Below are 57,671 nucleotides of genomic sequence, written 5' to 3'. Positions count from 1 at the left end.
GCTGACGAGTATCACTGGCGCGATGGCATAGGCCCAAGAGAACAACGTCCTAAAATGGTCAATACCAACTGGGGCGGCGTAACAGAAGATAACAGCTTCGGTACCCATGAATTCCTGGAACTTTGTGAACTGCTGCAAACCGAACCTTACATCTCTGCCAACGTCGGTAGCGGTACCGTTGAAGAAATGGCCAAATGGGTGGAGTATTTCAACTTCGATGGCATAAGCCCTATGAGTACCCTGCGTAAACAGAACGGACACGAAAGACCATGGAAAGTGACCTTCCTGGGTGTAGGTAACGAGAGCTGGGGATGTGGTGGTAATATGACACCTGCTTTTTATGCGGATCAGTACCGTCGCTATGCTACCTATGCACGTAACTACCCCGGTGCGCCCCTGAAGAAGATTGCCAGCGGTGCGAGTGACTACGATTTTAACTGGACAGAAACCTGCATGAAGCAGATCCCCCTGGGACAGATGTGGGGACTCAGCCTGCACTATTATACCGTACCTAAAACATGGAATGACAAAGGTTCTGCCACCAACTTTACAGAACAGGAATATTTCACTACCATCAAAAAATGCCTGGCCATGGATTCCCTGGTGACGAAGCATTCCGCTATTATGGATAAATACGATCCTCAAAAACGTGTAGCCCTGGTAGTGGATGAATGGGGTATCTGGACAAATGTGGAACCAGGCACTAATCCCGGTTTCCTGTATCAGCAGAACAGCCTGCGCGATGCACTGATAGCCGGCAGCACACTGAATATCTTCAACAATCACAGCGACCGTGTAAGAATGGCTGAACTGGCGCAGACGATAAACGTATTACAGGCCCTTATTCTCACCGACAAGGAGAAGATGCTGCTGACACCTACCTACCACGTGTTTGACCTGTATAAAGTACACCAGGATGCGCAATACCTGCCTATAAAGCTGAACAGCCCTGCTTACAGCTCTGGTAACGAACAGATACCGGCTGTAAATGCTTCTGCTTCGCAGGATTCTACCGGTGCAATACATATCTCCCTGGTGAACGTAAACCCTTCTCAGAAGATTACGCTTACCACCAGCTTCGATCAGGCAAAATGGAAAACCGTGACAGGCCAGGTGTTGACATCAGCAAAAACAACTGACATCAATACATTTGAACAACCTAATAAAGTGCATATTGAGAAATTCTCAGGTGCAAAGAAACAGGGTGATAATCTTGTAGTGGAATTGCCTCCTGCATCAATAGTGGTGCTGGAACTGAAATAGCATAACATATCCTGATAACATACCTAACGGTGGCAATTGCAAAGTACTGCAGTTGCCATTTTTTTATTTTACAACACAAACACCTCATCACAACAGATTGCTGCTCTTTTACCGGCAGGCGCTCCTCTCCATGCTGGCACCTCCTGCTGGCAACGGCCGGTAACGCGTACGAAGCGCGCATGAACGGCCGGTAAGTGAAAACGGTAATTGCGCACAGCCGCTGCATAATCTTCTTCGGCGGCAGGAGTGGTTTGTTGTTGACCTGCAGGTTTGAAGTTGACACCGTCTGCAGAAGTTTCTACAATAATATCAGATGGATTGAAAATATAATGCCGGGCATCCTGCAGGAAGTTCATCTGTACTTCGTTGATCGTCTTTTCTACTCCCAGGTCGATGGTGGCTATCATGTCTTTCCCATAGATGAACAGCCAGTTAATGCTGAAGTCCTTATCGCCCTGCAAACCATCAGTAAGCGTGTGTTCCTTCTTGGCAGGATACTCGTCTGACCATGGATTCACTAAGGAAACCTTCGCCCTGAAAGCAAGACTGTTGATCCATTTACGGGCGAATATAGTATCCCATTCACGCTGATAGCTATCTGCATCACCACCACCTTCTGACAGTTCCTTTACGCCCGCCTGTTTACATTGCACCACAAATTTTTGAACACGCTCCGGCCAGCGGGGATTTACGACAAAGCCAGTTCCTTCCGGAATAAGATACCCGAACTTTTCTGTACCGAAAAAGCGGGATTGCTGCAATACGGTATATTCCAGGGAGAGCCTGGTGTTATATATCCTAGTGAGCAGCTCATTATTACCTTCTGCTGCCTTTTCTGCTTTATCGAGGAAGCTGGAATACTGGTCTATGGCTTCCGGCGACAGATAATTCCTATAATTGTTAACAGGATTACCGTAGATGTCCAGTTGTGTTTTAGTGTTGTGCAGGGTAGTGATCAATGCCTGCAGATATTGTCCAATGAAAGGACCTGCCTTGCCATAATAACCATTCAGGAAGTCGGTGGTCACTGCCTCCGTAGTTAATGATGGATTCCACAGCAGCTTAGCTTGCAGATAGCTGTTGTAGGCGGCCATATCGCCGTAGGTATCGCCACTGCCCTGAGAAAAGATACCTGATACTTTGTGTGCTGACAGGTACTGAAGATTAGGCTGCAGATTATTGTAGTCAGGAAAAGGCGCCAGGTAGTTGGTGAACTGTGTCGTGTAATCCCAGAGGAAAATATGATCTGTCACAGTGCCCCATCCCTCCAGGTCTTTTCTGAATGCCGCTGATGATGGTATCGTACTTAACGGTTCCTGGCGATAAGCATCAATGCTGCTCAGCATGATGTATACATTAGCAGCAGGTTTGGTTTTAAGCGGCGGATGTGCTGTATACTGATAGGCCAGTGTTGTGAACTGCTGATCAGGAAATGCCGCTGCAACCCTGTTCACAAAACGGATCAGTGATCCCTGTGGACCGCCTTCCTCTGCATTGGCTTTACTACACTGATCGCAGGTACAAAAGCCGCCGCCATCCTCAGCGGAAATGGACCAGTAAAGCGCATCAGGATTATCAGCGATGGCTTTACGGAAGTACTCCACCATCGTATTAAACACACCTTCATTACTCAGGCACAACTGGCTGGCCTGCCGCTTCCCGTTTACCAGTGCATAATATTCCGGATGGGCAGCAAAATACGTTTTCGGAGGAAGGATCTTGAAAAAGGAATGTCCCCATACACCCCAGAGATCTTCAAAGCGATGCAGTTTATGCCATTCCAGGTATTCATTATCAAACGCAGCAGGGTAGTAGGTTTCCCGGTATACAAAAACCGGTTCCTGTTTATCCATCAGCTGTTGCGGTACCTGAATATTTTTACTCGAAGGTGTAATGACAGGGATGGCAGCATACTTACGGCAACCGAAATAATTTTCCAGCAGCGTGTACACGCCATAAATAACCCCCTTGCCACTGCCGCCTCTTATGTACAGGTGTTGGTTATCTGTAGCGATAAAAAAACTTTCTCCCTTCAGTTTACCACTCCTGAACTGTTCCACATGTTCAGTGTTACCGATAAAAATACCGGGTTGCTCTTTATATGCTTTTTCCAGTATGATGCTCAGTGATGCGCCGGAGATACGTTTCACATAATCCCGCAGCAGCTTGGCCGCCTTTGTTTCATGCCCTGTAGCTTCATCCGGCAGTACAATCACATACCTGGAACTACCATTGGATACAAGATCAATATTTCCCCGGGTGGACTGGCAACTGTTATAAGTCAGCAGGGTCATTATCAGCAATAAAGTGTGCATCATCCTGAACATGAATAGCGTGATTAAAATTTGCGTTGCAGGGTTACATAAATGTCGTACTGGTTCTGAAAGACAGTGGAGCTGATCTTCTGATTGATCCACGTACCGAAAATGCCTGCAGTAGTACGGTATTTAAATGTCTTCTGGTATCCCGCACCTACGCTGCGGGTCAGTAGCCCCGCCAGTTTAGGGAATTGTATAAGACGGCTTCTGTCATCAGGAGATGTACCCAGTCCTGCGTTGAAAGCAATATAGTCCTGCTGACGGTTCATATAATAACGGGCCGTAAGATTGTAAGAGGTGTAAAACTCCGGCGAATCACTGATGAAATAAGCCCTGAAATTGACCCAGAAGTCTTTCCATGTCTTTGCAATGGAGGCGACCCCGGATACGCTGCTGGTACTGTCTGCATTCAGATAACGGATACCCAGTTCACCCTCTATATCATGTTTGAACGTTTTGAAGAGGGAATAGGCCAGCCTTGTTCTCGGGAAGACAATCTCATTGGAATAAGTGGCCAGCGCATACGAATACAACTTAGGATTGTGCGTGTAATACAATTCCGCTTCACCCTGTAAGCCGGTACCCTGTTCCCTTCCGGCATAGTTCAGACGGCCCGCATAAGAGCCCCGTTTGAAGAAGTGACGGTATTCGAGGGTAGCAATGTTGTACGTGTTATCCTGGTAGTCGTAGCTGGAATGCAGGAAGTACATCCCAAACTGGTTCTTCGTTGTTTTACTATGCAGGTAATCCGCATAGTCTATATTCTCCGGACTGCGGTTCAGCTTTACAACAGAATCAGCCGCAATGGCTGCATCTGCATACATTTTTTTATTCTCCAGCAAAACAGCTCTTTTCTGTATGAACGATGCATTGTCAGGATAGAAGCGAACACCTTGATTGGCATATACCAATGCACTGTCATATTCCTTTTTGTCGCTCAGCAGATTAATGCTGTAGAGCAATGCCAGGGAATCTCTTCTGTTCAGTCCCAGTACCTGCCGGTAGATGGCCAGCGCACTATCGGGCGCATTGTTACGTTGATAGGTAGTACCTGCGGCAATGAGTCCCTCAGTATACGCAGTTCTGTATTTTGTAGTGAAAGGATAACGTTGCATCAGCTGATAAGTGATGGCGTTTGCTTCGTTATACCGTTTTATATCGGTCAGTACCCCGGCTTTCTTTAATAAGATCTCTTTGTTGTCCGGATAATATGCCAATGCCTGGTCAGCATAGAACAGGGAACTATCCGGTTGTCCTACGGCATTCTGCAGATTGATGAGATAGTTCAGCGCATCAAGATTGTCGGGCGATTGTGCCAGTACTGCGCGGAACTCTCTGGCAGCCATATCGTATTCTTCTGCCTGCAGTAGTGTGCGACCTGCTGTGAGACGCAGGTCCGTCAGGTTGGCTGCATATTTCGGATCAGAAGGAGAGCGGTGTAACAGTTGTTCTGCAATTGCGGTTGCTTCGTCATATTGTCCCGTAGCAGCGAGTATACTGGATTTTTTCAGCAAAAAACGGCTGTTGTCCGGGTAGGCCGCCAGCGCTTTATCCAGTACCTGAAGCGCATGTATATTATCTTTCTGATTGATGTAGGTGTTGGCCATCATGTCCAGTGCAGTGGTATCCCGCGGATCTGTCTGAAGGGCCTTATCAAATTCCGCCAGTGCCAGGTCATATTGCTGCTGGGCCAGATAATCACGTCCGCTGGCTATTTTTAAGGCCGTATAACGGCTTTTCAGGTCAGCGCTGGACCTGTTAGCTGCATAGAGCTTTTCTGCCAGTAATGAGGCTTCTGTGAACTTCCTGTCGCTTTCCAGTACATCCAGTTTGAGCGACAATAAATGTTGATCGTTCGGATTATTCTTTAACCCCCTGTTAATCCAGGCAAGCGCTTCACGATAGGCGCCGCGTGACATGCTCAGTCCTATTACTTTATCCAGCGCTTCGCGGTTCCCCGGATTTTTTTCCAGTACGCCCTGGTATAACAGATAAGGATCGGTATTGGCATACCATGCTGCTGCATCCATGCGCAGGGGCGTTTCCATACTACGGGCTTTGGTATCTGATGGCCAGCGTTTCAGGATCTGTTGCAACTGGTCAATGGCTGCGGGATAGTCATGCATATCCTCCAGCAGCCCCAGTTTACGCATCATCAGATCATACGAGTTTGGATTGGCAGACAGTTCTGCATTCACCTGTTCAATCGCTCTTGTATAACTGCCGCTTTTGATATACATGGCGGTGATGGCCGCTTTCGCTTCCTGATTATTATAATCCAGCAGTAATGCCTTTTCATAATTCTGCATGGCAAGTATCTGGTTATTCCTTAGCTGATAATAACGTCCTGCCAGCAGGTAATGACCCATATATGCTCTTTGTACCGCAGTATCAGTACTATACTTTTCCAGCAATGAAGTGGCATAGTTTCCTCCCTGGAAGAACCGTTCGGATGCATCCAGTATACTGAGTTTTTTCAGCATCAGGGCTTTATCCCCCGGGAAGTTATACAATCCTTCATCAACATAACATTCTGCCTCTTCGTACTTCTTCGCACCCAGTTCAATGTTGATGGCATAGAGATAGGCATCGTAATAAGTCGGTGCTTCAGCCAATACTTTTTTTACATAACGTCTTGCCAGGTCTGTACGGCCTGTCAGCATATACAATCTTCCCAGCAATAACTCCTGATCAGTAAAGTCCGGCCTTTTCTGCAGGGCCTCTTTCGACAGTTGTATTGCCTTTTCGTAATGGTTCAGCCGTGTTTCCTTTACTGCTTCATCATACAGCTCATCCGCATCTTTCTCCTTACTGAAGATCTGCGCCTGTGCCTGCAATGAAAAGCAAAGTACGGTAACGGATAGTATGTATTTGGATAACGACATCATCTTATGTATTTGCAGGTTTCCGCTGGCCAAATCCCTGGCGCTGCATATTCCCCCAGCTGTGTTTCCGCCCGGTGATAAAATGGAAATATCCCCTCAGTGCAAAAAACACGATCAGGGGATGATAAACGAAAGGTTCAAGAAAGGCCATTAAAGCCAGGCCTATCACTTCTTTCCAGGTCTTATAGTGTTTGTATGTGATCTGGTCCCATAATATGGCCAGGGTAGTGATCATGACAGAATAAAAATACACGAATGCCAGCAGGATCAGTGCATTCTGCCAGTTGATACTCCCTGTAACGATCTGGTAGATATAATAGAAAACGCCCGTGATCTCAATGATAGGGGCGAGGAATTCAAAAAGCAGGTTGTAAGGAAGTACGATCATCCCCAGCCGCTTATAATGTGGATTGAAGATCACCTTGCGGTGTATGGTGATGATCTCTGCCAGACCGCGTCCCCAGCGGGTGCGCTGACGACTGAATACCTTCATTGTGGGAGGGCCTTCTGTCCAGCATTGTGTAGTGGGAATGTACCTGATCGCATACTTCAGTTTGTTGTCGATCATATAAGTGCACATCCGCGTTACAATATCCATATCCTCTGCAAACGACTTACTATCATAACCACCTGCTTTGATGGCAATCTCTTTGTCAAACAGTCCAAGACCACCGGATACGTTGGGTACACAGTTGATCACACTCCATCCCATTTTACCCAGTACATAAGCCCGGAGGTATTCCATTTCCTGGAAGCGGGGTAACCATTTCTCAGGAGGCCTTACACGGGTGATCACACCTTCATCTACCTCGCAGGAGTTGGCAAGACGTAAGGTGGCACCGGTAGCTATAACGCGTGTACTGTCTTCTACAATGTGTACATAACCGCACTCAGGACAAGGTTCGCCCACCTCTTTGATCCTGTTGTGCTCTTCATCCATAAATGGTTTGATCATGCGCAGCAGTGTATCTTTTTCAATGATACAGTCTACATCCGTACAAAGAAAGTAATCATAGGCGGCAGCATTGATACCTGCGTTGGAAGCATCGGCCTTACTTTTTCCATTCACTTTATCGATCACCACCAGCTTTTCATAAGCAGAGTTGGATGACTTGAAGAGCCTTTTTACCGGCTGTGACTTAATACGTTCGTTATATGCGAAATCGACTACCTGCAGCTGAAATTCGTTGATCAGTTTTTCGAGGGTATCATCTGTACTTCCGTCATTGACAATGATCACTTCAAAACGTGGGTAGTTGAGGGTCAGCAGTGAACGGACATTCTGGATGATGGTCACACCTTCATTGAAGGCAGGTGCAATGATGGATATACCCGGTGCTATAGGAGACTGGAGCATTTTAGTATAATCCACATAACTGTTTTTGCGCTGGAATTTGATAATGCCACGCAGGGAGAGAATAGCCAGCAATGCATACATAAATAGCATGGTACTGCCATATACAAAAACAAAGCCTTCAAAAACATTTCTAAACAATTGCACGGTATCTCCTGGTTTTTATGGATGATGATTTTTATAAGCCCGCTGTTACTTTGCAGCAACAGTAGCTGCTGCCTTCTGCGTAGTCTGGAAACCCCGCCGCTGCATATTTCCCCAGGTGCTTTTCTTACCCGTGAGGAAGTAGTAATAGCCACGAACAGCGAATATTACTATCATCGGGTGGTAGAGAAAGAATTCCATAAAGGGTGTCATGCAGAGGTAGGCCACCTCTTTCCACGTTTTGTAATACCTGAACGTAAGCTGGTCCCACAGGATAGCTATAGTAGTGATCATCACGGAATAAGTATATACGAAAAGCAACAGCACCAGCGCTGTTGGCCAGTTGATGAGGCCAAGACAGGTCATAACGATATAGTAAATAACGCCAGTAATCTCAATGATGGGCGCCAGCAGTTCAAAGAAGAAGTTATACGGGAAAATGATGAGTCCCATTTTTCCATAACGGGGATTCATGAACATGCCGAAGTGCGCATACATCAGCTGTGCCAGTCCCCTTGCCCAACGTGTACGCTGGCGGTTGAAGATCTTGACAGTAGACGGTGCTTCCGTCCAGCAGAGCGTTTTGGGAATATAACGGATAGCGTATTTGATCTTATTGTCATATGCATAACGGCACATGCGCGTCATCAGTTCCATATCCTCACCAAAGGAGCTATGGTCATATCCGCCGGAACGGATGGCTATTTCCTTATCAAACAATCCCAGACCGCCGGATACGTTCGGTACGCAGTTCAGGAGGCTCCAGCCCATTTTACCTAACACAAATGCGCGGATATATTCCACCTCCTGGAAACGGGGCAGAAGCTGGCGGGGCGGACGCATACGTGTCATCACTCCCTCGTCAAATTCGCATGAGTTGGCTATACGTAGTGTGGCGCCGGTGGCAATAACACGTTTCTTCTCTTCCTGCATCACCGGTTTAATCAATTCCAGCAGGGTATTCTTATGCAGTATGCAGTCTACGTCCGTACATACAAAATGATCATATGAAGCTGCATTGATGCCGGCATTTACCGCATCGGCCTTACTTTTACCGTTTACTTTGTCGATGACCAGCAGTTTGGCGTAGGCAGGATTGGTAGATTTGAAGATCTTTCTGACTGGCCTGGTCTGTATTTTGGCATTGTAGGCAAAGTCAACCTGCACGAGTTCGAATTCACTGATCATCTGTTCCAGACTGTTATCCGTGCTACCATCATTGACAATAATGATCTCGTATTTCGGATAGTTCAGCGTAAGCAGGGAGCGCACATTGTAGATGATGGTGAGTCCTTCGTTGTAAGCGGGCGCCAGCACAGTAATACCAGGAGCAAGTGGAGAACTGAGCAGGATGTTTTCCTGGTTGAACTTATCTTTCCTGGCATATGCCCGGACGGAAATCATAGAGAAGACGGCCAACAACGCGTATGTGATCAGCAGTATGGTACCGTAAACAAAAACAGTGGTTTCATAAAATCTTCCTATCGTATCCCAGATATTCCCCATCTCACGGTCAGTATTTAATTAAAGGGTTCATGCTATGCTTAAGGATTAGTTTATTCTCCGCGGTAGCGGTTTCTACCAATTCATCAATAAGGCCTTTGGCAGCCCATTGGTTATTGATAATAGATTTAGCTGCATGTTTACGTACATCAAAATCCGTGGCATGCAGGAACTCCTGACGCAGGAAGTCTACATGCCGGCCGCTGCTGATGCGGCCTATGGCTTTCAATATTTCCAGCTGACAGTTCAGTGGCTGACTGTCGTACATCTGGAGGAGCTTGTCTTCCACACTTTCCGTTTTCAGCTTCCCGAGGCAATTGATTGCATCTGCACGAAGGTAGCGATCTTTGGTATCCAGTAATTTTACTACTGCAGGAATAGCGCTGATCTGGTTGTAGTGAACCACCAGTTTAAGGCAGAAAGAGACAATACTTTTATTGGATGAATAGGTGATCCATTGTGCAAAGTTGGGTATGGCAATATGTTCAGTAGTGGAAATGATCTTAAACAGTTCTACCTGGTCCCACATCAGGAGTGGTTCTGTTACGACATCAAAGAATTTGAACGGCTCATTTTTGCTCAACTTGATATATGCATGTCTGGCCGCAGCGCGTAGTTCACGGTTACTACTGTTAGTAAGGGGCAGAATGGTCACATCAGCGATGGACATATTCATGTTACTGAGTTCTGCCAGGGCCTGCACTTTTTTGTCCCATTTACGGGACTTCATTTTCTTGAGAGAATCCTTGTCCAGTTCCAGCTGTATATACAGGTTACGGAGTTGCTCTCCCATGGCACCCCGTACATTATTCCTATAGTCAATAAGCCTGTCTATCAAAGCCTGCCTGGCCCATCTGTGTTCAAAAACGGGTAAGCGGAAAACTTCAATGGGCAGCGCTACCTGGTCTGCCGGTACGTCACTGGCCAGCTCGTCGTTGAGCAGGATGTGTTCCATGAGCAGGTTGTCAATAACAGGATGAAGGCTGGCCAGTTTCTTCTCCCGCTTATAAGCCCGGTACCTGCCGGTTAATATAGACAGGTAGGCAATAACAGTGAAGGATACCGCAATGATAATGAATATTATTGCGATCTGAATATTCAGGGAAGACCCCCTGAAGTCATATAGGCTATATTCCATACAGGACTGGTCAATTGGTCAAGTTTCATTGGAAGTAACAACAATGGGTTATCTGGCGCCATACTGCATCAGCAAACGCTTTACTCGTATCAGCAGTTCGCCGGGTATAACCGGTTTCTTAAGGAAGTCATCAGCTCCCAGTTTGAAACCTTCAAGGATCATCTCTTCGTTACCTGCATTAGAAACAATAATTACGGGAATTGGTTTACCGTTTGTTCTTGTTTTCACCTTGCTGAGGATCTCAAAGCCGCTTGCATACGGCATCATGATATCCGTAATGATCAGGTCATAATCATAATTGGTGTCTTCAAGACGCTGAAAGGCCTCTTTCCCATTGGTGACGTGCTCTATCTTGTATTCTTCCTTATGAAGTATCCTTTCCATTATTTTAGGCATTACTTCATCGTCTTCGACGAGGAGGATCCTGTTACTCATAAAATTGGCTTTTTTGTGCAATTAGCACGGGTGGAAGATCGGTCTTTCAGCATTGGTGCAAGGTATTAGTGTAAGTTAAGAATGCATTTGAGTTGTATCAGTTTGTGTAAGAACAATCTTTCATAGTATCAATGCTTCAATCCTATACATACTGAAAATCCGCTTGCAGGGATTTATTGCCATAGAGAATTCTCTTCTTTGTTCACATAACAAATAATTATTACTTATTGTAGGTGTATAATATGTACTCCGTACGTTTTTGCGACTCTCTGCCAAAGTTAAGTTGCCGATTCCAAAGATTGCCCATATTAGGCTTAGAAATATATGTGGGCAATGGCGACCCCCGCTGCTAACGAGAGACAATTTGCTATATTTGTTCAGTCTTGTGTCGTTTGAAATCCTATTGGCTGTTTACGCTTGTATAACCATCATCATGAAAAATACCTTAAAATTCCGCCTGTATCTAGGTTTTGCACTCGCTCTTATCCTTGTAGCCGCAGGAGGTATTTTTTCGCATCTGACCTTTATCCATCAGCGGTCTGAAGGGCAATGGGTGGAGCATTCCTACGAAGTGATCACCACTGCCCAACGGCTGAACCGGTATGTGTATGAGATTGAGGCCTCAGTAATAGCTTATAGAAATACGCGGGAAAGGAAGTTTCTGAATCCTTATTATGAGAGTAAACCCAGGATATTGCCAGTGGCGGAGGACCTGCGCAAGCTGGTTATTGATAATACAGCTCAGTTCAGAAGGGCCTCAAAACTGGAGACCGGTGTGATTGCATTGATGAATTACTGGCAGGAGCTGTATGAAGTACGCGATAGCAGTTATTTGTTCGGTAACCAGCTGATGATCACAGAGGAGGAACAGAAATATGTGGATACGGTACATAATATCATCGGAGAGCTTGTTTCGGAGGAAAGGGCATTGCTGGTGAACCGGGCCGCTTCCAACAAGAGTTCCATGGGAAGGGCGATGAATACACTGGTGTTGAACAATGTGTTTATTCTGTTGGTAGCCATCGTTCTGATGGTGGTGTCTTTCCGTGAACTGAGCAGCAGGATGAAGATTCAGCAGGAATTGCGTGTAAAGCTGAAAGATGTGGAAGACCTCCATCGGATAACAACAGATAAGAACTGGCTATTGACCGGTATGTCGAAGATCGCCGACAGTCTGAGTGGGGAGCTGCAAATGGGGGTGCTGGCAAAAAGATGCCTCGATGTAATGGTAAATTACCTGAAAATACCTGCGGGCGCGCTCTATTACTTTGATGAGAAGGCCGGTCTGCTGAAGTTATGCGCGGGTATTGCGCTGCCAGCGAATGTAAAGCAGGAATATGCGCTGGAGGAGGGTATTACGGGTTATGCGGCTACAAAAAGAGAATTGACCGTCATAGAAAATGTGCCAGCTGGTTACTGGAATATTGAAGCCGGTAGCGGAAGGGCTTTGCCAGGCGCCATCGTTTGTCTTCCTTTATGGCACCACGATGACCTGATGGGAGTGATGGAGCTGGTCGTGTTTGGCGAGGTGAACCCGGCCATGCTGGAGTTATTGGGCGCCAGCAGTAATGCGATAGCCGTTGCAGTCAATGCAGCTGATGCCAGAACGAGGATCATGCAGCTGCTGGAACGCGTGCAGGAGCAGAAAGAGACCCTGGAAACACAGCAGGAAGAATTGCGGCAGTCCAATGAAGAACTGACCCGTCAGTCAGAGATCCTGCAGGCCTCCGAGGAGGAATTGCGTGTGCAGGAAGAAGAACTCCGGCAGGTCAATGAAGAAATGAGCATACAGAACAAGGCTTTGCAGATGGCCAGGGAAGAACTTTCTGAGAAAGCAAAAGAACTGGAACAGAGCAGCAGGTACAAGTCGGAGTTCCTGGCAAATATGTCTCATGAGCTACGTACACCACTCAACAGTGTGTTGATACTGGCACGTCTGCTGGAAGAAAATAAGGAACACAACCTCAGTAACAAACAGGTGGAATATGCCGGTATCATTCACAAATCCGGGTCCGACCTGCTGAAACTGATCAATGATATCCTGGATCTTTCCAAGATAGAAGCCGGTAAGGTGGAAATGAACATAGAGCCGGTATCTGTAAGGACGATGGTAAGTGACCTGGAGCAACTGTTCCTGGTAATGGTAGAAGAGAAGAACATTCATTTTACAACGGAAATATTACCTGGTGTACCTGAAGAGATCAGGACAGACAGGCAGCGACTGGAGCAGGTGATCAAAAACCTGTTGTCGAACGCATTCAAGTTTACGCCTGCCGCAGGTACTATAAAGCTTAGCCTGATGTCTAAACCGGATGGATTGCATATTGCAGTCAGCGATTCCGGAACAGGTATCCCGGTAGAAAAGCAGCAACTCATCTTTGAAGCTTTCCGCCAGGCAGATGGTTCTACCAGCCGGAAATACGGAGGTACAGGGCTGGGCCTTTCCATTAGTAAGGAGCTGATGAAGAGACTGGATGGAGAGATCAGGCTGAAAAGTGAGGAAGGAAAAGGAAGTACATTTACGGTAGTGATGAAGACGAATGGCGTACCGGTACCGGTTGAAGCAGCCGGAAAAGAAGAAACGTTACCTGTAATGGAAGATATGCCATCAGTTCCTATCCCCATTCCTGAGCAGCCGGCTACTGAAACAGACCAGGTAGAAGATGACCGGGAGAGACTCAGTAAGCAGGACAAACTGGTATTGATCATAGAAGATGACATCAATTTTGCAGTCATCCTGCGTGATTTTGCCCGGCAGAAGGGGTATAAGACGATCGTGGCACTGAATGGTAACGATGGTCTGTTCTTTGCCCGTAAATACCTGCCGGCAGCTATTCTTCTGGATATGAATCTGCCATTGATAGATGGTAACAGCATTCTGAAGATCCTGAAGAGCAATGAAGATCTTAAACATATATTGGTACACGTGATCTCTGCAGGAGAAATATCGATCCAGGTCAGGGATAAGGTGGAAGGCTATACGCAAAAGCCATTGCAGGTCACTGATATGGAGTCGGTATTTTCAGGTATCAGTGAGCAGCTGCAGTCGCGTTTTAAGAAGGTGTTGGTGGTGTCTGACGGGGTATTGCTGAACCATCCGTCATTGCAGTCGCTTAGTGATAAAAGGCAGTTGCAGACGCAGTACAATCATGTGGAAGACCAGGAAGCAGCCGCCAGCGAGCTATTGCAGAAAAGTTATGATGCCGTGATCCTGGATGCAGGAACGGATATTCAGGCAGGTATTGGAAAGCTGAATACGCTCAGACAGCTGGCAGGCAACAAAGGAATGCCTATAATTGTATATCTTGATCATGATATTTCAGAAGCAGATGAGCTGAAACTGAAAAAGGAAGCGGCAGCTATTGTGAGGAACTCTACGTTTTCTACTGACAGATTGATGGACGAGCTGGAACTCTTTTTGTATAAACTGAAGGAGGTGGCTCCCAGGCAAACAGGAGTTGTAGATTCATCTGAAAAAAATTTGTCAGGGCAAAAGGTACTGTTAGCAGATGATGACATGCGGAATCTCTTCTCTATCACTGCGCTGTTGGAAGAGCAGGGCATGGATGTCATCACAGCCGCCGATGGAAAGGAAGCCCTGGAAAAACTGGAGCAGCATAGAGACATACGTCTGGTGCTCATGGATATCATGATGCCGGAGATGGATGGTTATGAGGCCATGCGGCGCATCAGGGCGGATGTGCGTTATAAACAACTGCCGGTGATAGCCCTGACCGCCAAAGCGATGGCCGGCGACAGGGAGAAATGTATTGCGGCGGGAGCTTCCGATTATATTGCGAAACCGATAGACAGTAGCAAGCTTTTGTCTTTAATACGCGTATGGATGGTGTAAAACCTTATTGTTGCTTATGAAGGAGGTCATATCAAATGCAGATTTCCTGGATATCATCAACATAGTTAAGTTACAATACGGATATGACTTCACCGGTTATGCACAGGCGTCCATTAAACGGCGTTTACTCCGCTTTATGGGACATATGGGACTGGAATCCGTTTTTGAACTGAAGTACAGGTTGGTCAATGATCAGGATTTCTTTTCCCGGTTGATACAGTACATTACGGTGAATGTGACGGAAATGTTCAGGGACCCCGGATTTTACAGGTCTTTACGTGAACAGGTATTACCTAAACTTGCGGCTTACCCTAATATCAAAATATGGCATGCTGGTTGTTCTACGGGAGAAGAAGTGTTTTCCATGGCTATCCTGCTGGAAGAGGCCGGATTGTTAAGCCGGACAAAGATATACGCAACAGATCTGAACCCCGCTAACCTGGAGCGGGCGGAAATGGGAATTCTGCCATTGGATAACATGAAGGATTTTACGCAGAATTATATCCTGTCAGGCGGCCTGGCAGATTTTTCCAATTACTATACGGCGCGGTATGATAATGTGCTGATCAAAAAAGAACTGCGGAGGCATATTGCCTTCTTTCAGCATAATCTGGTAACAGACAAAGTGTTTAACGAGTTCCAGCTGATCTGCTGCAGGAATGTTTTTATTTATTTCAACAGGGAACTTCAGAACTCGGTATTACAGCTTTTCTTTGACAGTTTGTCCTCAAGAGGGTACCTGGCCATGGGACTCAAAGAGACCATGCGTTTTGCTGATATTCATGGCAAATTTGAAACGGTGCACGCATATCATAAAATCTACCGGCGCATAGAGTAGCAAGCTTTTTATTTATTGACAGTCACATTATGAAGAACAGATTTGATGTTATTACCATCGGAGGCTCTGCCGGCAGTCTGCTTGTGTTGACTGACATCCTGGATGTTGTGCCTCATCATCTTGCTGCGCCTGTGATCATTGTGCTGCATCGGCTTCGTAACGTACAGAGTGAAATGGGGCGTTTATTATCGTCCAAAAGAAGGATCATTGAACCGGAAGATAAAGAGCCTGTGAAGGAGCACTGTATTTATCTCGCTCCGCAGAACTATCATCTGCTGATAGAGGCAGAGAAAACCTTTATGCTGGATTACTCCGAACTGGTCAACTATAGCCGCCCGTCTATTGATATGACCTTTAGCAGTGCTGCTGATGTATATGGTCCGAAGACGTTAGGTATCCTGCTGAGTGGCGCTAATAAGGATGGCGCCGCGGGCTTGTGTCAGATTATTGCTGCAGGAGGCCGGGGTATTGTTCAGGATCCGGAAACAGCGGCATTTGAGGCGATGCCGCAATCAGCCATTGAGATGTGTGATGGTGTACAAATATTGTCTATTGAAGATATTAAGAAAATTATTATCGGTGAAACGTAAAGGAGAATTGTTTCGTATATACCTTCAGCATAGCCGTTAAAAGAATAAGAGATGACTAAGAAATTTACGATTCTGTTGGTAGATGACCGAATGGAGAACCTGCTGTCATTAGAACAGATGCTGCTTGCTGAAAACAGGATCTTCCTGCAGGCAACATCCGGAAATGAGGCGTTAAAACAGGTATTAAGGCATGAAGATATCGGGCTGATCATGCTGGATGTACAGATGCCTGATATGGATGGTTTTGAAGTAGCACGGCTGTTAAAGGCAAATCCTAAAACCCGGGATATTTCCATCATTTTTGTAACTGCCATCAACAAAGACGAGTATCATGTGCTGAAAGGTTTTGAAAAAGGAGCGGTGGATTATCTGTACAAACCTTTAGACATCAACATGACCCGCGCCAAAGTAGATGTCTTTGAGCGACTCTACCTGTATCAACACGAGCTAAGAGGGGCATTAAAGGACAAAGAGCTGATCAATGGTCAGCTGGAGCGGTTTATGCATGTAGTAGCGCATGACCTGAAGTCGCCGCTTTCCGGTATCACGGGATTGCTCATGCTAATGAAGGAGGAGGAGGAGATCAGTCAATCGGCTTTCCTGACCGAATATACGAACATGGCCATCAATGCCACGTCCCAGCTGGCAGACATGATCACGGCTATCCTGGATTATAGCCGGGAGCATCAGTTCAGGCATATAGAGGAAGACGTGGATGTGGGAGAGATGTTGCAACAGCTGATTAAATTCCTGTTTCCTCCCGCCCATGTCAGGATCGAGATAGAGGAGGGGTTGCCGGTGCTCCATACCAGCAGGCAGAAATTGCAGCAGGTATTCCAGAATCTGCTGACAAACGCTATTAAATATGGCGATAAACCAGCCGTGGAAATTTCGATCGGGGGAAAACCTGAGGGGGATTTCTATGAATTTTTTGTTAAGGATAATGGCCCGGGGATTGAGGAGAAGGACAATGAACGCATTTTCCGTCTCTTTGAAAAGGTGGACAATGATGACGACAAAGGCACTGGTATAGGGCTGAATATCCTGAAATTGCTGGTAGAAACGCAGGGCGGAAAGGTATGGGTAGAGTCAAAACAGGGACAGGGAAGTACCTTTTATTTCCAGTGGAGGCGATAAAAAGCTGTCAGGTAAGAGAAAAAATTCATAAATTAAATGTTGAATGATAGGAATAGCCCATTCAACATGTGTATGATAGATTTTTATTTATTTAAAGACAGGGACAATGAACAGTCATCCGATACCGGTAAAGAAGAAGAAATAGTACATACCGGGTCCGGAGGAGCATTTGATGAAACAGAATCGGCCACCGATGAAGCAGAGTGGGAATTAAGTGATGAGCAGTTGGATGAGCGCCTGGAAAATCCTGAGGAAACCTCAAAAAAGCCTCCCGCTTACTAGAATCAGTAAAGATATATCCGTTTACGAAAGGACAAAAAAAAACCGGCACTAAACGACTAAAGTACCGGTATTTCATTTTGCATTGTTCGTAAACGAAGGTGATAGTATTCGCAGGCATTACAGCCTTGCGGTACTACTTAATATGTATAGTATCATTTTTGTAGTAATAGTCTGCACCACGGATTACTTTCAGCATCTCCAGGAAGGCCTCTATACCTTCTGGCTTCTTGATCAGCATAGTAAATGTCTTATCAGCTACAGCAGGATGGTCTGTCATGATCTTTACGTCATACCATCTTTCCAGTATAGGTATTATCTCTCTAAGCGGTGTTTCCCTGAACTCATACTTGCCTTCCAGCCATGAAAGTACGTCGTTTTTATCAAATGGATACGTATTGATGCCTTTTTGAGTAGTATATTCTGCCTGGAATCCTGGTTTAAGTACTACATCCTGTTTACCGGCCCGTACTTTCACGGCTCCCTGAACCAGTGAAATAGCGGTTTTGTCCGGATTATATGTGTTAACATTGAATTCGGTACCCAATACCTGTATGGTAGTTGCTGGTGTATGCACGGTAAAGGGCTGGTCTGCCGCTGTGGCTACTTTTACATAAGCTTCTCCGGTAACGGATATCTCCCTGGTGCTGCCTGCAAACCCGAAGGGAAACTGCAGGGTACTGCCGGCATTCATCCGGATTTCCGTACCATCGGAGAGTCTTATGGAATAATCTTTGCCCTGGGGCACTATCAGTTTATTCAGTCCGCTGTTTTCCCTGTCTGCAATGAACGTGAGCCTGTTCCGGCTGTTATTGAGTATAACCTGTCCATCCTCCGTTTTGAGAGATTGTTCGCCGCCGGAGAGGTCGATAATCTGGCCATTCTGCAATTCAAGATAAACACTTTTGGCTGGAATGTTCTTATGAACGGCAGACAGGACTTTAGAGGAATGGTTGGTTTTTGTGATACCGTATACAAATATTCCGATACCGATGACGGTAGCCGCTGCTGCGGCGATCCACTTACTGGTATGGAAGGTAGGCCGGGGTGAAAATACCCTGTCTTTTACGCCGGCCATGATATCGGCAGCTGAGATACTGTCAAAATCAGCCCTGCGCTTTTCATGCAGGAGGTAGTACTCCTGGAGATGCTTCCAGGCCATATTTACCTCAGGGTCTCCCTCAATTAATGCATCGACCTCTGCCTGCTGATCTTCATTCAGACCACCTGTCAGCTTTAGCATTAATAACTCGTGTATGTCGGATCTGCTCTTCATGTACTTCTCATAGTGACATTACCGGTATAAAAGCTTTAGTGCTTACAGGATCTTTTTCAGTTTCTCCTGCAATTTCTTGCAGGCCGTATAAATGTGGACATTGACGGTATTGATGGAAAGGCCCATGTCGAGGGCTACTTCCTTTCTTTTTTTACCTTCAATAAAAACCTGTTTAAAGATGTTGGACGACTGCAGAGGAAGTGTTTTAATTGCGGCAGAGATAGAGCGTTTCAGCTCTTCATTTTCGATGCCGGTTTCTGCTTTGGTAGCAAGATCCTGGCTGAACGACCAGGCATCCTTTTTACATTCCTCCGTATCCTTTGTCTTTATATAGCGGTAACATTTATAACGGAGCGACTGAAAAAGGTAAGACCGTACATTGGTTTGTACATTGGACAAAGAGCGTTTTTCCCATATCTCTATGATCAGCTCCTGAACAATGTCTTTGGCATCCTGGCTATCTTTCAATAACCTGTAGGCTTCTGCCCAAAGCGCCTTTGCATGGTTCTGAAATATATTCTCGTATGTAACATTATCGTCTGCCAGAGGCAGATCGTTAGTATTCGCATGACGCATTATATAACCCTTTACTATTTACGAATGTTATGCTAATCCCCCGGTAACAGATACAGTTTATGTTGTTAAAAAAGTGGGGCGAAAGTACTAAAGACATAAATCTTATTTTGAAATTAACTTATGGGTACTCATGTTAATGATTTGTGAATGCGTCCTGAAGTTAAGTATTAAAACAATGCTACTGCGGTGTAAATGCTTGTCTTTTAGGTCCTTAAGTGCGCCTGCTAGTCGTGGATGTACTTTGTTAAGATTATTATGGCACTGAGTACATATACGCTAAAAATAAATCACTGGTTTTCTCATTTTCAAAAAAAGGTTTCCCGCTTACTAAAGCTTTTTTGGATAAGATGTCACAGTACGATTATAACAGCTACACGTTAGTCAGGTTCAGGCATTGTGCAATTGTAGTAAACGTTTTATTGGCCACTATAATTACTGATAATTATGTTTCACCATCGTTGGGACTATAAAAGATATGGTCTCTGGGTCGTTGTGTTGCTTATTTCCCCATATACTATTTTGTCCGTCCATGCCCAGGACAAAAGCATTCAGCGAAAGATATCCCTGCAATATGAGAACATCAGCCTTACTGATCTTTTCAATATTATAACGCAAGAGACAGGATATACTTTCTTCTACAATAATCAAACTGTTAATGACCGCATCAAAGTAAGTGTACATGAAAGTAATGTGCCGCTGACACAAGTGTTGGAGAGATTGCTGGGATCCAGGGGATATGGATGGGAAGTACGTATGAACAGGATTGGTGTTTTCAGCAAGGAGAAGGCAGCGGAAGTGCCGGCAAAGAAGGAAGAGCTGTTCATCAGGGGAGTTGTAACCATGCCGGATGGTACACCATTGGAAGGCGCAACCATTAATATACCAGGTGCAGTTAACGGAGGCACAAGAACGAATGAGAAAGGAGCTTTTTTTTTGAATAATACAGCGGCCGACAGTCTTATCAGGATCAGTTTTACAGGTTTTAAAACACAGGAGATCAGGGTAAAACCTGCTGCTGTTCTTCGTATAGTATTAGAGCCTGCCATCACTGACCTGGCTGTAGTGGCGGTAAGAAGTAATGGTTATCAGAAGATACCTGCTGAAAGAGCAACAGGTTCTTTTGTACAGATAAATAACCAGTTGCTGAACCGACGGGTAGGACCTTACATACTTGAGCGACTGGAAAGTGTTGCCAGTGGAGTGCTATTTCCAAATAAAAATATTCCGCCATATTCGAATGAAGCGTATATCTCTATACGTGGAAGAAGTACTATTCTCGCTAATGCTCAGCCACTGATAGTTGTTGACAACTTTCCCTTTACTGGTGATATCAATCTGCTAAACCCCAATGATGTTGAAAATGTCACCATCCTCAAAGATGCGGCTGCAGCTTCTATCTGGGGCGCTTTTTCAGGTAACGGCGTGATTGTTATTACTACAAAGAAAAGTAAGCTACATCAGCCGCTTAAAGTAGAAGTGAATACAAATCTTACCATCGGTGCAAAGCCAGATCTCTTTTATAATCCTGCCTTTCTTGGTTCCAATGAATTTATTGATGTAGAAAAGTATTTGTTTGACAAAGGGTTTTATGACGCGGATCTTTCCAATAATTACAGTTATCCCGTTATATCTCCTGTTGTTGAACTGCTGGATAAAAAGAGAAGTGGGCTGGTTTCTGCGGCTGAAGCAGATGCGGCAATTGATCAGCTAAGAAAGAATGATATCAGGAACGATTATAAAAAATACTTTTACAGGAATAGCGTTAGTCAGCAGTATGCGGTGAATATCAGCAGTGGAGGAGATAACTCCGCTTATTTGCTGTCCGTGGGTTATGACAGGATATTGAATAATAAGGTGACGGATGCTTCCAGCCGGTTCACGATTAATAATTATAGTACGTTTCGTTTATGGGATAGGGTGGAGTTGTATTCAGGGGTTTCGTTTGTATTGAATAAATCAAATGCGGATGTCGGTAGCATCTCTATTGCTCCCGGAGGAGGGAAAAGCGTTTATTACCCATATGCACAACTGGCAGACGCCAATGGTAACGCATTACCATTGCCTAAAGATTACCGGTATAGTTTTATCAGTCAGTTGAAAGGCGACGGATTATTGGATTGGACGTATAAGCCATTGGATGAACTGAAGACGATTGATAATGTGGAAAGAAGATACCATATCAGGATTAATCCCGGTGTGAAAATAGATATTATCAAAGGCCTGAATGCGGAGATAAGATATCAGTTTGAGAAACAGATCGGGAAGGCGGAAAACTATAATAGTATTGAGACATATTATACACGAAACCTGATCAATCTGTTCACACAGGTTGACGCAAACGGAGTAGCGCATCCCGTACCCGTCGGTGGCATCTTTGACGAAAGTAACAGGGAACTTAACAGCAATAATTACAGGGCGCAGTTGAATTTCAACAGAACGTTCAACAGAAGGCATCATATTGCCGCTATAGCAGGAGTTGAACAAAGAGAAACGGTTACAAAGGAGACCAATAATCGTTATTACGGATACAATAAAGAGAATGTTTCCTATAATAATCAGATTGATTTCAGCAAATATTATGATGCTTATCAATACCTCGGTAGTGCGGGATATGTTCCTAATGACGGCCTGGTGACCCGTTATAATAATGAGTTCATTTCTTATTTTGGTAATGCTGCTTATACACTAAATGAAAGATATATTGTATCAGCCAGTATACGTCTTGACCAGAGCAATTTATGGGGAATAAATACTAACCAGAAAGGAGTGCCTTTGTGGTCAGCAGGGTTGGGGTGGGACGTCAGTAAAGAACCATTCTATAAGTCTGACTGGCTGCCCTACTTGAAACTAAGAGCAACATACGGGTACAACGGAAATCTTGATCCGGGCCTTTACGGGAAATTAGCGATCATTTATGGGTCCTTGAATATAGCGGGATTGCCAAATGCAAGTATCGCTAATCGCCCGAACCCAAGGCTACGATGGGAGAAGGTCGGAACACTCAACATTGGGACAGATTTTGAAACGAGGAACAAAATAGTTGCTGGAAGTATCGAATATTATCAGAAAAAAGGCGTTGACCTGATAGGAGAACAAACTATTGCAATGCAAACCGGGGCGACAGTATTCAAAGGAAACTTTGCTGACATGAGCGGAGGCGGGGTGGATGTGAACCTTACCTCCTATAATATAAACAGGAAGATTAGTTGGACGACAGATTTCTTGTTTAGTTATAACTGGGACAAAATAACAAGGTATAATTATTTTAAAGGAATAAGCGGTGTTGTTTCCGGTGGAGATGGTACAACCCCTGTCTTGTTTCCGTTTGTTGGCAAGCCCGTCTACGGCGTCTATAGTTATAAGTGGGCCGGACTAGATGGCGAAAATGGCGATCCGCAGGGGTATCTGGCTGGGAAGGTTAGCAAAGATTACGATGCAATAATAAGTAGTGAGGATGAAAATAGTATTATTTACAATGGCCCGGCACGTCCAACCATATTTGGTGCATTACGTAATAGTTTTTCCTATAAGCAAATCACTTTGTCGGTTAACCTGGCTTTTAAGCTGAGATACTATTTCAAACGGTCATCAGTCATGTATAACGATTTGTTTAACGTGTGGCAGGGAGGCCATAAAGATTACGTTTCACGTTGGCAGCGACCTGGAGATGAATTATATACAAATGTGCCGTCTCTGAGCTATCCCGGGAATCCCAATAGGGATTACTTCTATCAGTATTCTAGTGCACTTGTTGAAAAAGGCGATCATATACGGTTGCAGGATCTGAGAATAGCTTATTCGCTAAGCCCGCCACTATTGAATAGAATCGGTGTAAAAGATGTACAGCTATACTTCTATGCAAATAATGTCGGCATTATCTGGAAAGCTAATAAGGCGGGGCTGGATCCTGATTATGTAATGGGATATCCTGCTCCCAGAACTTTTTCCTTCGGATGTAGTGCAAAATTTTAATCATCAATGACTTTAATATGATAAAGCGCATGTTTTTTCCAGCTGTTATAATTTCATTATCAGCATGTACGGGAAAACTGGATATTAAGCCGGATCAGTCATTGAATGTTCCGGAAACAGTAGCTGACTTTCAGGCACTGCTTGACAATGCAGAAATAGTTAACGCTTTTATTCCTTCATATGGAGAGGCGGGGGCCGATAATTATTATATAACAGATACACGTTACAATGGACTTTCAGCAAATAATGAAAGAAATACCTATATATGGGCCAAAGATCTTTTTCCGGTGAATGATATTGCAGCAGACTGGTACTATGGTTATGTAAGAGTGAATTATTGTAATCTTGTACTGGAGGGCCTTGAGCATATTACTACCGGTATAGGTACCACTGCATACAATAATGTAAAAGGTGCTGCACTTTTTTCACGGGCATTGTCTTTTTACACGTTGGCGGGAGAATTCTGCAAGCCATATGACAGCGCCACTGCAGCTACAGATCCTGGCATTCCCTTAAGAATGAAGTCAGACGTACAGATCATTTATCAGCGTGCAAGTGTAAAGGCGACCTACGAACAAGTGTTGGCAGATCTTGCTGCAGCATCTGAACTTTTGCCGGATATAACTACATTTAAAACCCGCCCATCCAAAGCTGCAGCATATGGTTTATTGGCAAGGATCCATCTTGATTTGAGAAATTACCGGGAAGCAAAGAATTATGCCAACCTGTCATTGGCAATTTATCATAGTTTACTGGACTATAATACGCTGGATACTGCTAGTAGCTTACCTTTTGATATGTTCAATGATGACGTATTATTCTTTGCAGGTCTTACTCCTACCAGTTTGTTAAGAATGAGCAGTTCAATTGTTGATTCAGTGTTGTACGGACAATATCAGAATAATGATCTTAGAAAGTCCCTTTTTTTCAGAGATGGGATGGGAAACACCAAATTGTTTAAAGGCACCTATACTGGAAATCCTCTGTATCATTTTGGAGGGATAGCTGTTGACGAAATGTATATTACCCGGGCGGAATGTTATGCCAGACTGGAAGAACCTGTACATGCCATGGAAGATTTGAATACCCTGTTGCGAACAAGGTGGAAATCCGGCAGCTATAAAGATATGATAGCGAAGGATGCGGACGACGCATTGAAAAAGGTATTAACGGAAAGAAGAAAGGAACTGTTGTTCAGAGGACTTCGCTGGATTGACCTGAGGCGATTGAATAAGGATGCCCGGTTTGCCAAAACGTTGACAAGAATAATTAAAGGCTCCATATATCAATTGCCTCCCAATGACGCACGTTATGTATATCCGATTCCTGCTGATGAAATAATACATAGTGGTATAGAACAGAATGCCAGATAAGAGAGATGCTTAAATATTTTCTATTAACAGGGCTGCTTCTTTCATGCGCTTTGCTGTTGCTGGCGCAGGAAAAAGAGCCTTTCTACAGTTATGAAAAGACCTATACTCCTCTGAGTATTGGTGCAGTTGTTCCCGATTACAAACTGCTGGGTGTGTTGAATTATAGGAAAACGGACCTTATTTTATCGGAATTCCATGGCAAAGCCTTATTGATTGATTTCTGGGCCATATTTTGTCAGCCTTGCCTGGCACAATTCCAGAAATTGCAACGTATCCAGGAGAAATATAAGAAGGATCTTCAGGTAATTGCTATCACAAATGATAGCCTGGAGAAGGTGATCGATTTATTTGAGAATATCCGTTATCAGGGTTTTAATTTATTGACCGTTGCCAGGACGAGGGATAGTAAGGTAAATGATAGTTTGTTTTTTGCATTTCCTCATAAATACATTCCGCATTATATCTGGATAGATAAGAACAGAGTAGTAAAAGCTATTACCGGGTATGAGGCATTGAACGATGACAACATTGCATTGTTAACCGGTGGCGGATCGCTGGATGCAATAAGCAATAAGGATGTGCACATTGCTTCCAGTGAGCATCCCGCCATGTACGCCTATCAGGACATTGATATTACGGAGAAAATGATGCTGAACGATTCTATAAAAGGATTGATAGGATATTCCATGTTAAGTGGATACAACAAAAAGTATCCTCCCAGTTCAGCAATAGATTATGCTGGTATTTATGCAGAGAGAAGGATCCGTACATGGAACCTGCCATTGGCCACGATGATACGGATCGCCTATGGAAAACTGGGCAGGGAAGTATGGGAGCAGGAATTAGTCGCTGTACCGAGAGTTTTTTTAAGTATCAGAGATACACTCCTGTTACATAAATTAACGGTTGACTTCAAACAGGCGCCTGACACAACTGCGGATATGTATTGTTACGACCTGATTATTGCCGGAAAGGGCAGGAAGTTGTTAATGGAGAAAATGAAAGAAGATCTCTACAGGTATTTTGGCGTTAATGCCAGAATCGTTCAACGAAAAGTGCAGTGTTACATTCTCTCATTGGTGGATAGCAGCCGGCTCAGGACAAAAGGAGGAGACACATATGTAAGTGGTAACATGTATTATTTGAAATTACAGAATGCTGAGTTTTCTTCATTGTCTGAACATATCCGGACATATAATGAGGGGAGTAAAACGACGCCCTATAAGGGGCTGGAATCTGGCATAATAGTCGACGAAACCAATTTTACATCCAGGATAGATGTGAATATAGCTGCAAGAATGAATGATATTCCTTCACTAAATGGGGAATTAAGCAAATACGGGCTTGCGCTCCTGGCTGGAGAGCGATTAATTGATGTTCTGTTGATAGAAGATTGATAAATGACAGTACTTTGATTGCTATTGCCTTATGCCAAAGATCGTTACCATAGATGAGATATTTCTCCTAATGATAACATTGCTTCCACCCTGGGTTTGCGTCACATACTCACTGGAGCTACCTGAAGCAATATAACAGCACTGTACAGATGCAGAATAAATACATTCTCCATTTATGCTTGGCCCGGAAGTAGTGGGAAGCGTGCTGCATAAACTAATTACATTCGCTTGCTTGTCAGTAGCAAATGCAGCGGCAGCACTCAGCAATAAAGCCACTAAAATGTGGTTTACTTTCAGATGTTTCATCTTCAGTATAATTTTGTCAGATAGACATTCTAACGTGTAAATTTCAAAATGAATTCGAAGTGAGTTTTGTCCATTCGGATAAACATTCTATGCCATTCGGGCATTCTCATTTGCTCAGGCCGGGAAACTCGTAAAGGGCCAGGTGGTTAGTATAAGTAGCTAGTATTTTCCGATTGAATATACAAAACGATTTCAGATGCTGCTTGCTAGGGACAGGAATATAAAAACTTTCCAGATACTTGTCCATATTAGTACTATAGACATCAATCACCGTTTCTGATTGATCTGTTAACAACGTTTCATTATCCGCTTTGATCAGGCTGTTGATGTACAACCGGCCCTCATGCAGGTCGCTTAAATAGTTGATGAGCATACGGCTGCCACTGGGTTTGTACAGAATATCACTACTGCCTGTCTTGTTTTTGCTGAGATACCGGATCTGACTTTGTGTAAAGGTGTCGATACTGTGGGAAGATCTGATAGACCGGAATGCAGTGTCAAAGATAGCGATGTGGTTATTGTAGTGATGAACATAGTAACAGGAGGCATTCTGTTCATTGTAGAGCAGCGTGCCACTTGATGAAAGGTCCTCAGTAAGCAGGTCTGTTCTGATCAGTTGTTTAGTATAAATATTGAGTTTGCAGAATGATTGATCTGTTGAATTACCTGTAAAGTATTTCAGAATGAAAGTGGAGTCCGAGATCTGTACTGCATTACTGTAATTGGATGGCGTAGGAATAACGATATGCTCGCCGGTCTGTAAATTATATGCAAGGATAGCCGCGATATTGTAAGCAAAGATAAATGCATCGGGGTACCTGATACTGGTACTGAACGCATTTGTCAGGTTCCTGTTGACAGTGCTGTCTATGGCAAGTGAGATTGTTCGTATAGTGCTGAATGCGGTGTCAGTGTAAACGACTATGTGAGGATCGTCAGTATGAAAATAGATATTACTACTATCGGAACCCGCAAAATAAAGAGGATGCTGCGTGGGTATCTTTTTAATCAGCCGCAATTTATCTTCCTGATGAAATAGCCTGTTAAAGCCGTGCTTCTTTTCATATGCCTGACGGGAAGTACGCACAATTACAAACATGAAGGCCAATACCACTATTGTGGTAAGTATTACTATAGAAATTCTTGTTGTCATAGGAGTTGTGTCTTAATGGATACTTATTATACTTTGGTCTTGAAACGAAATGTGAATATGCCGGTCAAAGCGATTAAAGTGAAGATGATATTGAACACCAGGTGTTGTTCCCAGTTCATTTTGGATAATATGCCACCGCAGGAACAGGGAATGAAATAGCTGTAATGCAGGATAGCATAGATGTACACGGTAAACAAGAACATCAGCCCATAAGAGAGATAAAACCCTTTCAGTCTTGTGGCCGGGAACATAAGCAGGGCAGTATTGATTAGTTCAATAGCCGGAATGGACCAGGCAATAATACCGGAATAACCGGTGGTAAATGGGGATTGATCAAGCTGAAACCGGAAGGTCTTATACTGTAACAGTTTGCTGATGCTGGCATAAGTGAAAAGAATAGTCAACAGTACCGCTGGCAATTCAAGCAGTAATTTTTTAAACATAGCTAGTCAATATTGTGATAATTGGTATTAGGTGTTCCTCAGACTCCTTCCTGATGTACAGATCAATAAATCATTTTTCCGGTAGTTTTTCATAACGGTCCCGCTTTCCGCCATATTCATTGTGTGGCCACCTGGAGTGACGGCAGTTTGCTCCGGCCTTGTAAAAGCGTACCTGGACCTTAAAATGAGTTTTAAGAATGGGTGTGCCTGCTGTTGGGACTTCTACTGACTTACCTTTGCGGTTTTTACCTTTCCGGGCAACAGGGTTGTCGATAAGAGACGGCATGGGTTGTGGATTAATGGTGAAAGATTTAAGGGAATATGTTGTCTATGGGTTATTACAAGTTGTTACGGTTAACTATGTTATGCTACAATTCGATACCTGTACGAATATAAATAAAATTTCACGGTAAATGCCAGATGACAAACCCGGTCATCACAGAAATTCACACTTGCAAAATCATTTTTATATCTTGGTGCGTAGTATTCAATTTTAACCATCAAATGGAGCAGAAAAAGAACCAGTCCAGAAGGTCTTTCCTGAGGAATAGTCTTGGCACAGTAGCGGCTTTTACCATTGTGCCCCGTCATGTATTGGGACGCGGCTACCTGGCTCCCAGCGATCAGCTGACCAAGGGGGTGATAGGTACCGGCGGGATGGGAAAAGTGCATTTCGGGTATGGCGGTACCAGGGTAGTGGCTATCTGTGATGTGGATAAGTTACATCTACAGGAGGCGAAGCAGCTGCTGGGGGATGGGGTGAAAACTTTTGATGACTACCGGGAACTGATACAGCTGCCGGAAGTGGATATTGTACATATCGCTACACCGCCGCACTGGCATGGAACTATTGCCATAGAGGCCGCCAGTGCCGGGAAGGATATCTGGTGTGAGAAGCCGATGACGCGTACTATTGGTGAAGGAAAAAGAGTGAAGGAAGCAGTACAGCAATTCGGGAGGATGTTCCGGCTGAATACCTGGTTCCGCTTTACAGATAATTTCTACGGAATGAATACGCCTGTAAAACCCATCAAAAAGCTGGTGAATGCAAGACTGCTGGGATGGCCGCTAACAGTAACGCTGAGTCGTCATACTGGCTTTGACTGGAAGCAGCACTGGATAGGGAAGACGGATCTTCCTGTTACACCAGTGCCTCCGGAGCTGAATTATGACCGTTGGTTAGGTCCAGCGCCTTATAAGCCTTATCATCCTCACAGGGTACACCAGACTTTCAGGGGCTACTGGGATTATGACGGAGGTGGTTTGGGTGATATGGGACAACATTACCTCGACCCCGTACAATACATACTGGGGAAAGACGATACGAGTCCTGTATCCGTACAGGTAGAGGCGCCGCAGCAGCATCCGGATGCCGTGGGAACCTGGTCACGTATCATCTATACATACAAAGATGGCTGCCGTGTTATTCTTGATGGGGAAGGAAAGGATGAAAAGGCGGCCTTTATTGAAGGTCCCGCAGGAAAGTTATATCCCGGCTTCCGTTCTGATATACCTGACCTGGAGAAGAAGCTGGCTGCGTATCCGGACCTGCCTCCACAGGTAACTGATTTTATCACCTCTGTAAGAGAGAGGCGAAAGTTTGCGCTGAATGAAGAAAATGGTCATCGTTCCTGCACACTGGTGAATATGGGAAAGATTGCCTTGCAGCTGGGGCGTTCTCTTGAATTTGATCCTGAAAAACAATTGTTCCTGCACGATGATGGCGCCAATAGTTTGATTGATCCACCGGCACGCGCGTTTTGGTCATAGCTGGTCCGATATATAAACATGATGAAGCAATTACTATTCATAATTTTCTTTCTGGCTTGCATTAATGTGAATGCACAGCAGGTGCAGCATCCTTATGCAGCCAGGATCAACCGTATTCTGAAGCAATTGCCGGCAGGCAACCAGCAGCAGCTGGATAGCTGTATGATGCAGATCAGCGCTTTAGGAACTGCAGGATTGGCCGAGATGGCGTTAATGTTGCGCGCTCCCGCTAAGGGCGATAACACCCGCTTACAATTTGCATTGTCAGGTTATGCCGCTTATGTATCAGCAGCTTCACGTGAGGATATGCGTAAAACAGCCATGCTGGCATGGGCAAAGGCGTTGAAGTTAACGACGCAGCCAGAGAACAAAATATTCCTGATTGATCAGTTACTGCTTTTTGGTGATAAAAGCGTAGTGCCTCTGTTAAAGCCATACTTATTGCAACCACATTATTGTGATCCTGCTGTTCGTGTATTAAAGCATATAGCTGGTTCTGAAGCATTGATAGCGATGGAAGCTGCGCTGGAAAAAGCACAGGGGCCGTGCGAGATCAGCCTGATAAAAGCACTGGGCGACTTGAGGTATCTGGCTGCAGAAGGGGCAATTATTAAAAGAGCAAAGTCAGAAAATCCGGTATTGAGAAGAACCGCTTTGTTTGCATTGGCGAATATAACAGGCGGAGATACTGCTCCTGTGCTGGAAGCAGCTGCGGAGAAGGTTGGATACGGGTATGATATAACGGGAGCAACAGCGGCCTATTTATTGTTCGTCGCAAACCTGGGACATCAATGGCCTACAACTCCCGCCATGACTGCGGCTTCTAATTTATTGAGAAGATGCCAGGGGGATAGCCTGGAGTATGTTCGTATTGCTGCTTTGAAAATAGTGGCAGATATACTGGATTATGATGCGACCAATACATTGATGATAGCATCAGACAGTAAGGATCATGAATACAGCGCTGCTGCCCTTGCGCTTGCTGTAAAGATTATGAACGCTGCGAATGCAGAAAGCTGGATACAGAAAGCAGAGCGTGTAGACGGCAGCAAAAAAGCGGCGATTATTAGAATGCTGGCAGATAGTAAACAACGTGCCGCGATTTTCTTGTTTAGCAAAGCGTTAAAAGACAAAGACTCACTGGTAAGAATGGCTGCGATCAATGCGGCGGGACAATTACAGAGTATTGAGATGTTTAGCCCACTGCTGGTTGCAATGAAAACAACGGATACTACAACTGCAAAGGCAATAGGAGAGGTTTTACTGACCATCAGGAGTAGCGAAGTACCTGGCCATATTGCTGTAGCTATGCAACATGCTCCTCCATTTGTGCAGATTATCTTGTTGCAGTTACTGGCGCAAAAACAGGCGGTAGGACAGGAGCGACTTATCCGGTCCTTGCTGAATAGCCCTGATCCGACAGTTGTACAGGCCGCAAAGTCAACACTGGCAGCTATTGGATTGTAAAAACCGTTTGTGGCATCCTATTTGATATTTAATTCATATCTAATAAAGTTTACAATATCAATCTATATTAAATCACAGTTAATCGGCCTATTATGAAATCACTCTTGCTTCTGCCAATGCTGGTGCTGGGCATATTATTCACTAGTTGTAAAAAGGAAGAAATTATTCAACAGGTACAGCCTAACCGAACTATCATGTTTGAAGTTAAGCCCAACGCATGGCAACTGAATGCCCAAGCCAAAACCTATTTTGCGGAGCTTCCAATCGACGAAATAGACGATTACACAAATCAGAATAGTGGCGTACTGGTATATATATCCGCTGACAAAGAACTTTACGAAGCTATTCCTGACGTGATCAATGGATCTACTTATGTTTACACTTACACCACAGGTAGTATTTTTCTTGAAATACAAGGCGCAAACGGATCTCAGCTCAGTGGTCCTCCCACCGGTACCACCTATGTTAAGGTTGTACTCGTAGAATCGGCTCCTATTCCATAATATATAATAGTCTAAAAAAAGGGGAAAGGTGATCATTTCACTTTTCCCCTTTTTTTATGCCTGTCGGAGCTAACCTTTAGGTAAGCAGTATACTCCCGGAAAGTAAGCACATTCCAGGTGCTCATTACTGTATCTTTGTGGAGGTTTATTTATGCACTTAAGCATAGTATAACAGTTGTAGGTTTAAACAGTGCTGGTTTAGTCTTATACCGGCATTTTTTTTTATTCTCCCGCTTTTCTGTTGCCGTCCATCCAATATTGATCCTTCTGTATTTTGATTTTGAACTTTCAACCCATATTTTTGTCTGATTAGTGAACAAAGGGGGACTCACTACCTATAAACTCTCATGCACATTATGGTTCGGAAATTACTGAATGCAACAGGTCTTTTATTAGCACCTTTTTTACCGTTGGCCGCACAAAGCCAATATGAACTGAACAGTGGATGGCAATGTAACAATATTGCGAAGGTCACTGTAAAAGGAGAGGCGCTTTCTGCGCCTTCCTATAAGCTTTCAGGCTGGCTGCCGGCCACTGTACCTGGTACGGTGCTGACAACGCTGCTGAACAACAAGCTGGTACCTGATCCGTTCTACGGAATGAACAACCAGCAGATCCCGGATATCTATACCACTGGGAGAGATCATTACACGTACTGGTTTGTAAAGGATTTCACGGAACAGCAACCGGCTGCCGACGGACAGGTCTGGCTGCATTTCAGGGGAGTAAATGATGGTTGCGATATTTATCTGAATGGTCATCGCCTGAACGCACAGACCCATTTTGGAACATATCTGCGTCATTCCTATAATATTACTAAATGGCTGGCCAAAGATGGTAAGAACCGCCTGGCAGTAGTGGTGTATCCGCCTGCTGTAGTGGGAAATCCTAACGGTGGCCAGGGTGGCGATGGTACCATTGCAAAGAATGTTGGTCCTCAGTATACTGCAGGATGGGACTGGATCCAGCCAATGCGCGACCGTAACACCGGCATATGGGATAAGGTAACCATTGAGAAGACTGGCGCTGTTCACATTAAAGATCCACAGATCATTACGAAAGTGCCCGGTGTTAGGCTGCCGGAAGGGAAACAGGCGCCTGCCAATATCCTCGTGGGCGCAACAGTGGAGAACGCAACAGGCAAAAGTATAGAAGGTACACTGCGCTACAAGCTGGCCGGTAATACCGTTTCCCGTAAGGTTACATTGGCGCCGCATGCCACTGCAACAGTGCAACTGCCTGATATGGAACTGAAACAGCCGGAACTCTGGTGGCCAAATGGTTACGGTCCCCAGCATATGTACAAGCTCCAGCTGGAATTCGTCGATAATGCCGGCGTAGACGATACAGAAGATGTCAACTTTGGTGTAAGGGAAATACAGACTTATTGGAATGCGCATACCAACAGCCGTGAAGTAGCTGTAAACGGCCAGAAAATATTCATCAAAGGGGGGAACTGGATCACCTCCGACGCTATGTTCCGCTTCAGCAGGGAGCGCTATGATGCAGAAGTCCGTTTCCACAGGGATATGAACCTGAACCTGATCCGTATCTGGGGCGGAAGTCTGACAGAGAGACCGGAGTTCTTTGAAGCCTGTGATAAATATGGTATGCTGGTATTCCAGGACTTCTGGATGTCAGGCGATTGTAACGGCAGATGGGTAGATCCTATGAAGAAAGAGGACCAGTGGACCCGCCGCCGCTATCCTGATGATCATAACCTGTTCATCGAATCTGTGGCTGACCAGATAAAGATGCTGCGTAATCACGCTTCCCTGGCTTTCTGGTGCGGCGGTAATGAGATCACTCCTCCGGTAGATATCCTGGCAGCGATCAAGGATTCCCTGCTGCCTGCACTGGATAATACCCGCTTCTTCTTCCATTATTCCAACACAGACAGTATGTCTTACAATACTTTAGGTGGTAATGGAGATGGCCCTTATAATATACAGCCCCTGTCCGTTTTCTGGAACGAAAGAACCTTCCCCTTCAACTCCGAAGTAGGCTCCGTAGGTGTGGGCGATTATGAGTCACTGGAACGTTTCATTCCGGCGGCAAATATGAAGGTACCTGAGAATAAGAAAGGCGGTGTGGATTCCGTATGGGACTATCATAAATATATCCCTTACTTCGATTTTGTAGACCCATATGGCAAACCAAAGGATGTAAAGGACTTCGCCAACAAAGCGCAGCTGGTGAACTACGATCAGTACCGTGGTCTGATGGAAGGCTTCAGTGCACATATGTGGGATTGGTATACCGGCGTGATTATCTGGAAAACCCAGAACCCGTGGACGGCTTTGCGTGGACAGATGTATGATTACTACCTCGATCCCAACGCCTGTTTATATGGTAACCGCACAGGGGCAGCTCCGCTGCACGTGATGTGTAATCCGATAGATGGTAATATATATACTGTAAACAATACCTTCAGATACCACACTGATGTAATGCTGGAACTGAACGCCTACGATATGCAGGGCAATAAAAAACAGCTTACCCAGGTATTTACTGAGATCAGCCCGAAATCATTGCAGAAATATCTCTCTGTAAAAGGAGCGATAGAAAAAATGGGTGCAAAGGAAGGTATGTTCCTGTCAGCCCGTTTAAGGGATAAGGATCAGCAGGTTATAGATGATAACCTGTACTGGTTCCCGGATAGCACAGGTAATTACTCCGGATTGCAGAAAATGGAGGCAGCCAAAGTACAGATAGTGGCACAAAAGGCTGGTACTGATAGTATTAGGGTGAAGATCAGCAATCCTGCCGGTGGACCGATTGCTTTTTTCAACCGCGTATCACTCGTGGATAGCAAAACAAAACAGCGTATCCTGCCTGTCTTCTATAATGATAACTATGTGTCCGTATTGCCAGGTGAAGAGAAGATCGTGACAATCAGTGGAGAAGCGATCGGGAAAAGCAACAATGCTGTTGTGACAGTTTCCGGATGGAATTTATCAGAACAAACGATCAGCATCAATAAATAAAGCTTGATAACTTTTTATGATTTCAGGGGTCGGAAATGATATTCCGGCCCCTTTTCATTTTCATCTGAAAAGGGGTAAATTTTACCTTTTTTGAGCAGGAATGAGTATCCCTGTTCACTAAATGTGAAAAAAGTTTAAAGCGTTTTTTCAGTACGCAAGTCCTTGTTAATGATAGGTATTACATGGTTTTTCTATCTGGTTTTCTGATATGGTCTCATTACATATTAATATAAAAAAATATTAATAAATAAACTATTTACTATATTTATTACTCGAAATACACCTATTCCAAGTATTATGCCAACATTGAGATTGTCGTTTTTATCTGATTTAGTAGATTTTTCCGCGATCAGGAATGTCAGGAGCTGGTCGGCAACCGGAAGGTGTGTACTTATGAAACCATTTAAACGGAATGTTATTTCAAAATATTGTTTGAAATACAATAGTAATAATATTAAGAGTTTTGATGAATATTCACCAATGCGGCAATATTTCTTATTAGTAATTATTGGTATCTCGGCGTTATTAGTGGGATGCGGTGGCGGTGGCGGCAAAGAGACCACATGCCCTACGCAGAACCCTGTGATAAATTCTAACGCTCCTTTAGGTCAGAATGATGTTCTGAAATTATCTGTTTTCGGTATTTCTGAGCCTAAAACCTATACCTGGGAAGGGCCAAACGGCTTTGTATCTCACGAAAAGTCTCCTGAAATACCGAATCCCCCTAAAGGGAATCAGGTATACACGCTCAGTGTGGTAACTAATGGAGGATGTACCTATACGGTTTCCTCAGGTTCCATTATTGTAACTGGTCCCTGGAATCCCTGCGGTCTGGATAGTAACGTGTTAAAGATCAACCAGGTTACCCAGGTATCTTTCACCAGGGTGCAGGGAATGGTCTCCAACTCCAACTATCTTATTCAGGCAGATAATGGTGGTCTGGCTTTAGCCAGCTTTGAATTCCCCGGTAATCAGCCTCCTACTGAAGGACAATATACCGTAACATCAGCTACAGGTGCACTGGCGGCCGGCAAAGCAAGAATAACTTTCAACGTTACTACCCAGTCGCCTTTTACTGCAACTACCGGTACTGTTTATGTAGCACTGAATGGTACCACCACAATGGTGAGCTTCTGTGGTGTGGCATTCACTTCTACCAATAATGGAGCGACCAACACCACCGGTGGCGCCAACATTATGTGGAAGCCCTGATGACCTGATCCAAACGGGACATTATTCTGTCTACAGCTAAATAATTGAGAGCATATTGCCGGGCATTTCTGGCAATGTGCTCTTGTTTTTTATTAATTGCCAGGCAGATGCCTTCTTTTAAGGCTTCGGGACTTTCAGGATCTATCACAATTCCGATATTATTCTCCTTTACGAGTGAATGTAAACTGGTATGTTCCAAAGCCGTTACCAGTGCCAACCCACCTACTGCCAGAATAGTGGTCAGTTTAGAAGGCATAACCAGATCGCCGGCACTGGCTTTCTGGATAACCAGGTGTACATCTGCCATATTCAACAGACGGTTAAATCTATCAAAAGGCTCCGGATCACGGAAATGAACATTGTCCAGCTGTAAGCTGGCTGTCTGCAGCCGGAGTTGTTCCCGGTAAGGACCGGCTCCGCATATCAGGAATTTTACATGAGCGTCGTTTTTCATGCAATCAGCTACCTGAAGAATAGCTTCGAGCCCCTGCTTTTCTCCAATAGCGCCGGCATATAATATCACCTTGTCAGTAACTGCAAATCCATATTCAGTTTTGATCTGCTCCCGGTTTGCCAGCGGATGAAAAAACGAAACATCTACCCAGTTGGGGAAAAAGGATACCTCCCGCCCGGTTTTCTCCTGCACTTTTTTCATCATGCCCTCAGAAATACTGCTGACAACATCCGCATGGCGCAGTATGTATTTTTCCATACGGAACATTGATCTAATCAGAAAAGGGGAGGATATCATTTTCAGATCACGGGCAGCTTCGATCTGTAAATCCTGTATATGATAAAGAAACCTGGCGCCGCGGATCTTTTTGTATAGTATGGCGAGCAATCCAAGATGAAAGGGCGGCGCTACCACCACTACTATGTCTGTCTTGCGTGTGAACAGTTGTTGTAATGATTTCACTGTTACAGACAGTCCAAAGGAGAAGTCCATCAGCAACCTCTTTTTTCCCGAGGGATTGGAAGGAATATATTGCGGACACCTGTAAACAGTAATGCCTGCATCGCCTGTCACTTCTTTTTTGAACCAATACCTGCTTTTCTGATAAGGCGCCTGTATCCTCCATTGCGGATAATGAGGAAACGATGTGATAACAGTACAATCATAACCATTATGCGCCAGCCATCTGATCATCTCGCCGTTATATTTTCCAATCCCTGTAAGCTCCGGTGCAAAATTTCCACCTATCAATAATAAACGTTTGGGCATATAATTGATATCAATAGGCGTTTTTATCTCCTTTTATCATATTCATCAATGTCTGGAAAATGATCTGGCAATCCAGCCAGAAGCTGTAGTTCTCTATATACCAGATATCCATGTCGACACGTTTCTGCATCTGTCCGGAAAAACGGGTTTCCCCCCGGCAACCGTTTACCTGTGCCCAGCCGGTAATACCAGGTTTCACCATCTGTCTGAGCATGTAATGTTCCACCGTTTCCCTGGCTTCAATATGCAGCGGAGTAGCATGAGGGCGCGGTCCTACAAAAGACATGTTGCCCATCAATACGTTGATACACTGCGGCAACTCGTCCAGGTTGGTTTTGCGCAGAAAACGTCCGATACTTGTCACCCGCCGGTCATCGCGTGTGGCCTGCAGGAACTTCCCGTTTTCATCTACGTCTGATGCTTCCACTTTCATAGAGCGGAATTTGTAGCAGGTGATCTTTTTATTTTTATAGCCCCATCGTTCCTGTTTAAACAGGACTGGCCCTTTGGACGTCATCTTAATCAGGATGGCGATCAATACAAACAACCAGCTGAAGGCTATTAAAATAAATAGTGTGAGGCAAATGTCAAAGGCCCGTTTCATGCGCTGGAGACCGGGATCGTCGAGCGCGAATGACCGGATATTTACCAGGGGAATAGAGCCCAGCAGATTCATGCTGGTGGTAGGTGTGCAATACTGGTGTACATCTGCAATGATCTTTACTCTCTTGGCAGCTCTTTCACTGGCCATAATGATTCCCGCTGTTTGTTCCTTTGCCGTTTCGGGCAGTGCTACAATCACATCGTCAATTTCATTGGATTCGAGGATGTGTGTCAGCTCAGAGAGCTTACCCAGATAACGGCCATTTATCTGCGCATTGCTATGATCATCTACAAAGCCAACACAGTTATAACCAAAATGATTATTCGCAGTAATGGTATCATAAAAACTCATACCTGTCTGCCCTGTACCAACAATCAATACATTCGTGGGATTGGTGTGATGTGTTCTCCAGCGCAACAGTAACTTCTTCACGATATACTTCGTCGTAATAATGCCGATGAATAAATAGGAACCATACAGCAAGGTGAAGGTACGTGGATAAGGATATAACTTGAAACAGTAAAAGAACAGGAACGAGAATACACAGATGTGCAGCAAAATATTTTTGAGTATAGCTACAAACTCAAAGGAGAAAGAGCTTGTCTTCTGGTAATCGTCATACAGATGCAGGGAAGTACCGGTTACAGTCCATGTAACGAGACTAAGCACCAGTAAAAATATGTTGAAGTTAGACAGAAACACGTCTCCCTTTGACGCGATGTATTGTCTTGTTAGTAAAAACGCGGCAGTCAATACGATGTAATCAACAGTCTGCCTTAAAAACTGACTTGCATGAATATGTTGTTTCATATGGATGTCGGTTTATAAGCGTTAAGGATAAATCGTCGGGATATAGTGATATGGACGCCTGCATCTGATGATGAGCTTTTGGGATATTGGTAATACAATGCAAATAGCTTTGTTGTGGTGAATGATGTTAATAGTGTTATTGCTTATGTTGGTGTTGCTATTGCTTTCTCTTATACAGGAGATCCATCTGCAGGATCTGTAATTCGTCTGTCTGTAAAAATCCTACTGGCGCTATAAATTCAAAGCCCAGTTCTTTAACGTAATTGTGCATTTCATCAAACAACGGTTCTCCATCGTACATCTGTACAAACGAAGTTTCAAACAGCAGATAGTCTATTTGTCCGAGGCAGTGTACTGCTCCCTTGAGCACCTCCTTTTCAAAACCCTGTACGTCCAGTTTCAGTAATACCGGATGTTTGACAGGAAGACCAGGCAGCAGGTCGTCCATGCATTTTACAGGCACGCTGATCTGGTCTGCTTCTGCTGTCTGGGGGAGGAGCTGTTGCTGCAATGAGGATACATGCAATGCTGAACTGGCGTGTGAATAGTGATTGGCGTAAAAGTCCAGTGTACCGTTGCTGCTACCCAAAGCAAAATTATAAGTGTGTATGCCGGGCATATGCCGGGTATTCTGCTTCAGCGCAGAGTATACAGCCGGTATTGGCTCAAAGGAGTGAATGCCTGCATTGGGATAAAAATACTGGGCCGATAATGCAAACTGTCCTCTGTTGGCGCCTACATCCAGGATAGTGTTTACTTCAGGAATGTAGCGTTTACAGTTGTGCAACAGTTGTGTGGAAGCAATGGATACGCCTTTTTTCAGTAATGACGTTAATCCTCTGCCGGATTGTAAGAAAACTTTAGCAGCTTCTGCTAACTTGAAGATAAGGTTCATAACGAAAATTTATTGTTCCAGCAATCTTTATAAAAACGTATTGTCTCTCTTACGCTCTTCTGCCAGGTAAACAGCCTTGCCTGTGCAATACCAGCCTGTATGACCTGCTGCCGGAATGCCTGATCTTCCAGCAGTAATATTTTTTCTGCGAATGCAGCTGCAGTTATTTCAGTGGTAAGTAAACCTGCATTGCCTGTTACCTCAGGGATAGAGGTACAATTGCTGGCCACAACCGGGCAGCCGGCCTTCATGGCCTCTCCCGGTGGAAATCCAAATCCTTCGTAGCAGGAAGGGTAGAGGAGGCACCAGGCATAATTGTATAGTGTGTTCAGTTCAGAGGGACGCACATGCTCCATGACAACATAACGGCCGCGGATCTTTTCTTCGGCTAGTAATTGTTCCTGCTTTGTCCAGGTACCACCACCAGCTACAACCAGTTTATACTGTGCTGGTAGTTGCGCAATGACATCTAATGCAATGTTGAAATTCTTGTAGTTGTTCCGGCCGCCTACATACAGTATATAAGGCGACGTTGCGGAGGCAGGTAATACATGAACAGAAGGATCTTTTTTATCCAGCGGGAAAAAGGTATCTGCAATACCATGATGCACTACTTTCAGCTTCGCTGGATCAGTATCAGGGTAGAAATGCAGGAGTTCTTTCCTGGTGCTGTCAGAAATACAGATAATGCCATCGGCCCGTTTTATACCATAGGCCTTTTGCCTTGTGTTTGCCAACCCACGGGGAAAAGGAGTGGCTATCCTGCGTTCATGCGCAAAGTCATGTACGGTCATAATATTCACAATATCCTTTTGCGGTGATACACGCAGGTAACCACCGTGAAAGATCGCATTGCGAGGTAAGGTATACCGAAGGGGCAGATAGCGCAGATATTTTGGAGGAATCCAGCTTTCGCGGATACAGGGATGACGCTGGTAATCCAGTTGTTGTTCAAATATATTAGAAGGATTCAGCCCGGCGTTCAGGAAATTGACCGCCAGACCAGCATTGCACATGCCCTGTAGCAGCTCATACCAGTAGACGGATACGCCACCGGCTTTTTGTATAGTGAAAACGATATTGTCGAGAAATATCTGCATAAGCTTAATAAGAATGCTCAGGTTTATATACTGTCAATGCAGGAGATGCATCCGGATCATAAGTGCATAGCAGCGCTGTAATGATCAGGAAGAGATCTATCTGGCTGAAGAAGAAACACACCCATATAAAGGCAAGATAGCTGCTCTGAAAAATGGGAATATCCGGCCTGGTCTGTGTCAGTATCATAAAGAAGATGATCAGGGAGAAGATGCCGAATTCCGCCATGATATAGAACCATCTCATATTGAGGTTATGGCCGCCTATCCCATTCAGCCTGTTCTCATAGTTCATCTGTCCGAAGAAGTATTGTGCCGGAATAAAAGTGCTGTTGCCTGCACCATAGCCTGACAAAAGCAGGTATGGCTGGTCTCTGAAGAAGTCCACTACCGGAAGCTCCATATCCCGCTGAAGCGGCATCCCCAGTATCACATTGTTTTTCTGCCAGATGGTATTATCGTAGCGGTACACAGATCTTTTAAATACCAGCTGATACATGGTACTGTTCTGGTTTTTAGCATATAGCTTGATAAAGTAGTCCTTCGACCCAGAGATGACCAGGAACAGCCCGATAATGATCCCCAGTGTGCCGGCTATTTTGAGCCTGGTGGAAGATATCCGGGATACCGCCATGAAAACCAGCGTAGCCGACAGCATATTGATCCAGAAGGTCTGCGACACTGTCAGTATTCCCATCAGTAAAGCGAGTGCTGCCATCCGGTACTCTTTGTCTCTCATGAACAGTGGGATACATAAAGAGAGAAATGCACTGAACACTTTGGGCTCTCCAAACAATGCCTGTACACGGATACTGAAGATGAATGTGGATGCTTCTAACATATACCTGCGTTGCAGTCCCAGTATCTCTCCAAGTGTTTCATTATGCAAAACGATCTGGCAGAATATCTGCAACAAGGCTATCACGAAAGAGAATTTTGCGATCCTTTTCATCACGTCTGCGAAGAAATCAAAGGATATCTGCGCCCTGTCCTGCAATATCTTGGCCCCGATTGCAAACAGGGGCAGGTATGTTTTTATATAGAAATAGACAGGGCGCAAATAGAAGGCTGCCTGCTTCCCTGGTGGATAGTAGAACGGATCCTTGTAAAACTGGACAATCAGGAATATGACAATACTCGACAGGGCGGGCAGAATCAACAGTAACAGGAATTTCCGGCGTACATAGATCTCCCCTTTTATAAACAGGTGTATCTGCTCAATCAAAAAGGCAACGCTCACAAAGAAGGTTGCGGTAAAGGTAGGACCAACTTTAAGCATTGTGTATGCCTCAGTGGCAAATGCATACAGTATAGCTTCCAGCGCTGTAATACGGTTGTTGTAGTGCAGATGCAACAGTGTGCCGGCAATCAACAGTGGCATGGTTTCTTTGAAAACCTCCACATACACATTGCTGCTTACAAGTATATCGTAGATTGTATCTGCCATAGTATTTATGATATGCGTTTATAGAGGTTATGCAGGAGCGTGTTATTTTTGACGAGCTTTTTTACCATGTAGAAGAAGGGATTACATTTAAATACTGTATTTAACGTATATGCGTCCGCTTCCTGGTCAGCAATAGTTTCGGCCGGATGTAGGATATGATTGATGGTACCGTACACCATCTTTTTAAACCACACTGGTTCGTTCCTGGTGTGTGTAGCCTCTTTCCCATAACCGATATTCCTGATCAGGTTTGTGTTCGGCGTGATGGCAAGCCCTTTATTGAAAAGTACCGTCAGGAACCATTGCGTATCCCAGGTGTCCATTTTTTGCTCATAGAAAGATTCCAGGTCCCATTTGAATGGCGCAGGAAGGTCATCCGACGGGACATTTCTATACCTGAGCAATGTGAAGTCATAGTATTTCCATGCTCTTTTCCAGGTAGCCCATCCCCAGATATGTGCATAACGTGAGAAATAATAAGAAGCATCTCCCCTGGTAATACCGGCCTGATAATTCGTGCCACCGATATGCATCACCTGCGTATTATCGCGGTAACGGTCCAGCAGTATTTCACAGAAACTGTAGAAAGACGGATCGGGCAGGCAATCGTCTTCCAGTATAATACCTTCCTCTACCTGCGAAAAGAACCAGTCTATAGCGCTGCTCACGGCAAAGGCGCAACCAAGGTTCTGATCTCTGAACAATGTATGCACTTCACAGGTCCAGTCCAGCCTTTGCAGTATGGCATCCCTGGTTTCCCTGCACAGCGTAGCTTCGCCTGGTTTGTCGTAACGGGGTCCGTCTGCTGCAATAAATAACCGTGCAGGCTGTTGCTGCCTGATGCTTTCCAGTATCCGTATCGCCTGTTGCGGACGGTTAAATACCAGTAATAAAATCGGTGTATTCACGTTCCGTTATTTTATAGCTTCCAGTGCAACAGCATTTTCAAATCTCGATGCCTCTTCTACAAGCCTGAACATTTCATCCGGACAATCATTAAAGCGACAGGTCCGCACATGACTAAAACCTGCCTGTTGTAATATATTGGAGAGGGACGGCGTATCCCACATATATAGATGTTCCCGGTTACCCAGGGTGGTTTGCAGCAATCCCTTTAATCCGCGTAATCTTTGTTTCTTTCCCAGCATAGTTTTCTCCAGGAACTTAGTATTGGCCTCCTGGTGGTTGTTAATAAGGTCCTGTACATATTCCCTTGCTGCACTTTCCAGGTCAGGTACCACACAACGGAAATAGCCGCCGGGTTTTAGCATCTGCCAGGTATTACGGATGGCCAGCAGGCAGTCATCATATGCGAGGTGCTCAAGTACATGAGAACAGTATACGCCGTCGCAGGAATTGGGGGCAATGCCGGGCAGTTCTTTCAGGATGTCTCCCAGCAGTACATCTTCCGGGAAAGTGACGTGCATCCTGTTTTTTAACAAACTCCCTATCAGTGGCAATTGCTGAAGGCGCAGGGTGGGGGATGCATCAAAATTCTTCCAGCCCTTAGGTGCTGAAAAAGGACCGCAACCGTATTGGACATACAACTTACTCATGATTCATGTTTTTAAAGAAATAGGTATAATAGGTCTTTGCGAAAATGGCATATCCTGCCTGTTGCATGAATTGTCCCAGTTCACAGTGCTGCATGTCAGAAAGCAGGAAAGGATCAGACTCCACCAGTATATAAGCGGGTCTGTACTTTTCCCAGTTGTTGGACCGCAGCACGTCCATGTCCAGTCCTTCAGCGTCAATAGTCAGAAAGTCGATAGACCTGCCGGCAGGCAGATAATGATCCAGGATGTCTGCCAATGGCCATGTCTCAATCTTCTTTTCTTTTATCACACGATATTTTGGATCCTGTGTATACTCTTCCACTTTATGAGCAGAGAAAGTATTTAAAGCTGGTTCATTGAAAATATGATAGGTCAGGTGCTGCCTGGTGGCAGATACGCCCATTTCCAGGTTGACATCCTGTGGCCGGTACCTGTCAAACAAAGCTTTGGAACCGGGCATGGGATCGATGTTAATACCTGTCCATTTCATCTTATGGAACAGGTAGGTATTCGATACGCGGAACGGATGATGTGCTCCAACATCCACATATACACCATTAGTCTTGTTATCAAATATCCTCTTCAGTATAAGATCTTCTCCCTCTGAACTATAAGCAGGCGCGAGATACCGGATCTGTGGGGCAACTCTTGAGGCTAGTGTGGCAATTATTTTTTTAACACTCGTCATTTGGTCAAATGCTTTTCACGTATTACGGTTAGGAAATTGTCTGCAAATAGTTTCAGTGCGTCGATCATATATCTTGTATCCGCCAGTGCCAGCGCCGGTGACAACATCTTTTGTGTGAGTGATATCAATTGTCCTGTTTTATCCATTACCACCAGTGTAGACACAACAACCATATAAGATGCAACGGTGGCTATGGCGGCACCTACTCCTCCCATAGATGGAATGAGCAGGATATTGATGGCAATGTTCACAACAAGTCCGGCGCAGCTGGCATACAGATTCGTTTTGTAAGCACCCTCTATCAGCTGGTATTGCATTAAGGCTGTACTCAGGAACACCGGAATATTGGCCCAGATATGAATGGAAAGAATGATCCCTGACCTGGGAAATTGCACGCCGTATAGTACCTCTGTGACCCTGGCAGATGAAAAGGTCATTACCACTGCAATGGCGAGACTTACCCAGAACGACAGCCGCAACCATCTTTCTATCGCCTGCAGATAAGAGGATGTATTCTCATGCCTTTTGGATATTAATCCGGGTAAAAGGGCCGTAGCCAGTACTGTAGGCAGTGCATACCACAGCTCGGATATCCTTGCTGCTGCAGCATATTCCCCCAGCTGTACAGAAGTGCCCAATGTATCGAGCAATAGCTGATCTGCTTTCACATAAAGCAGGATCAGTATGCCAGTGAACATCAGCGGCCAGCTATGCAGAAAGAGGTGTTTTATCTCTGATAAACTGATCACCGTAAAAAGACGATGTCCCTCTTTCAGGTAGAAGATCAGTATAGTGAGATAGGTGAGCAGCAGTTCGGCAAATGACAGCCATACAAAATGAAGCAGGGAGCCATCAAAGTAGACGAATAGAGTTTTGATGATGCAAAAGGCTACAAAGAAACTGACCTTTGGAATGATGACCTTTTGCACTTCATTCTTCGCCTGGTAGAAATAATCAAATACATCAAAGCTTAGCAGGATAATATTCAACGCTGTGATGATCGTACAATAAAGGTATACCTGTGAGTGCCGTTTGGTGGCAAACACAATAGCTGCGCAGAAAAGGAACGCAACAATGCCGGCTGTAAAACGTATGGCCAGTGTAGAGGCAATGATCCTGTCCTGTCTTTCGGGATGGGATACGACTTCTTTTACGACCACCTTGTCAAGTCCCAGTATAGCAAGACTGCCTACTATCGCTGTTAAGGCAATGGCATAGTTCCATATGCCAAAAGCCTCCGGTCCGATATGCCGCGCTATCATTGCGATAGTGATGAGACCTATGAACAACCTGGCAAGTTTATCTACCAGCAACCAACCGCTATTTTTAAATATCTTATGCAATCCGTTGTTTCATTTTTTTAGCAAATGTTGACCATACGCGGGTTTTATTACCATTCTCAGAATAAGAGTAATGATCGTAGTAATAGTAAGGATAGAAGGAATCCTGTTCAATACCATTGAAAATAACTCCCGTTTTCCGGAAGAAACTCTCCCGCACGTTTTCTGCTACAGCAGTCATTTTGGACTTTAGCGTGAAGTTGTAGCGTACCATGAACAGGGTGCAGTCTACATATGGCGCAAGACTCTTCGAGTCTGATACTATACCGATAGGAGCCGTATCTATAATGATATAATCAAAGCGCTGTTTTAATGTTTCCAGTAATGCCTTCATACGGTTACTTTCAATCAGCTCAACCGGATTGGGTGGAATAGGACCGGAAGAGATCAGGTGTAAGCCTTCTGTACCCGGTACTTTTTTGATGATTTCATCTATTGTTTTGCTTTCCACCATGTAGCTGGTTACACCGATCTGGTTGTCCAGTCCCAGGGAACGGGATAATTTTGGTTTGCGCAGATCCAGCTCCAGCAACACCACTTTTTTATTGTTAACCGTGAGTGCATTGCCCAGGTGTGCCGTCATAAAGGTCTTTCCCTCGCCGGATATGCTGGAGGTGATCATGATAGTAGCAGAGCTGTTGTGTTCACTCAGCAGGAAGCGCAGGTTGGTACGCAGATTGAAGATCTGTTCCAGTAATATCGATCTGTTATGCAGCGACATATCCTTTCCTCTCGTCTCATCCTGGTAGATCTCTGCCATGACTGGTCTGCCAAAGGCCTGTTCTATTTCTGATTTATCGAGTACTTTATTGTTCAGGAAATATTTGACATAGACATATGCCGTACAGAGTACAAGAGCGGCCGCGAGGAAGCTGACATATACCAGTGTCTTTTTAGGCGATTCCGGTTTGGAAGGTATAAATGCCGGTGCCAGCACTTTATTGTCAGTAACATTACTGGCGTAAGAGATAGACGCTTCCTCCTTCTTTTTCAACAGGTGGAGATACAGGTTTTCTTTTACACTTTGTTGTCTTTTGATATTGATGTACTCACGCTCATAAGCCGGGATATTAGCGATCTTGGCCTGTATCTGGTTCACCTTGGTCTGCATCTGGCTCTGCGCTACACCAGCATTGCGTTTGTATCCGGAAATGTAGTTCCTGATCGTATTCTTCGCATCATTGATCTGGGCATCCGTATTCTGCAGGATGATACTGTTCGGTTGCAGGGAGAGGGAAAGCCTTTTTTTCTCTTTCAAAAGTTCCTCATAGCGATTGATCATGCCTGTCAGTGCCTGATCTACATTGCCCAGTACCGGCGCAAACGGATAGTCTGTACCGGGGGCGTTGATATATGATTCCACCTGGTCAAATACAGACAACTGCATATTGGCGTCGTTCAGCTTCAGGTCGGCCTCCTTTACCTGTTCCAGTGCTAATTTTGAACTGCCTTCAATGTCTGTAATACCACGTTGTACCTTAAACTGTTCTTCCTGTTTTTCGAGGAATCCCAGTTCGTCTTTGAGCGAGTCAATACGTACATTGAGGAAACGGATCGTTTTGAGCGCTACCTGGTTCTTGTCGTCGAGGGTGTATTCATTATAGGTGTCCAGCAGTGCATTCAGAAAGTGGGCGGTACGGGAAGCTATCCTGTCTTCATAGCTCACCATCACAACCGTGGCGTCCCTGTTGACCAGGGCAGTACCGATGTCTTCTATTTTCTTATAAGCCAGCTCTTCTACTGAGTCGATCCGTATGCGGTAAGTATTCCTGGCAGCATCAGGCACTGTTGGATCAAAGGTAATACTGAACCGGGTATTGTTCACCATAAAAGGCTCGCCGGAATGTATGTTGAATATATTGCGGTCGTCTTCATTCGGATTATTCACCCACTTTACCTGCAGCAGCTTATTGTCTTCCCTGATATCAAAGGTATAATTGCCTAAATGTGTGCTGTCGCCCAGGAAGTTCAGTGTAAGTGGCCTTTGTTCATAGATCTCCTCGTTGCGGAAAGTGCCTTTCACATAGTAACGTACATTGAAACGGTTGTCGCGGATCACCTTTTCAACAAGGATGGGCGACTTAAGCACTTCCATCTCATTCTCTATGTTTTTACCGCTGTTGAAGAGGGACAGAGACTTCAAAAGATCTGTTTCCTCGCCGTTCTTTTTCTCGTCCTTGAGGTACAGTTTGGCGCTCGACATATATCTTGGCCGTGCGTACTTGAGATAGGCAAATGCACCACCTGCTGCTATCAGCAGCACAATAAGATACAGGGGCCAGTGGAACAACAATTTTTTAAACAGATCGCCAAGATCTATGATAGCATTTTTATTATTCAGTTCTTTATTACGATTCATTTGCAGTATCATTTTACGGAAACAATAACAATGGTGGTGATCAGTGACAGAATGCCGATAGCTGCAGGTAGCAGCTGTACAATCTTCGAAGTATTAAACTGTTTGTTAGGACCTGGCTTTACATATATTACATCATTATTATGCAGATAGTAGTAAGGAGAAGCAAGCGTATTGCCGTTGTTCAGGTTCAGCGATGCATATGTTTTTTCTCCGTTCACTTCACGAATGATCATAATGTCGTTCCGGAGAGCAGTCACATTCATATCGCCCGCCATACTTAATGCATCCAGTACCGAGGCTCTTTCTCCGGAGATCCGGTAGGAACCGGGCCGGGCCACATCTCCCAGTACCGAGATCCTGAAATTGGCAATACGGGTCGACACATAAGGATTGCGTATGGTCTTGTTTAACTCCTGTGTGATGATATCATTTATTTCGGTCGTCGTTTTATTCGCTACGTAAACTTTACCAATCATGGGAAGGGTGATATAACCTGTACTGTCTACAATATATCCGGGGTCCATACCATCGGCAGATACAGGAGATGATTTGACCGCTGCGGGATTTAATATGAGAGAAATATCTTTATCGATCGTTGTAATAGTGATCTGTAGTATATCTCCGGGCTGCACCTTCAGCGCCTGCAACCTGTTAGCAGATTCAGTGCCGGTTGCCTTTTCGAGGTCATTGAAATAAGTGATCTTTTTAGTGTTGATACAGCTTGTAAGAAGGACCAGGGTAATAAATAACAATAAATAGAATTTAGCTATCATATCTGATTTCGATTAATAAAACAAGGAGGTAACAGTTGCTACATGCACGTACTGGTAACCTGCGTTATGTGGTGATCTGATTATTGACAACACTAACAAGGCTGGGCGCTGTTTTTTTGAGTAGCCGCTTTCTGAACATTTCCTGCAGGGGTAATTCAAAATAATAATGAGTAAGAGTACTTGTCGGGATCAGCACTACATAGAAAAGAAGTAGTGTATACGGAGAATGAAAGACCTCAATACTAATTCCCAGTATATCAGCTGCAATAAAGAAAAGCACCATTAAGGGGAAATGGATCAGGTACAATGCATAACTGGCATTCCCTAATACTGTGGCCCATTTTATTTTCAAACTTCCTCTTATTGTTTCCGATAATGCGAGTGTTAGAACTGTGAACGGTGACATAACGGTCCTGAAAAAAGTGTTCCTGGACATATTGTATACCGTCATATCAAAGGCAGCATCCTTGCCAGGTAATACCTTTTTCATGAGTACCAGGGAAAAATCCCTGATATAAGAAAATGCATATTCTGTCAGCACAACAGTCCATAATATCACAGTAGTAATGGTGATGATAGTGGTGATGCTGCGTAAGTTTTTTCTTTTGACAAGCCATGCATAAAGATGGTAGGTAAGTGCTCCGAGAAAGAATGAGTAAATACCCTGCCCTATCATTGAATAATAGTGTTGTATAACAGCTCCGGCCACCGCGATTGCCAGGAGGAAACCTTTATTACGATGTAATTTTTTCCAGCTGACAAGAAAGAATAGCAGGTATAGCAACAGTTCTACTGATACAGACCAGGAGGGACCATTAAATCCATTAAGGGCAGGTGTGCTCTCAAATCCCCAGCTATGTATTACTAACAGATTTAACAGAAAGTGCCAGGCGTCATTATTCTGCGTAATAAAGGTATGACCGGTCATGCTGACCATAATGTGCTGCAGTGCTATCAGCGATAGCAGTGTAATAAAGTGAACAGGGTAAAGGCGGGTGAGCCGGTAACACATGAAGTTACTGAAAGGTGTTTTCCTGTCAGCTATTTTATCAGCATAGAACCAGAAGAAGATGAAACCTGATAGAAGAAAGAAAAGGTCTACCGCATAAAATGCGCGATTATATAACATCGACAAGTAGGGATATAAGGGGAGCCCGAGTTCTTCCAGTGGTTTGGTCTGTGAAGTCTGATCTTTATAAAAATAGAACTGCCAGTGACATAAAACGACAATAAGGGCAGCAAATCCTCTTATAGCATCGAGGCTAAAAAAATATCGTGGTGAAGACGTGTTAGAAGTCATGGAAATAGCGATCAAGTAGAGACAATAAAACACCTTATAATGATTGGGGCACCATTATATGCAAACAAGTTTTGCAGATTTTATTGATTACGCATTCTCAGACTGAGGCAAGTTAAATCAAAAATATCATATGCACAAAATTGCGAAAAAAGTTAAGCAGACAGAACGACTCCTTTGTCACATTGATTATCCCAAAAGAGGCACCTGAACGCATATGTTATAAATTATCGCGAAATGAACAATAATTGTAATTATATGTATTTATGGGGTAATAAATTTAAGGAGAACACTCCCTTACTCAATTCATACCATGTTCCTGATGAAACGAATGACGAAATTGGTGAATGTATTGCACCATTTTTTGTACACCTCAAGAAAAGCACAACAAACAGACCTGCTGTTACTAGGTACCCTTCTCGCCCGGCAGAACAAGGAATTGCCGGTTCTTGACAATATATCATCCGCAGAGTTTAAAGTCTTCTCCCAGACAGGAGATGATGGTATCATTCAATATCTCATTAATAAGGTGTATACCCCGGAGACTACCTTTATTGAGTTCGGCGTGGAAAACTATGTTGAATCCAATACGCGCTTCCTGTTAAAATATAACAACTGGTCCGGACTGGTAATAGATGGATCGGAGAAGAGTATACGGTATATCATGTCTGACGATATCTATTATCAGCATAACCTGAAAGCCCTGCAGGCATTCATCACCGCAGAGAATATCAATGACCTGATCGGTGGGCAGGGCCTGAAGGGAGAAATAGGGCTGCTCTCTGTCGATATTGACGGTAACGACTATTGGGTATGGAAAGCTATTCATGTAGTTGATCCGGTAATAGTAGTAGCCGAGTATAATAGTGTATTCGGTATTGACCGGGCGGTGACGGTGCCTTATAAACCGGATTTTGTAAGAGAGCATGCCCACTACAGTTACCTTTATTTTGGCGCATCCCTGAAAGCATTATGTGTATTGGCCGAAGAAAAAGGGTATGCTTTTGTAGGATCCAATTCAATAGGTAATAATGCTTATTTCGTAAAGAAGAACAGACTGGGAGAACTCAGAGCGCTCAGTGCGGAAGAAGGCTATGTGTATTCCCGCTTCCGCGAAAGCCGTGACAAAAAAGGGAACCTCAACTACTTGTCGGGATCTGAAAGATATGAATGTATAAAAGGATTGGCTGTATATAATGTAATGACAGGACAGGAGGAACAATTATAACATACCACAACAAACTACATGAAGCAATGAATCCATTCACCAATGCCCTGAGAAAGGCATACGTCTTTATTTTCGCGCGGAAGGCGCTTTACCCTATTAACCTACTCCTGTATAAATTAAGTATGAGAGGGTTGGGTATCATGAATCACGAAAACGATCATATAAGTGGCGAGAATGCCTTTGTGAAGTATATGATTGCCACCGGGAGGTTCAGCAGAGGGGTGATCCTGGACGTAGGCGCAAATATTGGCCATTACTCCGTAATGCTGCGTAATAAGAAGGTCTCGCTGCCTATCTACGCGTTTGAACCGCATCCTGTTGCTTACAATAAGCTGACGGAGGCAGCGACAAAGCACCATTTTATTCCTGTGCAAAAGGGAGCAGGGGAGTATGCAGAGACTGCGTTTATCTATGACTATGTGGAGAACAAGGGCTCTGAGCATGCCAGTATGTATAAGGAAGTGATTGCTGATTTCCGGAAGAGTGAGGTGGAAGAGATAGCCATTGACCTGACCACTATTGACGAGTTTATTGAAGATCATCAGTTGTCCGAGATTGCCTTGCTGAAAGTGGATACGGAAGGCAATGAACTAAACGTATTAAAAGGCGCTCATCATGCCATCGCAGGCGGAATGATCAATGTTATTCAGATAGAGTTTAATGAAATGAATGTCATTTCCCGCACCTTCTTTAAGGACATTATAGATATACTGCCGGGGTATGATTTCTACCGTCTGTTGCCGGATGGGCTGAAAGCTCTCGGAGAATATAATGTCGCAGCTTTCGAAATCTTCGCCTTTCAGAATATTGTTGCTATAAGACGTTGAAAATAAGTTTATTCGAAAAAAGATAAAAACTCCTGAGAAGTGCGCAAAAAAAGTGCGCATATTGTCATGAATATTGCATTATTATTATAACCTAATAAATAATGCATATGAACAGCATTAACGGTAAAGATCTGTTAGCTATTGGCTACCCACAGAGCAAAATGCTTGGTTTAGCGCTTGCAATAATTGAAAAACATTATCAGGGAGCTGAACACGAAACCGTATTGGCATTGATGAAAGACCTGCTGGAGAAGCCGGAGACTTTCCTGGATCATGAGATCCTGGAAGAACTGGCCACAAAGATGATCGAGGAGGCGAGGGAAACAGATGAAGCAATCTTCCTGAATGATACTGCAAAGGAGTTCGCTATATACGGATCAGCGCATATTGCGGAGGGTGCATTGAAACAGATGGGAACTGCCATGAGACTGCCGGTTACGGTAGCGGGTGCTTTGATGCCGGATGCGCATCAGGGATATGGGTTGCCGATAGGAGGGGTACTGGCCACAAAGAACGCTGTGATCCCTTATGGTGTAGGGGTGGATATTGGTTGCCGTATGGCACTGTCCATCTTTGATATTACTGAAGAAGCCTTTATTAATAACCAGGATACCTATAAACGGGAATTAATTGCCCATACCCGTTTCGGAGCCGGCCACGGATTCCATGGTAAGCATAGGTCAGAACATAGTGTATTGGACCGGAATGAGTTCAATATGACGCAGTTCATCAAAAGCCTGAAAGATAAAGCCTGGTCTCAGCTGGGGACTTCCGGTGGTGGTAACCACTTTGTAGAATGGGGTATCATTGAATTTGCAGAAGACGATAAACCGCTGAACATACCCAAAGGAAAATACCTGGCGCTGTTGACTCACTCCGGTTCCAGAGGTATGGGGGCTACCATTGCCGGTTATTATACCCGGCTGGCTAAGGAACTGTGTAAACTGCCTAAGGAAGCATCTAACCTTGCCTATCTGGATATGAATACGGAGGCGGGCCAGGAATACTGGCTGGCAATGAACCTGGCCGGTGACTATGCCTCCGCCTGCCATGAAGTGATCCATGATAAAATGGCCAAAGCCATAGGTGGTAACCTGCTGGCCAAAGTGGAAAACCACCACAACTTTGCCTGGAAGGAGATGTGGAATGGGGAAGAAGTGATTGTGCATAGAAAGGGTGCCACGCCGGCTGGTAAAGGTGTAATGGGGATCATTCCGGGGTCCATGACTGCGCCGGGATTCCTGGTCAGAGGAAAAGGGGAGGAAACTGCCATTAACTCCGCTTCACATGGGGCCGGACGTCAGATGAGCCGTACTGCTGCTATGCAGAACATCACAAATCAGGAGATGCGGGCCATGCTGCAGGCCAATGGTGTAACATTGATCGGTGCAGGCCTAGACGAAGCGCCTATGGCTTATAAAGATATCAATATAGTAATGGACGCACAGAAGGACCTGGTGGATATTGTTGCCAGATTCTCTCCAAAAGTGGTAAGAATGGCGGATGACGGAAGTAAAGAGGACTGATTATGGTTGTGTCTGATTGACTCAGCATGAGTTTTGATTAGAAATAACCAGTGTTCATGTTAATTCCGTTCAATATGAAAAAACAACAAGCGCTGGTTAAAATTAAAGCATGCTCAAAGCATGAGTGGTTTTATGTGGCTCCGGGAGTATGGGGTATTCGTGACAAGATCGTCAATATTTATTTCATACATGATGCTTCTACCAATCACTGGGTACTGCTGGATGCAGGTTTATCTACTTCGGCAGCCAGGATCAAAAGAGTGGCGAAGCAGTTGTTCTGGCCCCAGGCTACGCCTGCTGCCATCATCCTTACACACGGACATTTTGATCATACCGGGTCAGTGAAGCAGCTTGCTGATGAATGGGATGTCCCGGTTTATGCACATTACCTGGAGGCGCCCTACCTGACCGGACGTTCTGCTTATCCGCCGCCAGATCCTTCTGCCGGCGGCGGATTGTTTACGACCCTCTCCTTTTTATTCCCCAAGGGGCCTATCGATCTCGAAGGTCGTTTACTAATGCTGCCCGAACAGGGGAATATACCCGGTTTGAAGGAATGGCAGTACTTCCATACTCCTGGTCATGCACCCGGACATATCAGCCTGTTCAGGGAACAGGATGGTGTGCTGCTGGCAGGAGATGCGTTCGTAACTACACAACAGGAATCTTTATTGTCTGTACTGAAACAGGAAAAGAAGCTTTCCGGTCCTCCGCGTTACTTCACCTATGACTGGGGCCTGGCGGAAAAATCTGTTCAGACACTAGCCTCTTTACAACCATCTATTGTAGCTACCGGACATGGTATGCCTATGGAAGGCGAAGCACTAAAAGCATTGCAGGAATTAGCAGACAACTTCAAGGAAAAAGCGGTGCCGGAGAATGGTCGTTACTCACAGGATCCTGCTGTTGCCGGCATCAGTGGGGTAGAATATGTTCCGCCTGCAAATAAGAGACATACATTGCTCAAAGCTGCGGCAGTCCTTGCATTGGTGGGGATTGGTGTACTGCTTGCCGGGGCAGTGAAGAAAAAATATAGCTGAAGATAGAGATAAAATTGATCGGTAGATATCGCTTTGTATACAGCACGAAATAGATGCAAAATGTATCCGGGAACGCTATAATTACTTTGCTATTATTAAGGAATAATCATATATTGTGTATGAATTATTTTTTAACCCGAATCACATAGTTATCTTATGAAAAAAGTTTTCCCGTTTGCATTGTTGTCATGTCTGATCTTGTCTTTTTCCGGTTTAAATGCTGCTAATAGCCACTCAGTAAAAGCTCCTTTAAAACAGGAAGCTGCAAAGCCTTTTGCTTATGAAACTGATGGCGTACTGACCGGTAGTCCTTATGGCAATATTAGCTGGCATATCTTTTACATTGGTACTGCGCCGCAAACCATAACGTACACCAATAACGGAACTACCTATGGTCCTTATACGTTCAGTGGCGGTCAGGCTGGAGGTCCGAGAACCCAGCTAGGTATCATATATGTCGAGGTAGTTAACGGAACGCCCAATTTTGTCACTATCTGGTAATGATAATTCCACTTTACAAGTTCCGCTCCATCATACACAGAGCGAAACTTGCCAAAGTGAAATTCCTGTCCGATGTATGTGCAAATTACTCCCTTATAATGAGTTAAATAAGCGTAGTACCGCTGAAAAAGCTGCGTAGAAGTACGGATATTTCCCTTGTGATATAATTCCGTACAGACAAGTTTTCGATGGCTTACATGTATTTTGATGGTCTGGAAAAGGAGCGTTCTGACGCTCCCTTTCCAGACCACTTTTTTTTAAAGCTTTACAACATTTAAACACCCAAACAAACAGCAAAATCAAAATGACCAGGTTAAAACAGATCATTATGCAGAAAGGCACCTATCGTGAAATATTATGGGCGCTGCTCGTGATCGCTATTATATTGTTTGCAGCATCCCGCTTGAAAAGATAAGGACCCCTCATTATCCATTTTAGTGTATCTTTATATCAGTAGGGCCGGACATTCGGAGCACTACGGGGAAAGCTATTTGAAGACATGCCAATAAGACCTGGCAGCAGTGTATTACCAGCTGAAGCTTAACTGATCGAAAACCGGCTGCTGCCCAGTAATATTATGCTATCGTAGTGATTGCAGATGAACCGGAATTGATAAACAAAAGACACTTCAACCGTATCTAACAAGCACAGAGGTATGCCCCCTTCTACGTTTGGAATGGGCGCTATGGTGAAAAACCGTAGGGAAACCCTCGTATATTAACTTATGATGTCATGACGCTATTTCGCTCTCTGCTCCCCTGCCTCTTCCTGGGGGCAACCGTTTTTGGCTGTTCAACTGTGTATGAAAGCAGGATAACTTCTTTCAATTGTGGTCCGGAACCGGACACTATCATCGCTATTCTGAAAGGTCGTGTATTTGAGCAAAAGATCCTGCCTGATGAAAAAGATTCACTGTTGCCTCTTTCCGGCGTAGTTATCACGCTGGAAGAAGGGAGAAAGACTGTTCTCGCCGACTCCTCAGGCGTCTTTACCCTATACCTGGGTCTGAAGAACACACATCCTTTTAAGGTTGCGAGGCCAGGCTATCAGGCGCTGAAAGTAGAAGGATTCTTCGCGGAAAAGGAAACGCAGGCAGAGATTAATATCGTACTGGCCAAAGGAACAATGGAAAGAACCGGCAGGGTAACGGCCTGTAAAATAGCTTATTGATATCAGGATGTAGTAATACAGTTTGTGTAAAAAAATAAACGGATGTATGATTACATCCGTTTCTACCTAAACCTACAACTGTTTATTACTGTAATTATTTTTCGTGTTTTGCGTCACAAATGTAGTACCTCCCAGGGGTATATTAAATACCAATATCACGGTTTAAGAAACCAATTTTTCTGCTCGCCTAAAATTTTATTGTGGAGCAGAAAAATTGGTTTTTTTATCCGCCTTTTTGGGATTGATGAGCAATGTATCGCGACATAATTTTGTGTCATCAGATTTATACAGCGCTGCGATAAACAGAAGAATAGAACAGGAACAAAGAAGAACAAAAGAAGAATTAAAGATTAATAGAACAAGATTAAAACGAAAGACGATGAAAAAGATGATTAAGACAGGCGTTACAACATTAGCATTATTATTAGCAGTAGCAGTTGGAGTAAAGGCGCAAACGAAAGGCAACAGTGAACCACAGAGACCTTCATTCTCTTTGAGTGCTGGTCCGGAAGCAGGAATACCGATTGGGAATTTCAGTGATTTTTACAAGTGGTCTTTAGGCGGTTCTGTACAGGCAGATTATGCCATTATCAAGAAGACATTATATGTGAATTTGAACGCAGGGTTTGCCAATGTTTTCGCAGATGATGTACCTGGTCTCGATGATTTGCAGTGGATTCCCGTGAAAGCTGGTTTAAGGTATTATCCTTTCCAGAGCAATAATCTGTATGTACAGGGACAGGCCGGTGTCAACTTTATAACAAATGGTCCGACCGGTTATAAGACAGCGGCCTTCACCTACAGCCCACAAATTGGCTACCTGATCCCACTTGGCAAAGGCAGTTACCTGGATGCAGGCGTGAAGTTTGACGGTAACTCAAAATTTGTTGACGGTGGAGACGCAGCTAATCTGATAGGATTAAGAGTAGCATACACTTTCAAATTATAAGCATAAACTTAGGATACATTAGGATAAGCATAGGACAAGTAGGACATAATTGTTAAGGGGTTTATAATCAAATGGAATAGGGCCTTTCATCTGAAAGGCCCTATTGTATTTTTATTATGCGATAGAAATATTATGCTACAGATAATTTCTTGAAATCAGAAGGATTCTCG

Annotated in this window: 46 protein-coding genes (2 of these 46 cut by a window edge); 21 read left to right on the top strand and 25 right to left on the bottom strand. The window is 44.4% G+C overall.

Annotation, left to right across the window (positions count from 1 at the left end; all coding sequences use genetic code 11):
- Positions 1 to 1,263, top strand: the 3' portion of a protein-coding gene (locus BLR32_RS29645; protein ID WP_089837545.1) for an alpha-N-arabinofuranosidase. 276 nt of this gene lie to the left of the window's left edge; only the last 1,263 of its 1,539 coding nucleotides appear in the window; its start codon lies off the left edge, out of view; the stop codon is at positions 1,261 to 1,263.
- A 68-nt stretch (positions 1,264 to 1,331) separates the two neighbouring features.
- Here the strand turns inward: BLR32_RS29645 and BLR32_RS29640 are convergent, their stop codons facing one another.
- From BLR32_RS29640 to BLR32_RS29615, 6 genes are read right to left on the bottom strand one after another with little or no spacing between them, the layout of a single operon-like run.
- Positions 1,332 to 3,590, bottom strand: a complete 2,259-nt coding sequence (locus tag BLR32_RS29640) for a DUF4838 domain-containing protein (protein ID WP_089837543.1) — start codon at positions 3,588 to 3,590, stop codon at positions 1,332 to 1,334.
- 11 nt (positions 3,591 to 3,601) lie between these two features.
- The gene (locus BLR32_RS29635; RefSeq protein ID WP_089837541.1) at positions 3,602 to 6,469 is read right to left on the bottom strand and encodes a tetratricopeptide repeat protein; all 2,868 of its coding nucleotides are present in this window, start codon (positions 6,467 to 6,469) and stop codon (positions 3,602 to 3,604) included.
- A gap of 1 nt (position 6,470) precedes the next feature.
- Positions 6,471 to 7,967 (bottom strand): glycosyltransferase family 2 protein, encoded by a 1,497-nt coding sequence (locus BLR32_RS29630; RefSeq protein ID WP_089837539.1) that lies wholly within the window; start codon positions 7,965 to 7,967, stop codon positions 6,471 to 6,473.
- A 45-nt stretch (positions 7,968 to 8,012) separates the two neighbouring features.
- The gene (locus BLR32_RS29625; RefSeq protein ID WP_089837537.1) at positions 8,013 to 9,470 is read right to left on the bottom strand and encodes a glycosyltransferase family 2 protein; all 1,458 of its coding nucleotides are present in this window, start codon (positions 9,468 to 9,470) and stop codon (positions 8,013 to 8,015) included.
- 7 nt (positions 9,471 to 9,477) lie between these two features.
- Positions 9,478 to 10,605: a HEAT repeat domain-containing protein gene (locus BLR32_RS29620; protein ID WP_089837535.1), complete on the bottom strand. Its 1,128-nt coding sequence runs from the start codon at positions 10,603 to 10,605 to the stop codon at positions 9,478 to 9,480.
- Positions 10,606 to 10,653: 48 nt separating this feature from the next.
- Positions 10,654 to 11,040 carry a response regulator gene (locus BLR32_RS29615; RefSeq protein ID WP_089837533.1) on the bottom strand — a complete coding sequence of 129 codons (387 nt, stop codon included), beginning with the start codon at positions 11,038 to 11,040 and terminating at the stop codon, positions 10,654 to 10,656.
- A gap of 433 nt (positions 11,041 to 11,473) precedes the next feature.
- On the opposite strand from BLR32_RS29615, the gene BLR32_RS29610 reads away from it, so the two are divergent.
- The 5 genes from BLR32_RS29610 (at position 11,474) to BLR32_RS29590 (ending at position 17,740) form a co-directional block, all read left to right on the top strand.
- Positions 11,474 to 14,893 carry a response regulator gene (locus BLR32_RS29610; protein WP_089837531.1) on the top strand — a complete coding sequence of 1,140 codons (3,420 nt, stop codon included), beginning with the start codon at positions 11,474 to 11,476 and terminating at the stop codon, positions 14,891 to 14,893.
- A 16-nt stretch (positions 14,894 to 14,909) separates the two neighbouring features.
- Positions 14,910 to 15,731, top strand: a complete 822-nt coding sequence (locus BLR32_RS29605; RefSeq protein WP_089837529.1) for a CheR family methyltransferase — start codon at positions 14,910 to 14,912, stop codon at positions 15,729 to 15,731.
- 29 nt (positions 15,732 to 15,760) lie between these two features.
- Positions 15,761 to 16,321, top strand: a complete 561-nt coding sequence (locus tag BLR32_RS29600; RefSeq protein WP_089837527.1) for a chemotaxis protein CheB — start codon at positions 15,761 to 15,763, stop codon at positions 16,319 to 16,321.
- Positions 16,322 to 16,372: 51 nt separating this feature from the next.
- The gene (locus tag BLR32_RS29595) at positions 16,373 to 17,458 is read left to right on the top strand and encodes a sensor histidine kinase (protein WP_089837525.1); all 1,086 of its coding nucleotides are present in this window, start codon (positions 16,373 to 16,375) and stop codon (positions 17,456 to 17,458) included.
- Between the two features lie 72 nt (positions 17,459 to 17,530).
- The gene (locus BLR32_RS29590) at positions 17,531 to 17,740 is read left to right on the top strand and encodes a hypothetical protein (RefSeq protein ID WP_143011641.1); all 210 of its coding nucleotides are present in this window, start codon (positions 17,531 to 17,533) and stop codon (positions 17,738 to 17,740) included.
- Between the two features lie 133 nt (positions 17,741 to 17,873).
- On the opposite strand, the gene BLR32_RS29585 is transcribed toward BLR32_RS29590, so the two are convergent.
- Positions 17,874 to 19,013, bottom strand: coding sequence for a FecR domain-containing protein (locus tag BLR32_RS29585; RefSeq protein WP_089837520.1), 1,140 nt, complete (start codon positions 19,011 to 19,013; stop codon positions 17,874 to 17,876).
- A 42-nt stretch (positions 19,014 to 19,055) separates the two neighbouring features.
- Positions 19,056 to 19,589 (bottom strand): sigma-70 family RNA polymerase sigma factor, encoded by a 534-nt coding sequence (locus tag BLR32_RS29580; RefSeq protein WP_089837518.1) that lies wholly within the window; start codon positions 19,587 to 19,589, stop codon positions 19,056 to 19,058.
- A gap of 444 nt (positions 19,590 to 20,033) precedes the next feature.
- On the opposite strand from BLR32_RS29580, the gene BLR32_RS29575 reads away from it, so the two are divergent.
- From BLR32_RS29575 to BLR32_RS29565, 3 genes are read left to right on the top strand one after another with little or no spacing between them, the layout of a single operon-like run.
- Entirely contained in the window at positions 20,034 to 23,561 is a 3,528-nt protein-coding gene (locus BLR32_RS29575) for a SusC/RagA family TonB-linked outer membrane protein (protein WP_089837516.1), read from the top strand.
- A 29-nt stretch (positions 23,562 to 23,590) separates the two neighbouring features.
- Positions 23,591 to 24,934, top strand: a complete 1,344-nt coding sequence (locus BLR32_RS29570; protein WP_176842471.1) for a RagB/SusD family nutrient uptake outer membrane protein — start codon at positions 23,591 to 23,593, stop codon at positions 24,932 to 24,934.
- A gap of 5 nt (positions 24,935 to 24,939) precedes the next feature.
- Positions 24,940 to 26,331 carry a TlpA family protein disulfide reductase gene (locus BLR32_RS29565; protein ID WP_089837512.1) on the top strand — a complete coding sequence of 464 codons (1,392 nt, stop codon included), beginning with the start codon at positions 24,940 to 24,942 and terminating at the stop codon, positions 26,329 to 26,331.
- A 21-nt stretch (positions 26,332 to 26,352) separates the two neighbouring features.
- Here BLR32_RS29565 and BLR32_RS34275 read toward each other — a convergent pair whose 3' ends face one another.
- From BLR32_RS34275 to BLR32_RS29545, 4 genes are all read right to left on the bottom strand, one after another.
- The gene (locus BLR32_RS34275) at positions 26,353 to 26,637 is read right to left on the bottom strand and encodes a hypothetical protein (protein WP_089837510.1); all 285 of its coding nucleotides are present in this window, start codon (positions 26,635 to 26,637) and stop codon (positions 26,353 to 26,355) included.
- A 106-nt stretch (positions 26,638 to 26,743) separates the two neighbouring features.
- Positions 26,744 to 27,790, bottom strand: coding sequence for a hypothetical protein (locus BLR32_RS29555; protein WP_143011640.1), 1,047 nt, complete (start codon positions 27,788 to 27,790; stop codon positions 26,744 to 26,746).
- A 26-nt stretch (positions 27,791 to 27,816) separates the two neighbouring features.
- Complete coding sequence (locus BLR32_RS29550) at positions 27,817 to 28,233, bottom strand: MauE/DoxX family redox-associated membrane protein (protein WP_089837506.1); 417 nt, start codon at positions 28,231 to 28,233, stop codon at positions 27,817 to 27,819.
- A 70-nt stretch (positions 28,234 to 28,303) separates the two neighbouring features.
- Entirely contained in the window at positions 28,304 to 28,519 is a 216-nt protein-coding gene (locus tag BLR32_RS29545; protein ID WP_089837504.1) for a hypothetical protein, read from the bottom strand.
- A gap of 218 nt (positions 28,520 to 28,737) precedes the next feature.
- Here BLR32_RS29545 and BLR32_RS29540 point away from each other — a divergent pair, with 218 nt between their 5' ends.
- The 5 genes from BLR32_RS29540 (at position 28,738) to BLR32_RS29520 (ending at position 36,172) form a co-directional block, all read left to right on the top strand.
- Positions 28,738 to 30,003 carry a Gfo/Idh/MocA family oxidoreductase gene (locus tag BLR32_RS29540; protein ID WP_089837502.1) on the top strand — a complete coding sequence of 422 codons (1,266 nt, stop codon included), beginning with the start codon at positions 28,738 to 28,740 and terminating at the stop codon, positions 30,001 to 30,003.
- An 18-nt stretch (positions 30,004 to 30,021) separates the two neighbouring features.
- Positions 30,022 to 31,470: a HEAT repeat domain-containing protein gene (locus tag BLR32_RS29535; protein ID WP_089837500.1), complete on the top strand. Its 1,449-nt coding sequence runs from the start codon at positions 30,022 to 30,024 to the stop codon at positions 31,468 to 31,470.
- A 92-nt stretch (positions 31,471 to 31,562) separates the two neighbouring features.
- Positions 31,563 to 31,973, top strand: a complete 411-nt coding sequence (locus BLR32_RS29530; protein WP_143011639.1) for a hypothetical protein — start codon at positions 31,563 to 31,565, stop codon at positions 31,971 to 31,973.
- Between the two features lie 356 nt (positions 31,974 to 32,329).
- The gene (locus BLR32_RS29525; RefSeq protein ID WP_245705553.1) at positions 32,330 to 34,960 is read left to right on the top strand and encodes a glycoside hydrolase family 2 protein; all 2,631 of its coding nucleotides are present in this window, start codon (positions 32,330 to 32,332) and stop codon (positions 34,958 to 34,960) included.
- Positions 34,961 to 35,440: 480 nt separating this feature from the next.
- The gene (locus BLR32_RS29520) at positions 35,441 to 36,172 is read left to right on the top strand and encodes a hypothetical protein (protein ID WP_089837494.1); all 732 of its coding nucleotides are present in this window, start codon (positions 35,441 to 35,443) and stop codon (positions 36,170 to 36,172) included.
- Here the strand turns inward: BLR32_RS29520 and BLR32_RS29515 are convergent.
- The 12 genes from BLR32_RS29515 to BLR32_RS29460 form a co-directional block, all read right to left on the bottom strand.
- Positions 36,156 to 37,394: a WcaI family glycosyltransferase gene (locus BLR32_RS29515; protein WP_089837493.1), complete on the bottom strand. Its 1,239-nt coding sequence runs from the start codon at positions 37,392 to 37,394 to the stop codon at positions 36,156 to 36,158. The genes BLR32_RS29520 and BLR32_RS29515 overlap by 17 nt on opposite strands.
- A 10-nt stretch (positions 37,395 to 37,404) precedes the next feature.
- Positions 37,405 to 38,808 (bottom strand): undecaprenyl-phosphate glucose phosphotransferase, encoded by a 1,404-nt coding sequence (locus BLR32_RS29510; protein WP_089837491.1) that lies wholly within the window; start codon positions 38,806 to 38,808, stop codon positions 37,405 to 37,407.
- A 157-nt stretch (positions 38,809 to 38,965) separates the two neighbouring features.
- Positions 38,966 to 39,703 carry an FkbM family methyltransferase gene (locus BLR32_RS29505; RefSeq protein ID WP_089837489.1) on the bottom strand — a complete coding sequence of 246 codons (738 nt, stop codon included), beginning with the start codon at positions 39,701 to 39,703 and terminating at the stop codon, positions 38,966 to 38,968.
- Positions 39,700 to 40,803 (bottom strand): glycosyltransferase family 4 protein, encoded by a 1,104-nt coding sequence (locus BLR32_RS29500; protein ID WP_089837487.1) that lies wholly within the window; start codon positions 40,801 to 40,803, stop codon positions 39,700 to 39,702. Before BLR32_RS29500 ends, BLR32_RS29505 begins: the two co-directional genes overlap by 4 nt.
- A gap of 4 nt (positions 40,804 to 40,807) precedes the next feature.
- Positions 40,808 to 42,247: a hypothetical protein gene (locus BLR32_RS29495; protein ID WP_089837486.1), complete on the bottom strand. Its 1,440-nt coding sequence runs from the start codon at positions 42,245 to 42,247 to the stop codon at positions 40,808 to 40,810.
- Between the two features lie 5 nt (positions 42,248 to 42,252).
- The gene (locus BLR32_RS29490; protein ID WP_089837483.1) at positions 42,253 to 43,155 is read right to left on the bottom strand and encodes a glycosyltransferase family 2 protein; all 903 of its coding nucleotides are present in this window, start codon (positions 43,153 to 43,155) and stop codon (positions 42,253 to 42,255) included.
- A gap of 6 nt (positions 43,156 to 43,161) precedes the next feature.
- The gene (locus BLR32_RS29485; protein ID WP_089837481.1) at positions 43,162 to 43,803 is read right to left on the bottom strand and encodes a class I SAM-dependent methyltransferase; all 642 of its coding nucleotides are present in this window, start codon (positions 43,801 to 43,803) and stop codon (positions 43,162 to 43,164) included.
- Positions 43,796 to 44,491, bottom strand: coding sequence for an FkbM family methyltransferase (locus BLR32_RS29480; RefSeq protein WP_089837480.1), 696 nt, complete (start codon positions 44,489 to 44,491; stop codon positions 43,796 to 43,798). Before BLR32_RS29480 ends, BLR32_RS29485 begins: the two co-directional genes overlap by 8 nt.
- On the bottom strand, positions 44,488 to 45,834 hold the full coding sequence (locus BLR32_RS29475; protein ID WP_089837478.1) for a flippase: 1,347 nt from the start codon (positions 45,832 to 45,834) through the stop codon (positions 44,488 to 44,490). Before BLR32_RS29475 ends, BLR32_RS29480 begins: the two co-directional genes overlap by 4 nt.
- Positions 45,827 to 48,190, bottom strand: a complete 2,364-nt coding sequence (locus BLR32_RS29470; protein ID WP_176842470.1) for a GumC family protein — start codon at positions 48,188 to 48,190, stop codon at positions 45,827 to 45,829. The genes BLR32_RS29475 and BLR32_RS29470 overlap by 8 nt, the downstream gene beginning before the upstream one ends.
- Positions 48,191 to 48,198: 8 nt before the next feature.
- Entirely contained in the window at positions 48,199 to 48,963 is a 765-nt protein-coding gene (locus BLR32_RS29465) for a polysaccharide biosynthesis/export family protein (protein WP_089837475.1), read from the bottom strand.
- Between the two features lie 64 nt (positions 48,964 to 49,027).
- On the bottom strand, positions 49,028 to 50,263 hold the full coding sequence (locus BLR32_RS29460) for an acyltransferase family protein (RefSeq protein ID WP_089837473.1): 1,236 nt from the start codon (positions 50,261 to 50,263) through the stop codon (positions 49,028 to 49,030).
- Between the two features lie 319 nt (positions 50,264 to 50,582).
- Between BLR32_RS29460 and BLR32_RS29455 the strand changes: the two genes are divergently transcribed.
- The 7 genes from BLR32_RS29455 (at position 50,583) to BLR32_RS29425 (ending at position 57,501) form a co-directional block, all read left to right on the top strand.
- Positions 50,583 to 51,488, top strand: a complete 906-nt coding sequence (locus BLR32_RS29455) for a hypothetical protein (RefSeq protein ID WP_245705552.1) — start codon at positions 50,583 to 50,585, stop codon at positions 51,486 to 51,488.
- A gap of 26 nt (positions 51,489 to 51,514) precedes the next feature.
- A complete protein-coding gene (locus BLR32_RS29450) occupies positions 51,515 to 52,315 on the top strand; it encodes an FkbM family methyltransferase (RefSeq protein ID WP_089837471.1) in 801 nt (266 codons plus the stop codon).
- Between the two features lie 107 nt (positions 52,316 to 52,422).
- The gene (locus tag BLR32_RS29445; RefSeq protein ID WP_317042853.1) at positions 52,423 to 53,841 is read left to right on the top strand and encodes an RtcB family protein; all 1,419 of its coding nucleotides are present in this window, start codon (positions 52,423 to 52,425) and stop codon (positions 53,839 to 53,841) included.
- A gap of 74 nt (positions 53,842 to 53,915) precedes the next feature.
- Entirely contained in the window at positions 53,916 to 54,881 is a 966-nt protein-coding gene (locus BLR32_RS29440; RefSeq protein ID WP_089837621.1) for an MBL fold metallo-hydrolase, read from the top strand.
- A 156-nt stretch (positions 54,882 to 55,037) separates the two neighbouring features.
- A complete protein-coding gene (locus BLR32_RS29435; protein ID WP_089837468.1) occupies positions 55,038 to 55,382 on the top strand; it encodes a hypothetical protein in 345 nt (114 codons plus the stop codon).
- Between the two features lie 732 nt (positions 55,383 to 56,114).
- Complete coding sequence (locus BLR32_RS29430) at positions 56,115 to 56,552, top strand: hypothetical protein (RefSeq protein WP_089837466.1); 438 nt, start codon at positions 56,115 to 56,117, stop codon at positions 56,550 to 56,552.
- Between the two features lie 379 nt (positions 56,553 to 56,931).
- Positions 56,932 to 57,501 (top strand): hypothetical protein, encoded by a 570-nt coding sequence (locus BLR32_RS29425; RefSeq protein ID WP_089837464.1) that lies wholly within the window; start codon positions 56,932 to 56,934, stop codon positions 57,499 to 57,501.
- Positions 57,502 to 57,631: 130 nt separating this feature from the next.
- Here the strand turns inward: BLR32_RS29425 and BLR32_RS29420 are convergent, their stop codons facing one another.
- Positions 57,632 to 57,671, bottom strand: partial view of a helix-turn-helix domain-containing protein gene (locus tag BLR32_RS29420; protein WP_089837462.1) — the final stretch only. It continues 893 nt past the right edge of the window; the window shows 40 of its 933 coding nt (coding positions 894-933); its start codon lies off the right edge, out of view — the gene reads right to left on this strand; it ends in the stop codon at positions 57,632 to 57,634.

Origin of the sequence: Chitinophaga filiformis, assembly GCF_900102545.1 — a bacterium.
In the GTDB taxonomy this organism is placed as follows: domain Bacteria; phylum Bacteroidota; class Bacteroidia; order Chitinophagales; family Chitinophagaceae; genus Chitinophaga; species Chitinophaga filiformis.
Note: the sequence above shows the minus strand (reverse complement) of the source record. Positions and strands in the feature narration are given on the sequence as shown.

What these genes read in the sequence shown, in the direction of transcription:
- BLR32_RS29535 (WP_089837500.1), top strand. Translation starts at nt 30,022, where the DNA reads ATGATGAAGCAATTACTATTCATAATTTTCTTTCTGGCTTGCATTAAT.
- BLR32_RS29515 (WP_089837493.1), bottom strand. Translation starts at nt 37,394, where the DNA reads ATGCCCAAACGTTTATTATTGATAGGTGGAAATTTTGCACCGGAGCTT.
- BLR32_RS29600 (WP_089837527.1), top strand. Translation starts at nt 15,761, where the DNA reads ATGAAGAACAGATTTGATGTTATTACCATCGGAGGCTCTGCCGGCAGT.
- BLR32_RS29510 (WP_089837491.1), bottom strand. Translation starts at nt 38,808, where the DNA reads ATGAAACAACATATTCATGCAAGTCAGTTTTTAAGGCAGACTGTTGAT.
- BLR32_RS29590 (WP_143011641.1), top strand. Translation starts at nt 17,531, where the DNA reads ATGATAGATTTTTATTTATTTAAAGACAGGGACAATGAACAGTCATCC.
- BLR32_RS29495 (WP_089837486.1), bottom strand. Translation starts at nt 42,247, where the DNA reads ATGGCAGATACAATCTACGATATACTTGTAAGCAGCAATGTGTATGTG.
- BLR32_RS29625 (WP_089837537.1), bottom strand. Translation starts at nt 9,470, where the DNA reads ATGGGGAATATCTGGGATACGATAGGAAGATTTTATGAAACCACTGTT.
- BLR32_RS29565 (WP_089837512.1), top strand. Translation starts at nt 24,940, where the DNA reads ATGCTTAAATATTTTCTATTAACAGGGCTGCTTCTTTCATGCGCTTTG.
- BLR32_RS29615 (WP_089837533.1), bottom strand. Translation starts at nt 11,040, where the DNA reads ATGAGTAACAGGATCCTCCTCGTCGAAGACGATGAAGTAATGCCTAAA.
- BLR32_RS29555 (WP_143011640.1), bottom strand. Translation starts at nt 27,790, where the DNA reads ATGACAACAAGAATTTCTATAGTAATACTTACCACAATAGTGGTATTG.
- BLR32_RS29575 (WP_089837516.1), top strand. Translation starts at nt 20,034, where the DNA reads ATGTTTCACCATCGTTGGGACTATAAAAGATATGGTCTCTGGGTCGTT.
- BLR32_RS29545 (WP_089837504.1), bottom strand. Translation starts at nt 28,519, where the DNA reads ATGCCGTCTCTTATCGACAACCCTGTTGCCCGGAAAGGTAAAAACCGC.
- BLR32_RS29550 (WP_089837506.1), bottom strand. Translation starts at nt 28,233, where the DNA reads ATGTTTAAAAAATTACTGCTTGAATTGCCAGCGGTACTGTTGACTATT.
- BLR32_RS29595 (WP_089837525.1), top strand. Translation starts at nt 16,373, where the DNA reads ATGACTAAGAAATTTACGATTCTGTTGGTAGATGACCGAATGGAGAAC.
- BLR32_RS29500 (WP_089837487.1), bottom strand. Translation starts at nt 40,803, where the DNA reads ATGCAGATATTTCTCGACAATATCGTTTTCACTATACAAAAAGCCGGT.
- BLR32_RS29605 (WP_089837529.1), top strand. Translation starts at nt 14,910, where the DNA reads ATGAAGGAGGTCATATCAAATGCAGATTTCCTGGATATCATCAACATA.
- BLR32_RS29530 (WP_143011639.1), top strand. Translation starts at nt 31,563, where the DNA reads ATGAAATCACTCTTGCTTCTGCCAATGCTGGTGCTGGGCATATTATTC.
- BLR32_RS29470 (WP_176842470.1), bottom strand. Translation starts at nt 48,190, where the DNA reads ATGAATCGTAATAAAGAACTGAATAATAAAAATGCTATCATAGATCTT.
- BLR32_RS29485 (WP_089837481.1), bottom strand. Translation starts at nt 43,803, where the DNA reads ATGAGTAAGTTGTATGTCCAATACGGTTGCGGTCCTTTTTCAGCACCT.
- BLR32_RS29505 (WP_089837489.1), bottom strand. Translation starts at nt 39,703, where the DNA reads ATGAACCTTATCTTCAAGTTAGCAGAAGCTGCTAAAGTTTTCTTACAA.
- BLR32_RS29570 (WP_176842471.1), top strand. Translation starts at nt 23,591, where the DNA reads ATGTTTTTTCCAGCTGTTATAATTTCATTATCAGCATGTACGGGAAAA.
- BLR32_RS29435 (WP_089837468.1), top strand. Translation starts at nt 55,038, where the DNA reads ATGAAAAAAGTTTTCCCGTTTGCATTGTTGTCATGTCTGATCTTGTCT.
- BLR32_RS29455 (WP_245705552.1), top strand. Translation starts at nt 50,583, where the DNA reads ATGAAACGAATGACGAAATTGGTGAATGTATTGCACCATTTTTTGTAC.
- BLR32_RS29460 (WP_089837473.1), bottom strand. Translation starts at nt 50,263, where the DNA reads ATGACTTCTAACACGTCTTCACCACGATATTTTTTTAGCCTCGATGCT.
- BLR32_RS29525 (WP_245705553.1), top strand. Translation starts at nt 32,330, where the DNA reads ATGGTTCGGAAATTACTGAATGCAACAGGTCTTTTATTAGCACCTTTT.
- BLR32_RS29640 (WP_089837543.1), bottom strand. Translation starts at nt 3,590, where the DNA reads ATGTTCAGGATGATGCACACTTTATTGCTGATAATGACCCTGCTGACT.
- BLR32_RS29425 (WP_089837464.1), top strand. Translation starts at nt 56,932, where the DNA reads ATGAAAAAGATGATTAAGACAGGCGTTACAACATTAGCATTATTATTA.
- BLR32_RS29610 (WP_089837531.1), top strand. Translation starts at nt 11,474, where the DNA reads ATGAAAAATACCTTAAAATTCCGCCTGTATCTAGGTTTTGCACTCGCT.
- BLR32_RS29540 (WP_089837502.1), top strand. Translation starts at nt 28,738, where the DNA reads ATGGAGCAGAAAAAGAACCAGTCCAGAAGGTCTTTCCTGAGGAATAGT.
- BLR32_RS29450 (WP_089837471.1), top strand. Translation starts at nt 51,515, where the DNA reads ATGAATCCATTCACCAATGCCCTGAGAAAGGCATACGTCTTTATTTTC.
- BLR32_RS29440 (WP_089837621.1), top strand. Translation starts at nt 53,916, where the DNA reads ATGAAAAAACAACAAGCGCTGGTTAAAATTAAAGCATGCTCAAAGCAT.
- BLR32_RS29585 (WP_089837520.1), bottom strand. Translation starts at nt 19,013, where the DNA reads ATGAAGAGCAGATCCGACATACACGAGTTATTAATGCTAAAGCTGACA.
- BLR32_RS29580 (WP_089837518.1), bottom strand. Translation starts at nt 19,589, where the DNA reads ATGCGTCATGCGAATACTAACGATCTGCCTCTGGCAGACGATAATGTT.
- BLR32_RS29520 (WP_089837494.1), top strand. Translation starts at nt 35,441, where the DNA reads ATGCGGCAATATTTCTTATTAGTAATTATTGGTATCTCGGCGTTATTA.
- BLR32_RS29480 (WP_089837480.1), bottom strand. Translation starts at nt 44,491, where the DNA reads ATGACGAGTGTTAAAAAAATAATTGCCACACTAGCCTCAAGAGTTGCC.
- BLR32_RS29465 (WP_089837475.1), bottom strand. Translation starts at nt 48,963, where the DNA reads ATGATAGCTAAATTCTATTTATTGTTATTTATTACCCTGGTCCTTCTT.
- BLR32_RS29430 (WP_089837466.1), top strand. Translation starts at nt 56,115, where the DNA reads ATGACGCTATTTCGCTCTCTGCTCCCCTGCCTCTTCCTGGGGGCAACC.
- BLR32_RS34275 (WP_089837510.1), bottom strand. Translation starts at nt 26,637, where the DNA reads ATGAAACATCTGAAAGTAAACCACATTTTAGTGGCTTTATTGCTGAGT.
- BLR32_RS29445 (WP_317042853.1), top strand. Translation starts at nt 52,423, where the DNA reads ATGAACAGCATTAACGGTAAAGATCTGTTAGCTATTGGCTACCCACAG.
- BLR32_RS29620 (WP_089837535.1), bottom strand. Translation starts at nt 10,605, where the DNA reads ATGGAATATAGCCTATATGACTTCAGGGGGTCTTCCCTGAATATTCAG.
- BLR32_RS29635 (WP_089837541.1), bottom strand. Translation starts at nt 6,469, where the DNA reads ATGATGTCGTTATCCAAATACATACTATCCGTTACCGTACTTTGCTTT.